56 protein-coding genes and 1 tRNA gene (1 of these 57 only partly in view) are annotated in these 55,129 nt (G+C 64.7%); 35 read left to right on the forward strand and 22 right to left on the reverse strand.

What is annotated here, in order from left to right; all coding sequences use genetic code 11:
• Positions 1-223, reverse strand: the start of a protein-coding gene (locus tag ACT6QU_RS07440; protein WP_444563545.1) for an undecaprenyl-diphosphate phosphatase. Its footprint begins 584 nt before the window's first position; the window shows 223 of its 807 coding nt (coding positions 1-223); its start codon is at positions 221-223; its stop codon lies off the left edge, out of view.
• Positions 224-400: 177 nt separating this feature from the next.
• On the opposite strand from ACT6QU_RS07440, the gene ACT6QU_RS07445 reads away from it, so the two are divergent.
• The 9 genes from ACT6QU_RS07445 (at position 401) to trxA (ending at position 8,821) form a co-directional block, all read left to right on the forward strand.
• Positions 401-1,093, forward strand: a complete 693-nt coding sequence (locus ACT6QU_RS07445; RefSeq protein WP_444563546.1) for a glutathione S-transferase family protein — start codon at positions 401-403, stop codon at positions 1,091-1,093.
• A 1-nt stretch (position 1,094) separates the two neighbouring features.
• On the forward strand, positions 1,095-2,240 hold the full coding sequence (queG, locus tag ACT6QU_RS07450; RefSeq protein WP_444563547.1) for a tRNA epoxyqueuosine(34) reductase QueG: 1,146 nt from the start codon (positions 1,095-1,097) through the stop codon (positions 2,238-2,240).
• Positions 2,237-3,127, forward strand: a complete 891-nt coding sequence (locus tag ACT6QU_RS07455) for an SDR family oxidoreductase (protein WP_444563548.1) — start codon at positions 2,237-2,239, stop codon at positions 3,125-3,127. Before queG ends, ACT6QU_RS07455 begins: the two co-directional genes overlap by 4 nt.
• Before the next feature lie 59 nt (positions 3,128-3,186).
• On the forward strand, positions 3,187-4,194 hold the full coding sequence (mepA, locus tag ACT6QU_RS07460; RefSeq protein WP_444563549.1) for a penicillin-insensitive murein endopeptidase: 1,008 nt from the start codon (positions 3,187-3,189) through the stop codon (positions 4,192-4,194).
• Positions 4,195-4,260: 66 nt separating this feature from the next.
• Positions 4,261-5,289 carry a glucokinase gene (locus ACT6QU_RS07465; RefSeq protein ID WP_444563550.1) on the forward strand — a complete coding sequence of 343 codons (1,029 nt, stop codon included), beginning with the start codon at positions 4,261-4,263 and terminating at the stop codon, positions 5,287-5,289.
• A 157-nt stretch (positions 5,290-5,446) separates the two neighbouring features.
• On the forward strand, positions 5,447-7,210 hold the full coding sequence (locus tag ACT6QU_RS07470; protein ID WP_444563568.1) for an ABC transporter ATP-binding protein: 1,764 nt from the start codon (positions 5,447-5,449) through the stop codon (positions 7,208-7,210).
• The gene (dapB, locus tag ACT6QU_RS07475) at positions 7,207-8,022 is read left to right on the forward strand and encodes a 4-hydroxy-tetrahydrodipicolinate reductase (protein ID WP_444563551.1); all 816 of its coding nucleotides are present in this window, start codon (positions 7,207-7,209) and stop codon (positions 8,020-8,022) included. The genes ACT6QU_RS07470 and dapB overlap by 4 nt, the downstream gene beginning before the upstream one ends.
• 95 nt (positions 8,023-8,117) lie before the next feature.
• Positions 8,118-8,202 (forward strand) — tRNA-Leu (locus ACT6QU_RS07480).
• 298 nt (positions 8,203-8,500) lie between these two features.
• Positions 8,501-8,821, forward strand: coding sequence for a thioredoxin (trxA, locus tag ACT6QU_RS07485; protein ID WP_024588147.1), 321 nt, complete (start codon positions 8,501-8,503; stop codon positions 8,819-8,821).
• 62 nt (positions 8,822-8,883) lie between these two features.
• Here the strand turns inward: trxA and ACT6QU_RS07490 are convergent, their stop codons facing one another.
• From ACT6QU_RS07490 to ACT6QU_RS07530, 9 genes are all read right to left on the reverse strand, one after another.
• A complete protein-coding gene (locus ACT6QU_RS07490) occupies positions 8,884-10,215 on the reverse strand; it encodes a bifunctional folylpolyglutamate synthase/dihydrofolate synthase (RefSeq protein ID WP_444563552.1) in 1,332 nt (443 codons plus the stop codon).
• A gap of 22 nt (positions 10,216-10,237) precedes the next feature.
• Positions 10,238-11,161, reverse strand: a complete 924-nt coding sequence (accD, locus tag ACT6QU_RS07495; protein ID WP_444563553.1) for an acetyl-CoA carboxylase, carboxyltransferase subunit beta — start codon at positions 11,159-11,161, stop codon at positions 10,238-10,240.
• Between the two features lie 35 nt (positions 11,162-11,196).
• On the reverse strand, positions 11,197-12,036 hold the full coding sequence (gene trpA / locus ACT6QU_RS07500) for a tryptophan synthase subunit alpha (RefSeq protein WP_444563554.1): 840 nt from the start codon (positions 12,034-12,036) through the stop codon (positions 11,197-11,199).
• Positions 12,037-12,040: 4 nt separating this feature from the next.
• Positions 12,041-13,261 (reverse strand): tryptophan synthase subunit beta, encoded by a 1,221-nt coding sequence (gene trpB / locus ACT6QU_RS07505; protein WP_444563555.1) that lies wholly within the window; start codon positions 13,259-13,261, stop codon positions 12,041-12,043.
• Positions 13,258-13,935, reverse strand: coding sequence for a phosphoribosylanthranilate isomerase (locus ACT6QU_RS07510; RefSeq protein ID WP_444563556.1), 678 nt, complete (start codon positions 13,933-13,935; stop codon positions 13,258-13,260). Before ACT6QU_RS07510 ends, trpB begins: the two co-directional genes overlap by 4 nt.
• A 46-nt stretch (positions 13,936-13,981) precedes the next feature.
• Positions 13,982-14,734 (reverse strand): M48 family metallopeptidase, encoded by a 753-nt coding sequence (locus tag ACT6QU_RS07515; protein ID WP_444563557.1) that lies wholly within the window; start codon positions 14,732-14,734, stop codon positions 13,982-13,984.
• Positions 14,735-14,832: 98 nt separating this feature from the next.
• Positions 14,833-15,261 (reverse strand): DUF2852 domain-containing protein, encoded by a 429-nt coding sequence (locus tag ACT6QU_RS07520; protein ID WP_024588140.1) that lies wholly within the window; start codon positions 15,259-15,261, stop codon positions 14,833-14,835.
• A 101-nt stretch (positions 15,262-15,362) separates the two neighbouring features.
• On the reverse strand, positions 15,363-16,517 hold the full coding sequence (locus ACT6QU_RS07525) for a benzoate/H(+) symporter BenE family transporter (RefSeq protein WP_444563558.1): 1,155 nt from the start codon (positions 16,515-16,517) through the stop codon (positions 15,363-15,365).
• A complete protein-coding gene (locus tag ACT6QU_RS07530) occupies positions 16,517-17,293 on the reverse strand; it encodes an alpha/beta hydrolase (RefSeq protein WP_444563559.1) in 777 nt (258 codons plus the stop codon). Before ACT6QU_RS07530 ends, ACT6QU_RS07525 begins: the two co-directional genes overlap by 1 nt.
• 199 nt (positions 17,294-17,492) lie before the next feature.
• Between ACT6QU_RS07530 and infC the strand changes: the two genes are divergently transcribed.
• From infC to pheT, 6 genes are all read left to right on the forward strand, one after another.
• On the forward strand, positions 17,493-18,029 hold the full coding sequence (gene infC / locus ACT6QU_RS07535; protein ID WP_024588137.1) for a translation initiation factor IF-3: 537 nt from the start codon (positions 17,493-17,495) through the stop codon (positions 18,027-18,029).
• Positions 18,030-18,272: 243 nt separating this feature from the next.
• Positions 18,273-18,482, forward strand: coding sequence for a 50S ribosomal protein L35 (rpmI, locus tag ACT6QU_RS07540; protein WP_024588136.1), 210 nt, complete (start codon positions 18,273-18,275; stop codon positions 18,480-18,482).
• Positions 18,483-18,517: 35 nt separating this feature from the next.
• On the forward strand, positions 18,518-18,919 hold the full coding sequence (gene rplT / locus ACT6QU_RS07545) for a 50S ribosomal protein L20 (protein WP_024588135.1): 402 nt from the start codon (positions 18,518-18,520) through the stop codon (positions 18,917-18,919).
• Between the two features lie 110 nt (positions 18,920-19,029).
• Positions 19,030-20,118, forward strand: a complete 1,089-nt coding sequence (gene pheS, locus ACT6QU_RS07550; RefSeq protein ID WP_444563560.1) for a phenylalanine--tRNA ligase subunit alpha — start codon at positions 19,030-19,032, stop codon at positions 20,116-20,118.
• Entirely contained in the window at positions 20,115-20,513 is a 399-nt protein-coding gene (locus ACT6QU_RS07555) for a GFA family protein (protein WP_444563561.1), read from the forward strand. Before pheS ends, ACT6QU_RS07555 begins: the two co-directional genes overlap by 4 nt.
• A 21-nt stretch (positions 20,514-20,534) precedes the next feature.
• The gene (pheT, locus tag ACT6QU_RS07560; RefSeq protein WP_444563562.1) at positions 20,535-22,940 is read left to right on the forward strand and encodes a phenylalanine--tRNA ligase subunit beta; all 2,406 of its coding nucleotides are present in this window, start codon (positions 20,535-20,537) and stop codon (positions 22,938-22,940) included.
• On the opposite strand, the gene ACT6QU_RS07565 is transcribed toward pheT, so the two are convergent.
• Positions 22,941-23,525 carry a cell wall hydrolase gene (locus tag ACT6QU_RS07565; RefSeq protein WP_444563563.1) on the reverse strand — a complete coding sequence of 195 codons (585 nt, stop codon included), beginning with the start codon at positions 23,523-23,525 and terminating at the stop codon, positions 22,941-22,943.
• 72 nt (positions 23,526-23,597) lie between these two features.
• Between ACT6QU_RS07565 and ACT6QU_RS07570 the strand changes: the two genes are divergently transcribed.
• The 7 genes from ACT6QU_RS07570 (at position 23,598) to ACT6QU_RS07600 (ending at position 30,388) form a co-directional block, all read left to right on the forward strand.
• Entirely contained in the window at positions 23,598-24,584 is a 987-nt protein-coding gene (locus ACT6QU_RS07570) for a Gfo/Idh/MocA family protein (protein ID WP_444563564.1), read from the forward strand.
• 195 nt (positions 24,585-24,779) lie between these two features.
• Positions 24,780-26,699, forward strand: a complete 1,920-nt coding sequence (dnaK, locus tag ACT6QU_RS07575; RefSeq protein WP_444836576.1) for a molecular chaperone DnaK — start codon at positions 24,780-24,782, stop codon at positions 26,697-26,699.
• 210 nt (positions 26,700-26,909) lie between these two features.
• Positions 26,910-28,037 (forward strand): molecular chaperone DnaJ, encoded by a 1,128-nt coding sequence (dnaJ, locus tag ACT6QU_RS07580; RefSeq protein WP_444564039.1) that lies wholly within the window; start codon positions 26,910-26,912, stop codon positions 28,035-28,037.
• Between the two features lie 110 nt (positions 28,038-28,147).
• The gene (gene pmtA, locus ACT6QU_RS07585) at positions 28,148-28,744 is read left to right on the forward strand and encodes a phospholipid N-methyltransferase PmtA (protein WP_444564034.1); all 597 of its coding nucleotides are present in this window, start codon (positions 28,148-28,150) and stop codon (positions 28,742-28,744) included.
• 56 nt (positions 28,745-28,800) lie between these two features.
• On the forward strand, positions 28,801-29,394 hold the full coding sequence (locus tag ACT6QU_RS07590) for an NADPH-dependent FMN reductase (protein ID WP_444564033.1): 594 nt from the start codon (positions 28,801-28,803) through the stop codon (positions 29,392-29,394).
• Positions 29,391-30,092, forward strand: a complete 702-nt coding sequence (gene pyrF, locus ACT6QU_RS07595) for an orotidine-5'-phosphate decarboxylase (RefSeq protein WP_444564032.1) — start codon at positions 29,391-29,393, stop codon at positions 30,090-30,092. The genes ACT6QU_RS07590 and pyrF overlap by 4 nt, the downstream gene beginning before the upstream one ends.
• A 2-nt stretch (positions 30,093-30,094) precedes the next feature.
• Complete coding sequence (locus ACT6QU_RS07600) at positions 30,095-30,388, forward strand: DUF1330 domain-containing protein (RefSeq protein ID WP_444564031.1); 294 nt, start codon at positions 30,095-30,097, stop codon at positions 30,386-30,388.
• Here the strand turns inward: ACT6QU_RS07600 and dgcN are convergent, their stop codons facing one another.
• Complete coding sequence (gene dgcN, locus ACT6QU_RS07605) at positions 30,389-31,387, reverse strand: N-acetyltransferase DgcN (protein ID WP_444564030.1); 999 nt, start codon at positions 31,385-31,387, stop codon at positions 30,389-30,391.
• Positions 31,388-31,577: 190 nt separating this feature from the next.
• Here dgcN and ACT6QU_RS07610 point away from each other — a divergent pair, with 190 nt between their 5' ends.
• Both ACT6QU_RS07610 and ACT6QU_RS07615 read left to right on the forward strand, forming a co-directional pair.
• The gene (locus ACT6QU_RS07610) at positions 31,578-32,309 is read left to right on the forward strand and encodes an SDR family oxidoreductase (protein WP_444564029.1); all 732 of its coding nucleotides are present in this window, start codon (positions 31,578-31,580) and stop codon (positions 32,307-32,309) included.
• Positions 32,310-32,331: 22 nt separating this feature from the next.
• A complete protein-coding gene (locus tag ACT6QU_RS07615) occupies positions 32,332-33,174 on the forward strand; it encodes an ureidoglycolate lyase (RefSeq protein ID WP_444564028.1) in 843 nt (280 codons plus the stop codon).
• Between the two features lie 79 nt (positions 33,175-33,253).
• Here the strand turns inward: ACT6QU_RS07615 and ACT6QU_RS07620 are convergent, their stop codons facing one another.
• From ACT6QU_RS07620 to ACT6QU_RS07640, 5 genes are all read right to left on the reverse strand, one after another.
• Positions 33,254-34,099 carry a carbohydrate ABC transporter permease gene (locus ACT6QU_RS07620; protein WP_444564038.1) on the reverse strand — a complete coding sequence of 282 codons (846 nt, stop codon included), beginning with the start codon at positions 34,097-34,099 and terminating at the stop codon, positions 33,254-33,256.
• Positions 34,100-34,160: 61 nt separating this feature from the next.
• On the reverse strand, positions 34,161-35,114 hold the full coding sequence (locus ACT6QU_RS07625) for a carbohydrate ABC transporter permease (protein ID WP_444564027.1): 954 nt from the start codon (positions 35,112-35,114) through the stop codon (positions 34,161-34,163).
• A gap of 79 nt (positions 35,115-35,193) precedes the next feature.
• A complete protein-coding gene (locus ACT6QU_RS07630) occupies positions 35,194-36,513 on the reverse strand; it encodes an ABC transporter substrate-binding protein (protein WP_444564026.1) in 1,320 nt (439 codons plus the stop codon).
• 64 nt (positions 36,514-36,577) lie between these two features.
• Positions 36,578-37,642 (reverse strand): ABC transporter ATP-binding protein, encoded by a 1,065-nt coding sequence (locus ACT6QU_RS07635; RefSeq protein WP_444564025.1) that lies wholly within the window; start codon positions 37,640-37,642, stop codon positions 36,578-36,580.
• 49 nt (positions 37,643-37,691) lie between these two features.
• Complete coding sequence (locus ACT6QU_RS07640) at positions 37,692-38,462, reverse strand: SDR family oxidoreductase (RefSeq protein ID WP_444564024.1); 771 nt, start codon at positions 38,460-38,462, stop codon at positions 37,692-37,694.
• A 186-nt stretch (positions 38,463-38,648) separates the two neighbouring features.
• On the opposite strand from ACT6QU_RS07640, the gene ACT6QU_RS07645 reads away from it, so the two are divergent.
• The 9 genes from ACT6QU_RS07645 to ACT6QU_RS07685 all read left to right on the forward strand — a co-directional run bounded on the left by ACT6QU_RS07645 (position 38,649) and on the right by ACT6QU_RS07685 (position 48,065).
• Complete coding sequence (locus ACT6QU_RS07645; RefSeq protein ID WP_444564023.1) at positions 38,649-39,659, forward strand: LacI family DNA-binding transcriptional regulator; 1,011 nt, start codon at positions 38,649-38,651, stop codon at positions 39,657-39,659.
• A gap of 58 nt (positions 39,660-39,717) precedes the next feature.
• Positions 39,718-40,692, forward strand: coding sequence for a tripartite tricarboxylate transporter substrate binding protein (locus ACT6QU_RS07650; RefSeq protein WP_444564022.1), 975 nt, complete (start codon positions 39,718-39,720; stop codon positions 40,690-40,692).
• Between the two features lie 76 nt (positions 40,693-40,768).
• Positions 40,769-41,239 carry a tripartite tricarboxylate transporter TctB family protein gene (locus ACT6QU_RS07655; RefSeq protein ID WP_444564021.1) on the forward strand — a complete coding sequence of 157 codons (471 nt, stop codon included), beginning with the start codon at positions 40,769-40,771 and terminating at the stop codon, positions 41,237-41,239.
• 12 nt (positions 41,240-41,251) lie between these two features.
• Positions 41,252-42,742 (forward strand): tripartite tricarboxylate transporter permease, encoded by a 1,491-nt coding sequence (locus ACT6QU_RS07660; RefSeq protein WP_444564020.1) that lies wholly within the window; start codon positions 41,252-41,254, stop codon positions 42,740-42,742.
• 105 nt (positions 42,743-42,847) lie between these two features.
• Positions 42,848-44,662, forward strand: a complete 1,815-nt coding sequence (locus tag ACT6QU_RS07665; RefSeq protein ID WP_444564019.1) for an IlvD/Edd family dehydratase — start codon at positions 42,848-42,850, stop codon at positions 44,660-44,662.
• A gap of 25 nt (positions 44,663-44,687) precedes the next feature.
• The gene (gene denD / locus ACT6QU_RS07670) at positions 44,688-45,677 is read left to right on the forward strand and encodes a D-erythronate dehydrogenase (protein WP_444564018.1); all 990 of its coding nucleotides are present in this window, start codon (positions 44,688-44,690) and stop codon (positions 45,675-45,677) included.
• Positions 45,674-46,585, forward strand: coding sequence for an NAD(P)-dependent oxidoreductase (locus tag ACT6QU_RS07675; RefSeq protein ID WP_444564017.1), 912 nt, complete (start codon positions 45,674-45,676; stop codon positions 46,583-46,585). Before denD ends, ACT6QU_RS07675 begins: the two co-directional genes overlap by 4 nt.
• Positions 46,582-47,325, forward strand: coding sequence for an SDR family oxidoreductase (locus ACT6QU_RS07680; RefSeq protein WP_444564016.1), 744 nt, complete (start codon positions 46,582-46,584; stop codon positions 47,323-47,325). Before ACT6QU_RS07675 ends, ACT6QU_RS07680 begins: the two co-directional genes overlap by 4 nt.
• Positions 47,326-47,423: 98 nt before the next feature.
• Positions 47,424-48,065 carry a hypothetical protein gene (locus ACT6QU_RS07685; protein ID WP_444564015.1) on the forward strand — a complete coding sequence of 214 codons (642 nt, stop codon included), beginning with the start codon at positions 47,424-47,426 and terminating at the stop codon, positions 48,063-48,065.
• Here the strand turns inward: ACT6QU_RS07685 and ACT6QU_RS07690 are convergent.
• From ACT6QU_RS07690 to ACT6QU_RS07700, 3 genes are read right to left on the reverse strand one after another with little or no spacing between them, the layout of a single operon-like run.
• Positions 48,062-49,318, reverse strand: a complete 1,257-nt coding sequence (locus ACT6QU_RS07690) for an O-antigen ligase family protein (protein WP_444564014.1) — start codon at positions 49,316-49,318, stop codon at positions 48,062-48,064. The genes ACT6QU_RS07685 and ACT6QU_RS07690 overlap by 4 nt on opposite strands.
• A gap of 5 nt (positions 49,319-49,323) precedes the next feature.
• Positions 49,324-50,580, reverse strand: a complete 1,257-nt coding sequence (locus ACT6QU_RS07695; protein ID WP_444564013.1) for a polysaccharide biosynthesis/export family protein — start codon at positions 50,578-50,580, stop codon at positions 49,324-49,326.
• 2 nt (positions 50,581-50,582) lie between these two features.
• Complete coding sequence (locus ACT6QU_RS07700; RefSeq protein ID WP_444564012.1) at positions 50,583-51,263, reverse strand: sugar transferase; 681 nt, start codon at positions 51,261-51,263, stop codon at positions 50,583-50,585.
• 512 nt (positions 51,264-51,775) lie between these two features.
• Between ACT6QU_RS07700 and ACT6QU_RS07705 the strand changes: the two genes are divergently transcribed.
• Positions 51,776-52,033 carry an exopolysaccharide production repressor protein gene (locus ACT6QU_RS07705; protein WP_444564011.1) on the forward strand — a complete coding sequence of 86 codons (258 nt, stop codon included), beginning with the start codon at positions 51,776-51,778 and terminating at the stop codon, positions 52,031-52,033.
• 90 nt (positions 52,034-52,123) lie between these two features.
• Positions 52,124-53,152 carry a glycosyltransferase family 2 protein gene (locus tag ACT6QU_RS07710; protein ID WP_444564010.1) on the forward strand — a complete coding sequence of 343 codons (1,029 nt, stop codon included), beginning with the start codon at positions 52,124-52,126 and terminating at the stop codon, positions 53,150-53,152.
• Here the strand turns inward: ACT6QU_RS07710 and ACT6QU_RS07715 are convergent.
• The gene (locus ACT6QU_RS07715) at positions 53,143-54,078 is read right to left on the reverse strand and encodes a polysaccharide pyruvyl transferase family protein (RefSeq protein ID WP_444564009.1); all 936 of its coding nucleotides are present in this window, start codon (positions 54,076-54,078) and stop codon (positions 53,143-53,145) included. The two genes, ACT6QU_RS07710 and ACT6QU_RS07715, sit on opposite strands and share 10 nt — an antisense overlap.
• On the reverse strand, positions 54,075-55,049 hold the full coding sequence (locus ACT6QU_RS07720; RefSeq protein ID WP_444564008.1) for a glycosyltransferase family 2 protein: 975 nt from the start codon (positions 55,047-55,049) through the stop codon (positions 54,075-54,077). The genes ACT6QU_RS07715 and ACT6QU_RS07720 overlap by 4 nt, the downstream gene beginning before the upstream one ends.
• Positions 55,050-55,129: the final 80 nt, after the last annotated feature.

The raw sequence follows: 55,129 nt of genomic DNA on the forward strand, positions 1-55,129 counted from the left end.
TCGGCAAGGTGACGGCCAGATGCCACAGCCGCGCGGAATAGACGGTCAGGATGGCCATGATCGCGCCGAGCTGGATCAGCACCTCGAAGCTGCGGCCCGTCGACTCGAAGCCGAGGAAGTGCCCCGCGAGCAGCAGGTGACCGGTGGAAGAGACCGGGATGAATTCCGTCAGCCCTTCGAGAATGCCGAGAAGGGCCGCGACGAGAAGGGATTGCTCTTCCATGAAAACTCCGGGGCAGGCCTGTCTCAAAGGTTCGCTTGTCAGGCGGGCCACGCTTGCCTATAGCTGCCCGCGCATCGCCGCTTTCGAACCCGAATCTGCGCCGAGGATTAGCCACCGGGCCATCAAAAGGCCAGACTTTTCGGGCCAGTCCCCCTGCGACATACCCACCGAGTGCCCATGCTGACCCTGTTCCACCATCCGCTTTTCGCGTCCTGCCGTTTTATTCGCCTGGCCTTCGGCGAATATGGCGAGGACCTTTCGCTGATCGAGGAAAAGCCATGGGCGCGGCGCAGGGAATTCCTGCACCTGAACCCGGCCGCGACGCTGCCCGTGCTGCTCGCCGAGGCCGACGAGCCGATCGTCGGTGCATCGGTGATCGCCGAATATGTCGACGAGACGCGCGGCGCGCTGAAGCGCGACAAGCGGCTGATGGCCGAAAACCCGATCACGCGCGCCGAAATCCGCCGCCTGGTCGATTGGTATCTGGTAAAGGCCGATGGAGAGGTGACGCGGCATCTGGTGCGCGAGCGCGCACTGAAACCGCATATGCCGCCCGAGCATGGCGGCGGCTCGCCCAATTCGACGGCGATCCGCGCCGCGCGCGCCAATATCCGCCAGCACATGAAATACACCAACTGGCTCGCCGGCACCCGCAACTGGCTCGCCGGCCCGCGCCTGACCTATGCCGACCTTGCCGCCGCGGCCTCGATCTCGGTGCTCGACTATATGGGCGAGATCGACTGGAGCGAGCACGGCGCGGCCAAGGAGTGGTATACGCGCATGAAGTCGCGCCCCTCCTTCCGGCCGCTTCTGGCCGACCGGTTCCGCGGCCTCACCCCGGCCTCGCACTATGCGGACCTCGATTTCTGACATGACAGCCCCCCGAAACCCCGTTCCGGCGGCGCGTCTTCGGGAGTTCATCGAGGCCGAGGCAAAGGCGCTCGGCTTCGACGCTGTCGCGGTGACGCGGCCCGATGCGATCGTCGAAGCGGGGCCACGGCTCGGCGATTTCGTCGAGGCCGGCCGGCACGGTACGATGGAATGGATGGCCGACACGCTTCAGCGCCGCGCCCATCCCAATGCGCTGTGGCCCGAGGCGCGTTCCGTCATCATGCTCGCCATGAACTACGGCCCGGACGAAAACCCGCTGGCGCTCCTCGACCGACGCGACCGGGCGGCGATCTCGGTCTATGCGCGCAACCGCGACTATCACGACGTCATCAAGGGCAAGCTGAAGACGCTCGCGCAGAAATTTGCCGCGCGCACAGAAGCGGACGTCAAGGTGTTCGTCGACACCGCGCCGGTGATGGAAAAGCCGCTCGCGGCTGCCGCCGGTCTCGGCTGGCAGGGCAAGCACACCAATCTCGTCAGCCGCGAATTCGGCTCCTGGCTCTTCCTCGGCTCGATCTTCACGACAGCGGAACTTGGCGCCGATGCGGCGGAGATCGATCACTGCGGCTCGTGCCGCGCTTGTCTCGACATCTGCCCGACCAACGCGTTTCCCGCGCCCTATCAGATCGACGCGCGGCGCTGCATTTCGTACCTCACCATCGAGCACAAGGGCCCGATCCCGCACGAGTTTCGCGCCGCGATGGGCAACCGCATCTATGGCTGCGACGACTGCCTGGCCGTGTGTCCCTGGAACAAGTTCGCGCAGGCGACGCGCGAGGCGAAGCTCGCGGCCCGCGACGACCTCGTCGCGCCCGCGCTGGCTGATTTGCTCCGGCTCGACGATACCGCCTTTCGCGAAAAGTTCGCCGGATCGCCGATCAAGCGGATCGGTCGCGACCGCTTCGTCCGGAACGCGTTGATCGCGGCTGGAAATTCGAACGAGTCGGATCTTTTGCCGCTGGTCGAAAACCTTCTTGCCGATCCGTCGCCCCTGGTCCGCGGCGCGGCGGTTTGGGCCTTGTCGCGGCTGGCCGGGCGGGAGAGGTTCGATCGGCTGCGTCTGGCTGCGATGGAACAGGATGATAACGTGAAGGCGGAATGGGTGCACGCGATGGAGCCGGCATGACGAAGACCTTCCTCATCTTCGGCGCCGGCTATTCGGCGCGCGCCTTCGCGCGACAGGCGGTCGAAGATGGACACCGGGTGATCGGAACGACGCGCAGCGCCGAAAAGTTCACTGATCTTTCCGCGATCGGCATCGAGTCGCTGATCTTCGACGGCACGACGCTGAGCAACGATCTCGCACAGGCGCTGGGCAAGGCGACGCATCTCGTCGTCTCCGTCGCGCCGGACGAGACGGGCGATCCGGTGCTTCGTGCCGCGAGCGAAGCGATCCGCGGGCAGATGCCGCGACTGCGCTGGATCGGTTATTTGTCGACCGTCGGCGTCTATGGCGATCATGACGGCGGCTGGGTCGACGAGGATGCGGACTGCCGGCCGGTGTCGAAACGCTCGATCTCGCGGCTTGCATCCGAGAACGCCTGGCGCGCATTGGCGCTCGACACGGGCAGGCCGCTCGCGATCCTGCGCCTGTCCGGTATTTACGGCCCCGGTCGCAACGCCTTCGTCAATCTGGCGGAAGGCAAGGCGAAGCGCATCGTCAAGCCGGGCCAGGTCTTCAACCGCATCCATGTCGACGACATCGCCGGCGCGCTTGCCTTTCTGGCCGAGAGGGAGGCGGACGGCATCTTCAACGTCACAGACAACGAACCCGCTCCCCCGCAGGACGTCGTCGCCTATGCGTCCAATCTGATGGGCGTCGATGCGCCGCAGGAAGTGCCGTTCGACGCCGCGACCATGACGCCGATGGCGCGTTCCTTCTATGGCGAGAACAAGCGGGTCTCGAACGCGAAGCTGAAATCGGCGGGATATTCGTTTCGATTCCAGACCTATCGCCATGCTCTGGACGCCATGTGGCGCGATCACACTTGGCGACAGAGGCCGCCGCGTTAGGGTTTCGCTAACCTTGCCGGACGCAGGCTCGGCTGGAAGCCAAGCGGGGAGAATCACCGATGCGCGCGAGGAACTGGATCAAGGCCGCCTGTGTCGCCCTTTCGATGACGGCCGCGACGAGCGCCGACGCGCAACTGGCGAAGGATCTGTTCGGCAACCAGCCGCTACCCGCCGCCGCCGAGGCGCGCGTCTATGGCTCCTACTCCAAAGGCTGTTTTGCCGGCGGCATGGCGATCGCGAACGATGGTCCCAATTGGCAGACGATGCGTCCGTCGCGTAACCGCCGCTGGGGTCACCCCGACATGGTGCGGCTCGTCGAACGCCTGTCGCGCGACGCGACCGCTGACGGTTGGCCGGGCCTGCTTGTAGGCGACATCTCGCAGCCGCGCGGCGGTCCGATGCTGTCGGGCCATGCCTCGCACCAGCTCGGCCTCGATGCCGACATCTGGTTCCAGCCGATGCCCCAGCGCCGCCTGTCGACATCGGAGCGCGAGAATCTCGAATTCGTCTCCATGCTGCGCGACGGCGAACTGACCGTCGACGACCGCAAATGGTCCCCTGCCCATGCCGGTATCCTGCGCCGTGCGGCGAGCTATCGCGAGGTCGAGCGCATCCTCGTCCATCCGGGCATCAAGAAGAAGCTCTGCGAGACGGTGACGGGCGATCGCTCCTGGCTTGGCAAGGTGCGCCCGTTCTGGGGTCACGATTCGCACTTCCACATCCGCATCGGCTGCCCTGCCGGTTCGCCCGGCTGTCGCCCGCAGGAAGGGATCGGCCGCGGCGACGGCTGCGATTCCTCGCTCGCCTGGTGGTTCACGGACGAGCCGTGGCGCCCGGCCACCGGCCCGCAGCAGCCACGCGCGCGCGACGTGATGCGCATGGCCGACCTGCCGCGCGAATGCTCGGCCGTCCTGCAGGCGCCCGCCCCGCAATCCGAAGCCATGGTGACCATCGGCGGGCCGGGCAGTACGATTGGCCAGACCGTTGCGCCGCCGATCGCCGCGAACGCCTACGCCCCGACGCCGGAGAGCGCCATTCCGGTGCCTTTCCCGCGCCCTCAGCCTTGACTTGGCCGGCCGCGTGTGACCTTCAAATAGCCTTGATTTGAACAGCGATACGCGACAGCCGCCCTGATGATTTCTGAAATCGACGCCGCCGGCGTTTTGCAGTTCCCCGTTCTCGTCGGAGATATCGGCGGCACCAATGCCCGCTTCGCCATCCTGCCGTCGCGCGAGGCGGCCGCGATCGAATTTCCGACCGTCGCGACGGCCGACTATCCCGACATCGACGTTGCGCTCGAACGCGCCATCCTGACGCGGACCGACATCAAGCCGCGCTCTGCGGTGCTCGCCATCGCAGCGCCAGTCACCGGCGACGAGATCCGGCTGACCAATTGCCCCTGGACGGTGCGCCCCAAGATCATGATCGACCGGCTCGGTTTCCGGGAAGTCGTGATCCTCAACGATTTCGAGGCCCAGGCGCTGGCCGTCGTTGCGATCGGACCTGAGCATCTGGAAAAGATCGGCGGCGGCGACGCCGATCCGGAGGCAAGTCGCGTCGTGCTGGGTCCCGGCACCGGTCTGGGTGTTGCCGGCCTCGTACGCGCCGGCAATGTCTGGGTGCCGGTTCCGGGCGAAGGCGGCCATGTCGACATGGGCCCGCGCACCGCACGAGATTTCGCGGTGTTCCCGCATATCGAGCGCATCGAGGGCCGTATTTCCGGCGAGCAGATGCTGTGCGGGCGCGGCCTCGTCAACCTTTACCGTGCCGTCGCCGCCGCCGACGGTAGGCCGGCCGAGTTTACCTCCCCGGCGGGGATCACCGCTGCAGCCCTGGCGAAGTCCGACCCCGTCGCCGGAGAGGCGCTCGACATCTTCGTCACCTGCCTTGGCCGGCTTGCCGGCGACCTCGCGCTGATTTTCATGAGCCGCGGCGGCGTCTACCTGACGGGCGGCATCGCCCAGAAGATCGTGCCGGCCCTGAAACATGCCCGCTTCCGTGCGGCCTTCGAGGACAAGGCGCCGCATTCGGCCCTGATGCGCGATCTGCCGGTGTTCGTCATGACCCACCCGCTCGCCGCCCTTGCCGGCCTCGGCGCATTCGCACGCACGCCGAAGGCGTTTCATATCCGCACCACCGGGCGTCATTGGCGCGCGTCGTGAACCGCGTGCGGCGGATTGGCGATTGCATCGCGGGTTCCAAGGGGGCATAGGCAGGCGGCCTGCGCGCAAGCGGCAGGCGACTAGACGGGATTTCGACCACTTGGCAGAGGCCCAGACCACGCAGCGCAAGGCGGAGCCCGGCGAAATCGTCGCGGTGATGCGCCGGATTCTGGCCGAGAACGGCCGCGAATACCTGCCGCAGTACGCCCTCGCCACCCTATGCCTCGTGGCCGTGGCAGCGACCACCGCGTTCAGCGCATGGATCATGCGCGACATCATCGACGAGATCTTCTATCGCGAGAACTACTCGCTCGTTCCCTATATCTGCGGCGCGATCATCGCCGCCTTCGCGATCCGCGGCATCGCCAGCTATGGCCAGGCGGTGATCCTCGCCCGGATCGGCAACAATCTGGTCGCGCGCTATCAGCGCCGCCTGTTCGACCACCTAATGCGGCTCGGCCTCGACTTCTACTCGAGTGCCCGCTCCGGCCAGCTCGCCGCCCAGATCAGCCAGAACGTCACCGGCATCCGCGACATGCTGTCGATCACGCTGACATCGATCGCGCGCGATCTCGTCTCGCTGATCGGGCTCGTCGCGGTCATGGTCATGCAGGACCCGCTCCTGTCGGTGATCGGCCTTCTGATCGGTCCGCCTCTGGTCTACGCGGTCAACTACCTCATGCGCCGGCTGCGCCGCGTCACACGTGAATCCGTCGAGGTCAATTCGCATCTTTTCGGCGCGATGCAGGAGACCGTGCAGGGCATAGCCATCGTCAAGGCATTCACGATGGAAGAGCAGCTTTCGCGCAAGCTGGCCGAACTGGTGGCCTCGGCCGAGAACCGCGCCAACAAGATCGCGCGCGTCTCCGAGCGGCTGACCCCGATCACCGAAATGCTCGCCGGTTTCGCCATTGCCGGCGTCATCGGCTACGCCGCCTATCGTGCCTCGTCGGCCGGCCAGTCGCCCGGTTCGGTCTTCGCCTTCATCACTGCGCTTCTCCTCGCCTACGATCCCGCGCGCCGGCTTGCCCGCGTGCAGGTCAATCTGGAGCGCTCGCTGGTCAATGCGCGGATGATCTACGAACTGCTCGACCAGGAGCCGCCGCAGCGCGATGGGCCCGGAGCGAGCGAACTGGTCGTCGGCGCCGGCGGCATCGCCTTCCGGAACGTGTGCTTTTCGTACGGCGCCGACAAGCGCGTGCTGGACGACGTGTCCTTCGAGGCGGAGCCCGGCAGGGTCACCGCCATCGTCGGCTCGTCGGGCGCCGGCAAGTCGACCATCGTCGCACTCGTCCAGCGCTTCTACGACGTCGATTCCGGCCGGATCGAGATCGACGGGCAGAACATTGCCGGCGTCACCAAATCCTCCCTGCGCGCGCGCATCGCCTATGTCTCGCAGCACCCCTATCTTTTCGAGGGCACGATCCGTGACAACATCCGCTACGGCCGTCCCGAGGCGAGCGACGAGGAGATCGAGACCGCCGCGCGGCTCGCCAACGCCGACGATTTCATCCGCGAAAGCGCCTCCGGCTACGACACGCTGGTCGGCGAGAACGGCGTCACGCTTTCGGGCGGCCAGCGACAGCGCCTGTCGATCGCGCGCGCGATCGTGCGCAATGCGCCGATCCTGCTGCTCGACGAGGCGACCTCCGCGCTCGACAACGAGTCCGAGGCGCGCGTGCAGGACGCGCTCGACACGGTGATGAAGGGGCGCACGACGATCGTCATCGCGCATCGGCTGTCGACGGTCGTCAACGCCGACAAGATCGTCGTGATGGAAGAAGGGCGCGTGGTCGAACAGGGCACGCATCGCGCTCTCATTGCCGACCCGGCCGGACTTTATGCACGCTTCCATCGCCTTCAGGGCGAGCGCAGCCCCGACCTCGTCGCCGATCGGGAACTGGAGGAGAAAAGCGCATGAGCGATATGGGTCTCGTCGTCGTCGGCGCCGCCGGCCGCATGGGCCAGGCGATCATCCGCTCCATAGCCGCCATCGACGGCGTCAAGGTGGTCGGCGCGCTCGACCGCAAGGGTGCGCCCGCCATTGGTCGGGACGCCGGCGAACTGGCAGGGGTTGGACAGATCGGCGTTGCCATTACCGACGACCCGCTGCCGCTCTTCGCCAGCGCCGACGGCGTGATCGATTTCTCCGCGCCTGCCGCAAGCGTCGAATATGCCGGCTATGCCGCGCAGGCACGCATCGTCCATGTCATCGGCACGACGGGATGCTCGGCGCAGGACGACGCCGCGATCGAAGCGGCCGCGCGCCACGCCACGATCGTGAAGTCCGGCAATATGAGCCTGGGCGTCAATCTTCTGGCAGCATTGGTCGAACAGGCCGCCCGCGCATTGCCCGCGGCAGACTTCGACATCGAAATCCTGGAAATGCACCACCGCCACAAGGTCGATGCACCCTCGGGCACGGCGCTTCTGCTCGGCGAGGCGGCCGCGAAAGGCCGGGCGATCGCATTGGCGGAGAACTCCGTGCGCACGCGTGACGGCCATACCGGCGCGCGTGAGGCGGGCACCATCGGCTTTGCGACGCTGCGCGGCGGATCGGTGGTCGGCGACCATTCGGTTCTGCTTGCGGGGACGGGCGAGCGCATCACGCTCTCCCACCACGCCGAGGACCGCTCCATCTTCGCGCGCGGAGCCGTGCAGGCGGCGCTCTGGGCGAAGGACCGGAAGCCCGGCCTCTACGCGATGCGCGACGTCCTCGGCCTCGCCGACTGACCAAGGGTCAACGGCCCGGCGGGCGATTATTGCAACGCCCGGCGGTTTATCCGTTGACACCATCTTCCCGCCCGCTTACATCGGCGGCGCACCTAGCCCAGGTGGCGGAATTGGTAGACGCGCACGGTTCAGGTCCGTGTGCCGCGAGGCGTGGAGGTTCGAGTCCTCTCCTGGGCACCACCTTTCTTGAAAGGTGGTCGAAGCGGCGGAAATCCTGCGATCAAACCATTCGGAATTCCGGCCCGACGGGCCGCTTCAGGCGATGGCGCTGCTTCCTTTCCTCTCATTTCGAAATCGTCGAAGTCAGCCCGCGAACGCGGCACTCGTTGCGCTCCCGACCAGGACTGCCGCTCGGGTTTGTATGGCGGACGGAATTGTGCTGTGACTTTTGGCAGGCGATTCCCCGCACGCTTGTGGCTTGAAGCAGGCTACGCGGCGCACCACATCTGGTTCAACGACGGTTCCAAGGAGACCCTAAATGGCCACGGTCAAGATCGACAAGAACAACTTCCAGGCAGACGTCCTGCAGGCCGCTGAGCCCGTGGTGGTGGATTTCTGGGCGGAATGGTGCGGCCCGTGCAAGATGATCGCGCCGGCGCTCGACGAGATTGCCAGCGAGATGGGCGGGAAGGTCAAGATCGCCAAGGTCAATATCGACGAGAACCCGGAACTCGCCGCCCAGTTCGGCGTGCGTTCGATTCCGACGCTGATGATCTTCAAGGGCGGCGAAGTGGCCGACATGAAGGTCGGTGCAGCGCCGAAGACGGCACTGTCGTCCTGGATCAGCGGCAACGTCTGATCGATCGGCAAGAGTTTTCGAAAGCCCGGCCAAGCGCCGGGCTTATTCGTTGCGGACGCGGTTCAGTGCGGAGGCGTGCCGTTTTTGTCGAGCACTTCGCCGGCCAGATAGAGCGAGCCGCAGATCAGGATGCGCGGTGGGATCTCGAGCCCGTTCCAGGTTTCGGCGAGAAGCCTGAGTGCGCTTTCGACTGACGACACCGGCTCGGCCGACAAGCCCGCCTCCATGGCGCGTGCGGCGAGTTCGTCATTCGGCACGCCGGCGTCCGAATGCGCCACCGGAACGGTGAAGACGTGCCGCGCCATGCCGTGAAAGGCGCTGAAATAGCCGGATTGGTCCTTGGTGTTGATCATGCCCGCGATCAGGAAGAGCGGACGCGGGCGCTTTTCCTCCTGCTCGGCCATGGCCTCGGCGATGACCGTACCGGCACCCGGATTGTGGCCGCCATCGAGCCAGATCTCGGAGCCGGCAGGGGCAAGATCGACGAGATGACCGTCGGTCAGCTTCTGCATCCGTCCCGACCATTCGACCTTCTTCATGGCGCGATCGGCGACGCGCAGCGACCCGTCGAAGCCGGCAGCCTTGATGGCGGCGATCGCAGTGGCGGCATTGGCGAACTGGTGACGTCCGACGAGGCGTGGTGGCGTCAGGTCGAGGAGGCCGCCTTCGTCCTGATAGATCATCCGCCCGTTCTCCTCATAGGCGATGAAATCCTGGCCGTAGACGAGGAGCGGGCAGCCGAGTCGCTCGGCGGTGTCGACCAGCACGTCTCGCGCTGCGTCATGCTCCTGCGCCCCGATGACGACGGGCGCGCCGCGTTTGATGATCCCGGCCTTTTCCACCGCGATGAGCTCGACCCGGTCGCCCAGATAGGCCTCGTGGTCGAGCGAGATCGGCATGATGACGGAGACGGCCGGCCGCGCGATGACGTTGGTCGCGTCGAAGCGGCCGCCGAGGCCGACTTCGAGGATCGCCGCGTCGGCCGGATGCTCGGAAAAAAGCACGAAGCCGACCGCCGTCAGGATCTCGAACACGGTGATCGTCTGGCCCTGATTGGCCTCGGCCACGCGGGCGATGGCGTCGGCGAAGATCGCGTCGTCGACGAACTGGCCGCCGCCCGCCTCGCCCAGCCGGTATCGTTCGTGCCAGCGCACCAGATGCGGCGAGGTATGGACGTGGACGAGCCGTCCGGCGGCTTCCAGAAGCGCGCGGGAGAATGCCGCGGCGGAGCCCTTCCCGTTCGTGCCGGCGATGTGGATGACCGGCGGCAGCCGATCCTGCGGATTGTCCAGTTTTTCGAGCAGCCGCCGGATGCGCTCCAGCGACAGGTCGAAGCCCTTCGGATGCAGCGACATCAGCCGCTCGATCTGCTGCCCGGCGGTCAGGAGGGTCATGGCAGGTATCCGGACCGGAGGATCAGGCGGGGGCGCGGCTGTCGGCGAGTTCTGCCGCCGGAGGCGTCATGTCGGCCAGTGCCGGCATGTCTGCGGCGGGCCCATGCGTCAGGATTTTCAGGAGACCGGCGATGGTTGCCTTCAGTTCCAGCCGCGAGACCACCATGTCGACCATGCCGTGATCCATCAGATACTCGGCGCGCTGGAAGCCTTCGGGCAGCTTCTCGCGGATGGTCTGCTCGATGACGCGCGGGCCAGCGAAGCCGATCAGCGCGCCCGGCTCGGCAATGTGGACGTCGCCCAGCATCGCATAGGAGGCAGTCACGCCGCCGGTCGTCGGATTGGTCAGGACGACGATATAGGGCAGGCCGGCTTCCTTGAGCCGGTCGACCGCAACGGTCGTGCGGGCAAGTTGCATCAGGGACAGGATGCCTTCCTGCATCCGCGCACCGCCGGAAGCGGCGAAGAGCACCAACGGGCGCTGCTGTTCGACCGCCGTCTCGAAGCCGCGAATGATCGCGTCGCCTGCGGCCATGCCCAGCGAGCCGCCCATGAAGGCGAAATCCTGCACGGTCGCGACGATCGGCAGGCCGTCGATCGTGCCGGTGGCGTTGACGATCGCATCGTCCATGCCGGTCTTGGTCTTGGCGTCGCGCAGGCGGTCCGTATAGCGCTTCTCGTCGCGGAACTTCAGCGGATCGACGACGGCCTTGGGGTTTTCGATCGTCTCGTAATGACCGTAATCGAAGAAATAGCGCAGGCGCTCCTTGGCGGAGATCTTCATGTGATGTCCGCTCGACGGGATCACATACTGGTTGCTCTCCAGATCCTTGTGAAACACCATCTCGCCGCTCTCCGGGTCCTTGATCCAGAGATTTTCGGGCATGTCGCGCCGGCCGAGCATCGAATTGATCTTCGGGCGGACGTAATTGTTGATCCAGTTCATCGCGGAGCCTTCCGTTCTATCTGGAAAATGGGGTGTCAGACGGCCTGTGCAAGGCGCGCGGAGCGAACGCCCTGCGCGAGGCCGGACACGAGGGTCGCGACGGCTTCGGCCGGATCGGCGGTCTTCTCGCCTTTCGGGCCGAGCACGTTGGCGACCGCGTTGACGATCGCCGTGCCGACCACGACGCCATCCGCCGACGCACCGATCGCGCGCGCCTGCTCGGCCGTCTTGACGCCGAAGCCAACGCAGATCGGCAGGTCGGTGTGGCCCTTGATGCGTGCCACCGCGCCCGCGACCTTCGATGTATCCGGCAGAGCCGAACCCGTGATGCCAAGCATGGAGACGTAGTAGACGAAGCCCGACGTATTCTCGAGCACCTTGGGCAGGCGTTTGTCGTCGGTGGTGGGCGTCGCGAGGCGAATGAAGTTGATACCGACCTTCAGCGCCGGAAGGCACAATTCGCCGTCCATTTCCGGCGGCAGGTCGACGACGATCAGCCCGTCGATGCCGGACGCCTTAGCATCGGCGAGGAATTTCTCGACGCCATAGATGTAGATGGGGTTGTAGTAGCCCATCAGGACGATCGGGGTGGCGTCGTCGTCCTTGCGGAAATCCGACGCCATCTGCAGCGTCTTCTTCAGAGTCTGTCCGGCCTTGAGCGCTCGTAGGCCCGCCGCCTGGATCGCGGGACCATCGGCCATCGGATCGGAAAACGGCATGCCGAGTTCGATGATGTCGGAACCGGCCTTCGGCAGTGCCTTCATGATCGAGAGCGAGGTGTCGTAATCCGGATCGCCGCCCATGAAATAGGTCACGAGGGCGGGTCGGCCTTCGGCCTTCAGGTCGGCCATGCGGCGGTCGATGCGAGTGGTCATATGATTAGAGCCCCATGCCCAGGATCTTGCCGACGGTGAAGATGTCCTTGTCGCCGCGGCCGCAGAGATTCATGACGATGATCTGATCCTTGCCCATCTTCGGCGCGCGCTTGACGACTTCGGCCAGCGCGTGGGCGGGTTCGAGGGCGGGGATGATGCCTTCGAGCCGCGTCAGAAGCTGGAAGGCCTCCAGCGCCTCGTCATCCATGATCGGCACGTATTCGACGCGGTTGGTCTCTTTCAGCCAGGAATGCTCGGGGCCGATGCCGGGATAGTCGAGGCCGGCCGAGATCGAGTGGCCGTCCTTGATCTGGCCGTCCTCGTTTTGCAAGAGATAGGTGCGGTTGCCGTGCAGGACGCCGGGCGCGCCGGCGGTCAGAGAGGCGCAATGTTCTTCGCCGTCGAGGCCCTTGCCGCCGGCTTCGACGCCGACGATCTTCACCGATGCGTCGTCGAGGAACGGGTGGAACAGGCCGATGGCGTTGGAGCCGCCGCCGACGGCTGCAATCAGCAGGTCCGGCAGGCGGCCTTCGGCGGCCATCATCTGCTCGCGCAGTTCTTTTCCGATGACGGCCTGGAATTCACGCACGAGTTCTGGATAGGGATGCGGGCCGGCGGCCGTTCCGATCAGGTAATAGGTGTCCTCGACATTGGTGACCCAGTCGCGCAACGCCTCGTTCATCGCGTCCTTGAGCGTGCCGTGGCCGGACGAGACGGGGATGACTTCGGCACCGAGAAGCTTCATGCGGAACACGTTGGGTGCCTGACGCTCGACATCGGTCGCGCCCATATAGACGACGCAGGGCAGGCCGAAGCGGGCACAGACGGTGGCCGTCGCGACGCCGTGCTGGCCGGCGCCCGTTTCGGCGATGATGCGCGTCTTGCCCATGCGTCGCGCCAAAAGGATCTGGCCGAGGCAATTGTTGATTTTGTGCGAGCCGGTATGGTTCAGCTCGTCGCGCTTGAAGTAGATCTTGGCGCCGCCGAGATGCTCCGTCAGTCGCTCTGCGAGATAAAGCGGCGAGGGCCGGCCGGTATAGTGCGTGTTGAGATGATCGAGTTCGGCCTTGAAGGCCGGATCGGTGCGCGCGACCTTCCAGTGCTCTTCCAGGTCGAGGATCAGCGGCATCAGCGTCTCGGCGACGAAGCGGCCGCCGAAAATGCCGAACATGCCTTCCGGGTCGGGGCCTGCGCGGAAGGAATTGGGCGCAACCGGACTGTTCATGACGTCAACTCCCTGGATGCCGGCAGACCGGCGCGGGCGGCCTCGACCGCCTCGAAGAATTTCGCGATCAGCGCCGGGTCCTTGAGGCCCGGAGCGCTTTCGACGCCTGACGATATGTCGATGCCGGGCGGGTTCGCCTGCCGCAGCGCATCGGCGATGTTGCCGGCGTTGAGGCCCCCGGAAAGCATGTAATCGAGGCCGGGGTCAAGGGCGGCGAGAAGCTGCCAGTCGAACGAGACGCCATTGCCGCCGGGAAGGTCGGAGCCCTTGGGCGGCTTGGCGTCGAAGAGGAAGCGGTCGGCGGTGCCACGATAGGGTGCGACCGCGTCGAGATCTGTGGCATCTCTGACCGAAAAGGCCTTCATGACCGGCAGGCCGTAGCGCGCTTTGACCTCGGCAACGCGCGCCGGCGTCTCACGTCCGTGAAGCTGAAGCATGTCGGGCGACATGGCAGAAACGATCGTGTCGAGCGTAGCATCGTCGGCATCGACGGTGACGGCGACTGACTTCGCCTTGCCCCTGACGCGGGCAGCCAGACGCCCCGCCTCGGCAGGGCTCAAGTGGCGCGGGCTCTTTTCGAAGAAGATGAAGCCGACATGCGAAGCGCCGCCGGACAGCGCCGCATCGACGGCTTCATCCGTCTTCAAGCCGCAAATCTTGATGTCGAGGGTCATGGCCGGGCAAGTGCCATGGAATCGCGGCGAAGTCGAGGAGCGGCCGCTATTCGAAGCGGATCGCCTGTAGCGCGCCGCCATTCTTCTTCAGCCAGGCGCGGGCCTCGTCGGTGCGGGGGCAGAGTTCGCGGCAGAGCGCCCAGAATTTCGGGCCGTGGTTCATCTCCTTCAGATGCGCCACTTCATGCGCGACGAGGTAGTCGATCACCGTCTTCGGCGCCATCATGATGCGCCAGGAAAAGGACAGGGTGCCGTCCGAGGTGCAGGAACCCCAGCGGCTCGTCGTGTCGCGATAGCGCACGGTTTTCGCGCGGCGACCGACAGAGGCCGTGTGCTTGGCGACGAGGATCTCGATGTCGCGTTTCGCCTCGCGCTTCAAGAAGTCCCCGAGGCGCCGTTGCAGGTGGGCGCCATCGCCATGGACGACGAGGGCCGGTTCGCCCTCGACTGCGCCGACCGTCACCGTGCCGCGTCCCGGCTGGTGGACGATCAGATGCGGGACGCCGCGAACGGGCAGCTTGACGCCGGGACGCAAGGCCGCGTCGTCCGGCAGTTTCGCCAGTCGCGTTTCGAGCCAGCCTCGATGCCGATCGAGGAACCGGTCGACCTCGCGCGGATCGATGCCAGGCGGCACGGTGACCCGCAGCCCCTTGCCGCCCGTCTCGATCCTGAGCGTCAGCCGTTTGGCGCGCGCATTCTCGACGATGCGCAACGGCAGCGAGCGCGCGCCGATCGCGTGCATGCCCTCGATCGGAGCGACGGGAAGGCGTGGGCGGGATTTGAACAGGCCGAGAACCATGGTGCGAGCCTAGATGATTCGATGCGGGTTGAACCACCAAATGCGAAAGCGGCGCCGCTTGCGCGACGCCGCTTCGATGTCATCCCAATCGCGGCCAATCAGGCCGGGTTGAGGATCTCGCCGTCCTGCGGCTTGTCCGGCGTGTTGCGCGAGCGCTTGGCCATGAAGCGGTCGAACTCTTCCTGGTCCTTTGCGCGGCGCAGTTCGCGGGCGTACTCGTCGAATTCGTCGCGCATCTCGTCGAGCTTGCGGCGTTCTTCATTGAGGCGGTCGAGTTCCTTGGTGCGCCAGTCGTCGAAGGCGACATTGCCGGTGCGCGGCGCGCCCGTGCGGTACGAAGCCTTGCGACAGGAGGAGAAGAAACCGTCCGTCGCGCGATTGACGTCGCCCTTGAAGGCGTCGAGGCGGTCGCCCCAGATGATGTAGGCGAGCATGGCGAGGCCGAGCGGCCAGAACACCATGAAGCCGATGACCATCAAGGCGATGGTGGCAGGCGTCCATGCAGGACGGATCAGTGCTTTCGTCATCGTCACCCGTTCCTTTTCGGTGGCTCGCAGCCCATGCGGCTGCTTCATTTCGAGATGGGAACGGGTCAAACCGACTTCAAGAAAAATCGGACATGGCGCGATCAACTCCGCTTGGCGCGCGCGGCGATCCGGTCGAGGACGAGCACGAACAGCCCGGCGAGGAGGCCCCAGAACGCGGCTCCGATCCCGCCGATGGTGAGCCCCGAGGCGGTGACCGTGAAGGCAACGATGGCCGGGATGCGCTCGGCCGGGTCTGCCATCGCAAGGCCGAGCGCGTTGGTCAGCGGAGCCAGCAGCCCGATGCCGGCGACGAGCAGGATGAGGCTTTGCGGCAGCACGTCGAACAGCGCGACGAGCGAGGCGCCGAAGATCGCGAAGACGACGTACCACAGCGCGTAGAACGGCCCGGTGAGCCAGCGCTTGGCCGGATCGGGATGGGCATCGGGATCGGTGCAGATCGCTGCCGAGATGGCAGCGAGGTTGGTCGTTAGAGCGTTGAAGGGTGCGGAGAGGAGCGAGACGAAGCCGGTCGTTCCGATCAAAAGCCCGGTGGGCGGGTTGTAGCCGGCGGCGCGCAGGACAGCGATGCCGGCAAGGTTCTGCGAGGCCATCGTGACGAGGTAGAGCGGCACGGCGAGGCCGACGAAAGCCGTCAGCGAGAAGTCGGGCGAGGTCCAGATGAGCGTGGAAATCTCGAACGGCGGCAGGCTGCCGACACGGCCGAGCGCAACGGCCAGTGCGCCGCCGCCGACGAGCACCGCCAGTACCGAGAGTGCCGGATTGAAAAGGCGCAGGACGAAGAAGGCGAGCAGGAGCGGCAGGACGAGGACGGCATCCATGCCGACGGCACGCGCGGCGCCCATGACGAAGGCGACGACGATGCCGGCCAGCATGCCCGACGCGACCGAGGACGGGATCATCGAGACGAGACGCGTCAGCGGGCGCACGAGGCCCGTCAGCGTCAGCAGCAGCGCCGCGCCGATGAACGCGCCGACCGCCTCGGCCATGGTGAAGCCGGCGCTGGCGCCCAGAAGCGCGGCGCCCGGCGTCGTCCATGCCGTGATGACCGGCATGCGCGTCCACCAGGAGAGAAACGCCGCCTCGGCAGCCTTGGCGAGGCAGACGGCGGTGACCATGCTGGCGGTCTGCTCAGTCGTCGCACCGACCGCAGCAGCGGCGGCGATGACGAGCGCCAGCGTCGAACCGAAGCCGACGATCGCCGCGACGAAGGAGGAGACGACCACCGAAAGCCGCATCAGGCGGAAATCCGCTCGCAGAGGCCTTCGGCAGCTTTCAGGATCAGCGCAATGTCTTGCGGGCGCGACAGGCGGTGGTCGCCATCCCTGACGAGCGAGAGCGTGACGTCGTCGGCCGGCAGGTGCTCGACCAGCTTCAGCGCATGGGTGTGCGGCACGTCGGGATCGGCGAGGCCCTGGATGATCGTGACCGGGCAGTGCGTGTCGATCATGCCAGTCATCACCCGGTTCGCTCGGCCGTCCTCGAACAGCGCACGGGTGTAGATGTTGGGCTCGGGCGAGTATTCGGAATGCTCTTCCATATAGCCCTTCGTCTCGAGGTCGCGCCGATGCGCCTTCGACAGTTGGGGCTCCATCAACTCGACCGTGAAATCGGGCGCGGGTGCCAGCAGGAGAAGCGCGCCGACGCGGCTGCCTTCACCCGTCTTCTGCAACTCCTGCACCATGCGCAGTGCGACCCAGGCGCCCATCGACGAGCCGACGAGAACCTGCGGACCCTCGGTCCGGTCGCGGAAGACTGCAAGGCTCTCTGCCAGCCATTTCGAGATCGTCCCGTCGATGAATTCGCCGCCGGATTCGCCATGGCCGGAATAGTCGTGGCGCAGGCTTGCGCGGCCCTCCTGGTCAGCCCACGCGTCGAGGGCTTCGGCCTTGGTGCCGAGCATGTCGGAGCGGTATCCACCCAGCCAGACGAGGCCCGGCGCGCGGCCGCGACGGCGACGATAGGCGATGTCGATTCCGTCGACTTGCAGCGTGGCGGGCGCGGGGCGCTCCATGGTCGTCTCCTTGATATGCGGCCGTTTCGCGCCATCTGATAGCATGGGAAGACGACGCCGCCACTTTTTCGCGACCCCCGTGATTTTTCGCGTCATCTGTGCTATTGACACGCCCCGTGGCGCGGCGACAGAAGCGCAAGCTTGTCCGCGACAGATGATTTCAGACCCCGAACGTCAATGATTTGAGGAGACTACGACCATTCGCAGACCGTTCAAAGCCGCGGCGCCGACCAAGGAAGGCCCGCGCTCCAACCGTGACATCCGTGTACCGCAGGTGCAGCTCATCGATGCCGAAGGCCAGAATCGTGGCGTCGTGTCGATCAATGAAGCCTTGATCCTCGCCGAGGAAGCGGGCATGGATCTCGTGGAAATCTCGCCGAACCAGACGCCGCCCGTCTGCAAGATCACCGATCTCGGCAAGATGAAGTACGCCAACCAGAAAAAGGCGGCCGAAGCCCGCAAGAAGCAGAAGACCATCGAGATCAAGGAGATCAAGATGCGTCCGAACATCGACACCCACGACTATGAGGTGAAGATGAGAGCCGTGCGCCGCTTCTTCGAGGAGGGCGACAAGGTCAAGCTCACGCTGCGCTTCCGTGGCCGCGAAATGGCGCATATGGAACTCGGCATGAAGCTTTTGAACCGCGTTCGCGAGGAAGTCACCGAGATCGCCAAGGTCGAGGCCGAGCCCAAGCTCGAAGGCCGCCAGATGATGATGGTGCTGGCGCCGCGCTGATCGATTTCAACGCGCGGCGGAGAGTCTGACGAATCTCCGTTGCGCTTTTTTCGCCGCGCGTTTATAGACCGCGCGTTCGTGAGCCGTCCGGCAGGGCATGCCGTGTCGGCTCGAAATGCTTGAAGCTCACCCATATCGAGCGAAGCGAGAAGCAGCCGACCGGCTGCCGTCGACCATTCGACGCCCTCGCGGAGCTGCCGACGCAAGTCGGCGGGCGTGAGCGCACAATGATGGAGAAGCAAAATGCCCAAGATGAAGACGAAGTCTTCGGCCAAGAAGCGGTTCAAGATAACCGGGACTGGCAAGGTCAAGGCGGCTGCCGCAGGCAAGCGCCATGGCATGATCAAGCGTTCCAACAAGTTCATCCGCGACGCACGCGGCATGATGGTTCTCGCGGAACCCGACGCCAAGAAGGTGACCCGCAACTATCTGCCCAATGGCGGCGGCCTCTAAGGCCCTCGGACCGTAGAATTTAAGGAGATCATGACATGGCACGCGTCAAGAGGGGCGTTACGTCCCACGCCAAGCACAAGAAGGTTCTGAAGGCCGCCAAGGGTTTCTACGGCCGCCGCAAGAACACCATCCGCATCGCCAAGCAGGCAGTCGAGAAGTCGCTGCAGTATGCCTATCGCGATCGCAAGAACCGCAAGCGCAATTTCCGCGCGCTCTGGATTCAGCGCATCAACGCTGCCGTCCGCGAGCACGGCCTGACCTATGGCCGCTTCATCGACGGCCTGAACAAGGCTGGCATCGAGATCGACCGCAAGGTGCTGTCCGACATGGCGATCCACGAGCCTCAGGCGTTCGCCGCGCTCGTCGGCAAGTCGAAGGCATCGCTCGACTATCTCAAGGACACGACCCCGAACCAGTTTGAAAGCGTGGTTGCCTAACCAGCGCTTCCCGATTGTTCACGACTTGATTTGGGAAACCCGCGCTGGCATGGCTGGCGCGGGTTTTTCTTTGTGCGACGAACGGCCGGAATGTCCGGCAGGATAAATTGATGAGCGATCTGCAATCCCTTGAAACGAGCCTGATGAGCGACATCGCGTCGGCATCCGACGAGCAGTCGATCGAAGCCGTGCGCGTCGCGGCACTCGGCAAGAAGGGCTCGATCTCGGAAAAGCTGAAGACGCTGGGCGCGATGAGCGCGGACGAGCGCCAGACGATGGGCCCCGCGATCAATGGGCTGAAGCTTCGCGTCACCGACGCCATCACCGCACGCAAGAGCGAGTTGCGCGACGCCGCGATCGACGCCCGTCTGGCCGCCGAAAAGCTGGACGTCACGCTGCCGATCCGTCAGGCGCCGGCCGAGCGCGGCCGCATCCATCCGATCAGCCAAGTGATCGACGAGATCACGGCGATCTTCGGCGACATGGGATTTGCGATCGCCGAAGGTCCGGACATCGAGACGGATTACTACAACTTCACCGCGTTGAACTTCCCCGACGGCCACCCGGCGCGCGAGATGCACGACACGTTCTTCTTCCAGCCCGACGAGGCCGGGGAGCGCAAGCTGCTGCGCACGCACACCTCGCCGGTGCAGATCCGCACGATGGAGACGCAGAAGCCGCCGATCCGCATCGTCATCCCCGGCAAGACCTACCGGCAGGATTCCGACGCCACGCACTCGCCGATGTTTCATCAGGTTGAAGGGCTGGTCGTCGACAAGACCGCCAATGTCGCCAACATGAAGTGGGTGCTGGAGGAGTTCTGCAAGGCGTTCTTCGAGGTTCCGAGCGTCAAGATGCGCTTCCGCCCGTCCTTCTTCCCGTTCACCGAACCGTCGATGGAAGTCGACATCCAGTGTGACCGCTCGCGTCCGGGCGAAGTGCGTTTCGGCGAGGGCAATGACTGGATGGAAATCCTCGGCTGCGGCATGGTTCACCCGAACGTGCTGCGCGCCGGCGGGCTCGATCCGGACGAGTATCAGGGCTTCGCCTGGGGCATGGGCATCGACCGCATCGCCATGCTGAAATACGGCATGCCCGACCTGCGCGCCTTCTTCGATGCGGACGTTCGCTGGTTGTCGCATTACGGATTCAGGCCGCTTGACATGCCGACCTTGTTTGGGGGGCTGAGCAACGGATGACCCTCCACTCCGGCTCCTGCCGTTGCGGGCTGATCTCCGCTGAGGCGAGCGCAGACCCCTTCTGGCGTTCCTATTGCCACTGCCGCGATTGCCGAAAGCAGACCGGCGCGCCGGTGATGGCCTTTATCGGCTTTCACGACGAGCAGCTGACTTGGCACGGCGAACCGAAGACATGGCGTGCCGGGGGCGTGGAACGGCGCTTTTGCGAGCATTGCGGCAGCCAGATCGGCTATCGCGACGACAAGCTGCCGGGCGAGATCTACCTTTCGCTCGGCTTCATGGACGAGCCCGAGCGTTATGCGCCGACCATGCATGCATTCGAAAAGCGGCGCCTGCCGTTTCTCCACATCGCCGACGACCTTCCGCGCTTCGAAGGTTTTTCGATCGAGCGCTGACGATCCAACTGGACGAGACCTATGAAATTCACGCTTTCCTGGCTCAAGGACCATCTCGACACGAACGCCTCGCTGGCCGAGATCTGTGAGCGGCTGACCATGATCGGCCTCGAGGTCGAGGCCGTCGACGATAAGGCGGCGCTGAAGCCGTTCGTGATCGCGAAGGTGGTGAGCGCGGTCCAGCACCCTGATGCCGACAAATTGCGTGTGCTGATGGTCGACACCGGTGACGGGAAGCCGATCCAGGTCGTCTGCGGCGCGCCCAATGCGCGCGAGGGCCTCGTCGGAGCGTTCGCCGCACCCGGCTCCTACGTGCCTGGCATCGACGTGACCCTTTCGGTCGGAAAGATCCGCGGCGTCGAGAGCCACGGCATGATGTGCTCGGAGCGCGAATTGCAGCTTTCCGACGAGCATGACGGCATCATCGACCTGCCGGCCGATGCGCCGGTCGGCACGCCGTTCGCGACCTATGCAAAGCTCGACGATCCGGTGATCGAGATCAATTTGACGCCGAACCGGCCCGACGCGACCAGCGTCTACGGCATCGCGCGCGACCTGGCCGCCTCCGGCCTCGGCACGCTGAAGACGCAGCCTGTCGCTCCAGTTGCCGGCCAGGGCGAGATGCCGGTCAAGGTGTCGATCGCCGATCCCGACCTTTGCCCCGGCTTCGCGCTGCGCCTCGTCAAGGGCGTGACGAACGGCGCGTCACCGAAATGGATGCAGCAGCGTCTGATCGCGATCGGTCTGCGCCCGATCAACGCGCTGGTCGACATCACCAACTACATGACTTTCGATCGCGGCCGCCCGCTGCACGTCTTCGACGCCGCCAAGGTCGCCGGAAACCTCACGGTGCGTGCAGCGAAAGACGGCGAGAAAGTGCTCGCGCTCGACGGTCGTGAATATGAGCTCAACGCCTCGATGTGCGTCATCGCGGACGACAATGGCGTCGAATCCATCGCCGGCGTCATGGGCGGAGAGCATTCGGGTTGCGACGAGGCGACGACCGACGTCCTGATCGAATCCGCGCTCTGGTCGCCGCTCAACATCGCGCGCACGGGCCGCGAACTCGGCATCATCACCGACGCCCGCTATCGCTTCGAACGCGGCGTCGATCCCGAATTCATGGTGCCGGGGATCGAGCTTGCGACCCAGCTCGTCCTCGACATCTGCGGCGGAACGCCCTGCGAGACCGAAGTCGTCGGCTATGCGGGATATGACGCCAAGCGCATCTCGATGCCGGTTGCCGAGGTCAAGCGCCTGACCGGGCTCGACGTGGCGAAGACCGAATCGATCTCGATCCTCGACCGGCTCGGCTTCGCGCCGCAGGACGAGGGCGATGCGATCCAGGTTGCGGTGCCGTCCTGGCGGCCGGATGTCGACGGCAAGGCCGACATCGTCGAGGAAGTGATGCGTATTCACGGTGTCGACCGGATCGCACCCGCGCCGCTGCCGACCTTCGGCGCGGTCAACGGCAAGATGCTGACGCCGATCCAGATCCGCACCCGCTCGGCCAAGCGCGCGCTCGCCGTGCGCGGCATGATGGAGGCGGTCACCTGGTCGTTCATCCCTGAGGCGCACGCGAAACTGTTCGGCGGCGGCCAGCCGGCGCTCAAGCTCGCCAATCCGATCGCAGCCGACATGTCGGACATGCGGCCCTCGCTCCTGCCGGGGCTGATCGCCGCCGCGCAGCGCAATGCCGATCGCGGCATGGGCGACGTCGCACTGTTCGAGGTCTCCGGCATCTATGACGGCGATGGCGCCGACCAGCAGCGCCGCGTCGCCGCCGGCATCCGGCGCGGCACGGCGAAGCTCGACGGACAGGGCCGTCACTGGGCCGGCAGCGCCGGAGCCGTCGGCGTTTTCGACGCCAAGGCCGACGCCTTCGCGGCGCTGGAAGCTGCCGGCGCGCCGGTGGACAAGCTGCAGGTCGAGGCCGGCGCGCCGGACTGGTATCATCCCGGACGTTCCGGCACGATCAAGCTCGGGCCCAAGATCGTGCTCGGCACGTTCGGCGAGTTCCACCCGCGTACACTGGAAGCGCTCGACGCGAGCGGGCCGCTGGCCGGTTTCGAGATCTATCTCGACGCGATCCCAGAGCCGAAGGCGAAGCCGACGCGGACCAAGCCGCGCCTCGATCTCTCGCCCTTCCAGGGCGTGAAGCGCGATTTCGCCTTCGTCGTCGACCTGGGCGTCGAGGCGGCTTCCATCGTCAAGGCGGCAGCCGGCGCCGACAAGAAACTCGTGACGGACGTGCGTGTCTTCGACATTTTCGAGGGAGCATCCGTGGGCTCGGGCAAGAAGTCGATCGCCATCGAAGTCGCGATCCAGCCGACCGATCGCACGCTCACCGACGAGGATTTCGAAGCGCTCGCCGCGAAAATCGTCGCCAATGTCGAGAAGACCACGGGCGGTGTCTTGAGGACGTGATCACATCGTCCTGGTGACGCGTCGGCTGGTGTAGAAGATGTGGCGGCCGATCCTGGTCAGACGTGTCTTGCGGGCGCCCCAGGAGGGCATCACGCTGGTCGCGTGATAATGGGTGGCACGCGCGACGGCACCCGTCAGTGTGGCCATGCGGACCAGTTTGCGCGTCGCGGTGCAATCCGAGCCGCAAAGGATCTCGCCGGCGAGTTGTTTCGACTGCGCATAGGTCGCGCTCTCGCGCGGACGATCCGAGATGCCGTCGCACGCAAACGAGAACTGACAGGCGTTGCGCCGGTGCCTGTTCTGGTAGACGACGCCGCAGACCGTATCGGGATAGGCGCGGCTCTTCACGCGGTTGATGATGACCTGGGCGACCGCGATCTGGCCGGTGACGCTTTCGCCGCGTGCCTCGTGATAGATGGCCTGGGCGAGACAGGTCCTGTCAGCCGTTGGCCGACGCTTGGCAATCGGAATATCGAGCGCCGAGACGGCGGCACGGGCATGATAGGCAGGGTTCGCCGCTGCGGGATTGAACGGGAAAAGCATTGCGGTCAGCGCGGCAAGCGCGAGCGTTTTTCGGTTTCGCATGAGGACCCACTCCGTTAACGGAAGGGTAACGAAAGGCGCTCGCGTCTATTCCCGACTGCAAAGGAGAATGCGATGTTTCGCTGGGGCGTCCTGTCGACGGCAAAGATCGCGCGCGATCACGTGATCCCGGCCATCCTCGAATCCGAAAACGGCGTTCTGGCTGCCATCGCCAGCCGCGACGAGGCGCGCGCACGCGCCCTCGCGCAAAGGTTTGGCGCCCCGCACGCCTTCGGTTCATACGAAGCGCTGCTCGCCTCCGACACGGTGGATGGCGTCTATATCCCGCTCCCGACGTCCGATCACGTGGAATGGGCGATCAAGGCGGCCGATGCCGGCAAGCATGTGCTGGTGGAAAAGCCGCTGGCGCTGCGGGCGAGCGATATCCAGCAAGTGATCGACGCGCGGGACCGCAACGACGTCGTCATCTCCGAAGCCTTCATGGTGTTCTACCACCCGCAATGGATGAAGGTCCGCGAGCTGATTGCGACGGGCGCCATCGGACGGCTGCGGCATGTCCAGGGCGCGTTCTCCTATTTCAACCGCGACCCCGGCAACATGCGCAACAAGCCCGAACTTGGCGGTGGCGCACTGCTGGACATCGGCGTCTATCCCGTCGTCACGACGCGGATCGCGACCGTCACCGAGCCGCTTCGCGTGCGCGCGACGGTCGAGCGCGACGGCGATTTCGGCACCGACATCTATGCGAACGTCACTGCCGATTTCGGCACGTTCGACCTGTCCTTCTACTGTTCGACGCAGATGGCATTGCGCCAGGAGATGGTGTTCCACGGCGAGGACGGCTTCATCCAGGTCCAGGCGCCGTTCAATGCCGGCGATTTCGATCATCACCGGATCGAACTGCACGACCAGCGGCGGGTGGAGGCGCGCGTCTTCCGCTTTCCCGGCACCCGCCAATACCGGCTCGAGGTCGAGGAGTTCGCGCGGGTCGCATCCGGCGGCGACGGCCGGGTGTTCACGCTGGAGGAGTCGGTCTGCAATCAAAAGGTGATCGACGCCGTATTCGAGGCCGGCAAAGCGGATGGCTGGTCGAAAATCTGAGGATCACCTCGCTGTATCGAAAATCGCCGGTCGGCGTCACTTGCGCCAAAAATGACCCCTTCTTATATACGCCGCACGGTCGCACCGGGCCTTCGCAAAGGTTCGGGCGCGGCATTTTCCAACGAACAGGGGCCGTCGTCCGGAACGCCTCGCATTGGGTCCAGACGGCCTGCTTAAGCGGAGAGAAGAAAGAAAATGGCTAAAGTAATCGGTATCGACCTTGGAACGACCAATTCCTGCGTCGCCGTCATGGACGGCAAGGACGCGAAGGTGATCGAGAACGCAGAAGGCGCGCGCACGACGCCCTCCATCGTCGCCTTTACCGGTGACGGCGAGCGCCTCGTCGGCCAGCCGGCCAAGCGCCAGGCGGTCACGAACCCCGAGAACACCCTTTTTGCGATCAAGCGCCTCATCGGCCGCACCTTCGACGACCCGACGACGCAGAAGGACAAGGGCATGGTGCCCTACAAGATCGTCAAGGCCGCCAATGGCGACGCCTGGGTCAAGGCGGGCGACACCGATTACTCTCCCTCGCAGATTTCCGCGATGATCCTTCAGAAGATGAAGGAAACCGCCGAATCCTATCTCGGCGAGAAGGTCGAGAAGGCCGTCATCACCGTTCCGGCCTATTTCAACGACGCCCAGCGCCAGGCGACCAAGGACGCCGGCAAGATCGCCGGACTTGAAGTCCTGCGCATCATCAACGAGCCGACCGCGGCCGCGCTCGCCTACGGCCTCGACAAGAAGGACGGCAAGACCATCGCCGTCTACGATCTCGGCGGCGGCACGTTCGACATCTCGATCCTCGAGATCGGCGACGGCGTCTTCGAGGTGAAGTCGACCAATGGCGACACCTTCCTCGGCGGCGAGGATTTCGACATGCGCCTCGTCGAATACCTGGCGGCGGAGTTCAAGAAGGAACAGGGCATCGACCTGAAGGGCGACAAGCTGGCCCTGCAGCGCCTGAAGGAAGCGGCCGAAAAGGCCAAGATCGAGCTGTCTTCGTCCGCGCAGACCGAGATCAATTTGCCCTTCATCACCGCTGACCAGACCGGTCCGAAGCACCTGACGATGAAGCTCACGCGCGCCAAGTTCGAGAGCCTCGTCGACGATCTGGTGCAGCGCACCGTCGGCCCCTGCAAGGCGGCGCTCAAGGATGCCGGGCTCAATGCGGGCGAGATCGACGAGGTCGTCCTCGTCGGCGGCATGACGCGCATGCCCAAGGTGCATGAGGTCGTGAAGCAGTTCTTCGGCAAGGAGCCGCACAAGGGCGTCAACCCGGACGAAGTCGTTGCCATGGGCGCGGCGATCCAGGCCGGCGTTCTGCAGGGCGACGTCAAGGACGTGCTGCTGCTCGACGTGACCCCGCTGTCGCTCGGCATCGAGACGCTGGGCGGCGTGTTCACGCGCCTGATCGAACGCAATACGACGATCCCGACCAAGAAGGCGCAGACCTTCTCGACGGCCGAGGACAACCAGTCGGCCGTGACGATCCGCGTCTTCCAGGGCGAGCGCGAGATGGCCGCCGACAACAAGGCGCTCGGCCAGTTCGATCTCGTCGGCATTCCGCCCGCACCGCGCGGCGTGCCGCAGATCGAGGTCGCGTTCGACATCGACGCCAACGGCATCGTCAACGTCTCGGCCAAGGACAAGGGCACCGGCAAGGAGCACCAGATCCGCATTCAGGCGTCGGGCGGTCTGTCCGACGCCGACATCGAGAAGATGGTCAAGGACGCCGAGGCCAATGCCGACACGGACAAGAAGCGCCGTGCCGCGGTCGAGGCGAAGAACCAGGCCGAAAGCCTGCTGCACTCGTCCGAGAAGTCGCTGAAGGATTATGGCGACAAGGTCTCGGCCGAAGACCGCAAGGCGATCGAGGACGCGATTGCGGACCTGCGCAGCGCGACCGAAGGCGACGATGCCGAGGCGATCACCGCCAAGACTAATCATCTGGCGGAAGTCTCGATGAAGCTCGGACAGGCCATGTACGAGGCCAGCCAGGCGGAAGCCGCTGAAGCCGACGCCAAGGCCGATGCCCAGAAGAGCGGCGAGGACGTGGTCGACGCCGACTTCGAGGAAATCGACGAGAACGACGACAAGAAGAAGTCGGCCTGACCTGATCGGCCGACGAAGCGGAAACCCGGCCGTGCGCCGGGTTTCTTCGTTTTTAGCTGCGCGCTGTTGCCGAAATGCGCATGGAGAACGGCGCCGCCTATGGCATACCGGCTGCAGGCTTCCTAAATCGGGCAACTAGGCGCCGCGCTTCGGCTTCGAAGCGGTCGCGCCATTCCTTCGCCCAATCGTGAGACTGAACCAGGGATGACCATGAAGGCCGACTATTACGAGACCCTCGGAGTGCAGAAGGGCGCTGACGAGAAGGAATTGAAGGTCGCCTTTCGCAAGCTGGCCATGCAGTATCATCCCGACCGCAATCCTGACGATCACGAGGCGGAGAAGAAGTTCAAGGACATCAACGAAGCCTATGAAGCGCTGAAGGACCCGCAGAAACGCGCGGCCTATGATCGCTTCGGCCATGCCGCGTTCGAACAGGGCGGGTTCGGCGGTGGTGGAGCGGGCTTCGGCCAGGCCGGCGGTTTCGCCGACATCTTCGAGGACATCTTCGGAGAGATGATGGGCGGCCGCCGACGCGGCGGCGCCAACAATCGCGGCGCCGATCTGCGCTACAATATGGAAGTCACGCTCGAGGAAGCCTTCGCCGGGAAGACCGCCCAGATCAGGGTGCCGTCCTCCATGGCCTGCGACGAATGCGCGGGCTCCGGCGCACGGCCGGGCACGCAGCCCGTCACCTGCTCGATGTGCGGCGGCGCGGGCCGGGTTCGGGCGCAGACGGGCGGTTTCTTCTCTGTCGAACGGACCTGCCCGCAATGCCAGGGGCGCGGCCAGACGATCCAGGACCCGTGCCGCAAATGCGCCGGCCAGGGCCGCGTCACCGAGGAGCGCGCACTCTCCGTCAACATCCCTTCGGGCATCGAGGATGGCACCCGCATTCGCCTTGCCGGCGAGGGCGAGGCCGGTTTGCGGGGTGGGCCGTCCGGCGACCTCTACATCTTCCTGTCGCTGAAGCCGCATGAATTCTTCCAGCGCGACGGCGCGGATCTTTACTGCAAGGTGCCGATCTCGATGACGACGGCTGCGCTCGGCGGCGCATTCGAGGTCGCGACGCTCGATGGCACGCAGACGCGCGTCAAGGTGCCCGAGGGCACCCAGCATGGCCGCCAGTTCCGCATGAAGGGCAAGGGAATGCCCATCCTGCGCCAGAACCAGGTCGGCGATCTCTACATTCAGGTCGCGGTCGAGACGCCGCAGAGCCTTTCCAAGCGCCAGCGCGAATTGCTGGAGGAGTTCGAGGAGCTGTCCTCGACCGAAAACAGCCCGCAATCCTCCGGTTTCTTCAGCCGCATGAAGGATTTCTTCGAATCGTTCGGCAACTAGGCTGAGTGCAATTGCGACACACGATCCCGTGTGAGCGACATGATTGTCCTTGTTCGGTCACGCTTAGCCTGTAGTCTCCCGCCACTGCCAAATGGAGGGACGACGCCGCGATGAAGACCGGGCTGCAGAAGCTGACGCGCCATTTCGACGAAGAACTGAAGTTCCTCAAGGGCTGGATCGACCAGCCGCGCGCCGTCGGCGCCATGCTGCCGACCAGTTCTGTCACCGCAAGGCGCATGGCCTCGGTCATAAATCCCGAATCAGGCCTGCCCGTTCTCGAACTCGGACCCGGCACCGGCGTCATCACCAAGGCGATCCTGGAGAGGGGCGTTTCGCCGCAAGACCTCTATTCGATCGAGTATTCGGCCGATTTCGTCGAACATCTCGAAGCCGAGTTTCCCGAGGTCAACATCATCGAGGGCGACGCCTTCGACCTCGATGCCACGCTCGGCGACAAGCGCGATCTGGTCTTCGATTCGATCGTCTCGGCCGTGCCGCTTCTCAATTTCCCGGTGCCGAACCGCGTCGCCTATGTGGAAGACCTGCTGAGGCGCATTCCATACGGCCGCCCGATCGTTCAGATCAGCTACGGGCCAAAGTCGCCGGTTCCACCCGGCCGCGGCAACTATACGGTCGAACACCACGATTTCGTGTTCCGCAACTTCCCGCCCAGCCAGCTCTGGCTCTATCGACGTCCTCTCGCCTGACACTTTGACAAGCACCGACGGGCGCTTTAATCGCCTTGTCAGCGATGAGAGGCGGCATGCAGGCAGCACCCAGAATCCTGGTCTTCGCCGGTTCGATCCGAACCGGCGCCTATAGCGGCCAGACGGCCGACGTGGCGCAATCCGAACTCGGCGCACAAGGCGCCGACGTCACCCGCCTCTCGCTCGCCGACTACCCGATGCCGATCGTCGACCAGGATCTCGAGCGGGAGCACGGCGTTCCTGAAAACGCGCTTCGGCTCGCGCGCCAGATCGCGGCTCATGACGGGCTGCTGATCGCGAGCCCCGAATACAATTCCTCGATCCCGCCTCTGCTGAAGAATGCCATCGACTGGGTCAGCCGCGTCCATTCCGACAGTGGCAAGCCGTTTCGGCCCTATGCGGGCAAGGTCGCGGGGCTTTGCTCGTCGTCGGACGGCAATTTCGCCGGCATTCGCGGGCTCTACCATTTGCGCGCCGTCCTGATGAATTGCGGTGTCGAGATCGTCACGCCGCAATGCTCCGTCGCGCGGGCGGGCGAGGCGTTCGACGAACATGGCCGCTTCAAGGACGAGCGCACGCGCAAGGCCATGGAAAATGTCTGCCGCACCTTGATCGACCGCGCGCGCCTGCTCTCGCCGAGGATGAGATGACGACAATCGACACCCGCCTCATCGTCGGTCTCGACATGCCGACGATCGCTGACGCCGAGCGGATTGTGCGCGATCTCGATGGGATCGTGGGTTTCTACAAGATCGGTTACCAGCTTGTCTTCGCCGGGGGGCTGGAATTTGCCCGCGACCTCGCCGCTGAAGGGAAACAGGTTTTCCTCGACATGAAGCTGCTCGACATCGACCACACGGTCGAGAAAGGTGTCGAGAACATCGTCAGGATGGGCGTGACCATGCTGACGTTGCATGCCTACCCAAAGGCGATGCGTGCAGCGGCGGCAGCGGCGCGCGGCAGCGAACTCACCCTTCTCGGTGTGACGGTCCTGACCTCGATGGACGCAGCCGACCTCGCGGAGGCCGGCTATCGCGAAGACCCCGAGACTTTGGTCGCCCGACGCGCCGAACAGGCGCGTGACGCCGGCATGGGCGGCATCGTCTGCTCGGCTGCGGAGGCGGCTCGGGTACGCAGTATCGTCGGCCCTTCGATGGCAGTGGTCACGCCCGGCATCCGCCCGGCCGGCGCCGACCATGGCGACCAGAAGCGTGTCGTGACGCCTGCCGACGCCTTGCGCGCGGGTGCGAGCCATCTGGTCGTCGCGCGTCCCATCATCGCCGCATCCGACCGCCGCGCCGCGGCGAGCGTCATTCTCGATGAAATGAAGACCATCCAAGGGAGATGAACATGGCCAAGGGTTACTGGATCGCACATGTCGATGTCCGCGATCCCGAGCGCTACAAGGATTACGTGTCGACCGCCAAGCCGGCCTTCGAGCGCTACGGCGCGAAGTTCCTGGCGCGCGGCGGCACCTACCACGCCATGGAGGGCAAGGGTCGCGGCCGCAACGTCGTCATCGAGTTCGCCTCGATCAAGGACGCGCTCGACTGCTACAATTCGGCCGAGTACCAGGCGGCGAAGGCGATCCGCCAGAAAGTGGCGGATGCCGAGATGACCATCATGGAAGGTTACGAGGGCTAATCAGCCCTCCAGCGCCTCGACAAGCCGTTCCGCGCCGTCGCGGAATGGATCGACCGCCGGGAGGCCCAGTCGTGCCTCGATCTCAGTGAGATAGGCGCGGGCGTCGGCCTCCGACATCGCCGCGGTGTTGATCGAGATGCCGACCACCTTGCAGTCGGGATTGACCATCTTCGCCATGGTCAGCGCGAGATCGCGCAGCGCTTCCAGCGACGGCAGCTTGTAGCCGGGAAGGCCGCGCATGTGATCGCGCGTCGGTTCGTGGCAGAGCACCAGCGCATCGGGCTGGCCGCCATGGATCAGCGCCAGCGTCACGCCCGAATAGGAAGCGTGAAACAGGCTGCCCTGTCCCTCGATCAGGTCCCAGTGGTCGGCATCGTTGTCCGGCGTCAGCCACTCGATCGACCCGGCCATGAAATCGGCGATCACCGCGTCGAGCGGCACGCCCTCGCCGGTGATCAGGATGCCGGTCTGGCCTGTGGCGCGGAAGGTCGCCTTGAGGCCGCGCTCGCGCATGACCTTTTCCATCGCGAGCGCCGTGTACATCTTGCCGACGGAGCAATCCGTGCCGACGGCGAGACACCGCTTGCCGGTGCGCTTGACGCCGTTTGCGATCGGATAGTCGACTGTCGGAATGCGCACGTCGATCAGCTTCGTGCCGTGGCGCTCGGCGGCTGCGACGAGTTCGAGCACTTCGGCAAGAAGATCGTGCAGGCCGGACGCAACGTCCATGCCGGCCTCGATCGCTTCCTTCATCACCGCGATCCAGCTTTTGGAGATGACACCGCCGCGATTGGCCGCGCCGATGACGAGTGTCTTCGCGCCGGCGGCCTTCGCTTCGGCAATCGTCATGTCCGTCAGTCCGAGATCGGCCTTGCAGCCGTCCATGCGGAACTGGCCGACCGAGAGGTCGGGACGCCAGTCCTTGATGCCATTGGCGACCTTGGCTGCCAGTGGATCGGGCGCTTCGCCCAGGAAAAGGAGATAGGGGGTCTTGAGCATTGCAGGCCTCGGGGTTCGCGACAGGCTCGTTGTCGCATCTCACCGGGCAGGCCTCAAGGGCGAGACCGGATCGGCTTTAGGGCCAGACATGCCATGGCCGGCGTTGCGCACCTTGGCAGCGCTGCCAATTATCAGTTTCCATCGCCTCCTTGCGATGTTACGAGGGTGGAAAGCAGGAGGGGAGGTCACGATGATCGATCTGACGGGTCGAACGGCGCTGGTGACGGCCGCTGGGCAGGGCATCGGCCATGCAAGCGCGCTCGCCCTGGCGCGGGCCGGCGCGACTGTCGTCGCCACCGACATCAATCTCGAGGGGCTCGCATCGTTCGACGGCGTGCCGCGGATTACCGCGCGTCGGCTGGACGTGCTCGACCCGGATGCCATCACGGCGCTGGCCGGTGAGATCGGCCAAGTCGACATCCTGTTCAACTGCGCCGGCGTGGTCCATGCCGGCACGGTTCTCGATTGCACGGAAGACGAGTTCGACTTCGCCTTCGCGCTCAACGTCAAGGCGCAGATCCGCATGATCAAGGCGGTGCTGCCGGGCATGCTGGAGCGTCGCGACGGCTGCATCATCAACATGGCGTCGGTCGCTTCGAGCGTGAAGGGCGTGCCCAACCGGTGCCTCTACAGCGCTTCCAAGGCGGCGGTGATCGGCCTGACGAAATCGGTCGCGGCCGACTATGTGGCGCAAGGCATCCGCTGCAACGCGATCTGTCCGGGAACGGTGGACAGCCCCTCGCTGCACGAAAGGCTGAGGGCGCAGGGCGACTACGAGGCGGCGCGCACAGCCTTCATCGCGCGCCAGCCGATCGGACGTATCGGAACGGCCGAGGAGATCGCCGATCTCGTCGTCTATCTGTCGGGGGCAAGCTATACGACCGGCGCGATCCACCTGATCGATGGCGGCTGGGCGATTTGAACAACAGGGAAGGGAACGACGCATGAAATTGCTGCGCTATGGCGAGCCGGGGAAGGAGAAGCCGGGGCTTTTGGATGCGGATGGACGCATCCGCGACCTGTCGGGCAAGATCGCCGACATCTCGGGCGACGCGCTGACGCCGTCGGGGCTTGAAAGCCTTGCCAAGATCGATCCGGCAAGCCTGCCGCAGGTCGATGGCAATCCGCGAATCGGCCCCTGCGTCGGTGATGTCGGCAAGTTCATCTGCATCGGCCTCAACTATGCCGACCACGCCGCCGAAAGCGGTGCCAAGGTTCCGCCGGAGCCGATCATGTTTATGAAGCCGCGCTCGGCGATCGTCGGGCCGAACGACGAGGTTCGCATCCCGCGCGGGTCCGTGAAGACGGATTGGGAGGTCGAACTCGGCATCGTCATCGGCAAGACGGCGAAATACGTGTCGGAAGCTGACGCACTCTCGCATGTTGCCGGCTACTGCGTCGTCAATGACGTGTCGGAACGCGAATACCAGCTCGAACGCCACGGCACCTGGGACAAGGGCAAGTGCTGCGACACGTTCGGGCCGATCGGTCCGTGGATGGTGACGGCCGATGAGATTGCCGATCCGCAGAACCTTGGCATGTGGCTGGAGGTCGACGGGCACCGCTACCAGGACGGCTCGACGAAGACGATGGTCTACGGCGTCGCCCACCTCGTCTCCTACCTTTCGCAGTTCATGACGCTTCACCCGGGCGACATCATCGCCACCGGCACGCCGCCCGGCGTCGGCATGGGCCAGAAGCCGCCGGTTTATCTGAAGGCCGGCCAGACGATGCGCCTCGGCATCGAGGGGCTGGGCGAGCAGCGTCAGGTGACGGCGGCCGACTGACCGGGACGAGACCCCGCATGAATGAAAAGGCCGGCGCATGGATGCACCGGCCTTTTCGCCGCTTCTCCTGGGAGGAAATCTATTCCTTCACGGCGCCCGTCATCGACGACACGTAGTAGTCGACGAAGAACGAATAGAGGATGACGACCGGCAGCGAGCCGATCAGCGCGCCGGACATCAGCGCCCCCCATTCATAGACGTCGCCGCGCACGAGCTCCGTCAGCACGCCGACCGGAACGGTTTTGTTTTCCGAGGAAGAGATGAAGGTCAGCGCGTAGATGAACTCATTCCACGACAGGGTGAAGGCGAAGATGCCGGCCGAGATCAGGCCGGGAATGGCCAGCGGCAGGACGATCTTGGTCAGGATCTGCCAGCGGCTCGCGCCGTCGACGAGCGCGCTTTCCTCCAGCTCGAACGGGATCGAGCGGAAATACCCCATCAGGAGCCAGGTGCAGAACGGGATCAGGAAGGTCGGGTAGGTGAGGATCAGTGCCAATCGCGTGTCGTAGATGCCGAACTGGAACACCATGAAGGCGAGCGGGATGAACAGGATCGACGGCGGCACGAGATAGGCGAGAAAGATCATCAGCCCGGTCACCCGCGCGCCGGTGAACCGCACCCTCTCGATCGCATAGGCGGCGAAGACGGACGCCGCCAGCGAAAGGATCGTCGAGAAGACCGATACGATCATCGTGTTCCACAGCCAGCCCGGATAGGACGTCTGGAACAGGAGATACTTGATGTGATCGAGCGTTGGTCCGACGACCCAGAACGGGCTGTAGTCGCGATAGTTCGTGAGCTGGTGGTTGGGCTTCACCGCCGTCACCGCCATCCAGTAGAACGGAAACAGCAGGACGAAGACGAAGACGAGGAGCGGCAGGTAGACGACGACGATGCGGCGCAGCAGCGTGTCGTACTGGTTCATGCCGACGATATCGTCTTCGGTGGCTTTGGCCTCGATTGCCTTGTCGGTCATGGTCATGTCCTCAATCGGCTCCGCCCTGCTGCCATTTGCGGCGTTGCAGGCCGAAGAAACTGAACAGGATCGCGCCGAGCAGGAACGGGATCATGGCGACGGCGATTGCCGCACCTTCGCCGAGCTGGCCGCCGGGTATGGCGCGCTGGAAGGAGAGCGTCGCCATCAGATGTGTCGCATTGACGGGCCCGCCGCGCGTCAAAACGTAGATCAACTGGAAGTCGGTGAAGGTGAACAGCACGGAGAAGGTCATCACGACCGCGATGATCGGCGTCAGAAGCGGCAGCGTCACATAGCGGAAGCGCTGCCAGGACTTGGCGCCGTCGAGCGCGGCCGCCTCGTGCAGCGATTGCGGGATCGTCTGCAGACCGGCCAGGAGACAGATCGCGACGAAGGGAATGCCGCGCCAGACATTGGCGGCGATGACGGACGCGCGCGCCAGGTTGGGGTCGCCGAGGAAGTTGATCGGGCGCTCGATCAGGCCCCAGTCCATCAGGACGAAGGAGATGATCGAGAATTGCGAATCGAAGATCCACCAGAAGGCGAGCGCCGACAGCACGGTCGGCACGACCCACGGCAGCAAAATGATGGCGCGAAAGAAGTTCTTGAACCGCAGATGCTGGTTCAGGACGAGCGCGAGCCATAGGCCCAGTACGAATTTCAGAACCGTCGCGACGAAGGTGTAGAGTAGCGTGTTGAAGACCGAGAGCCAGAAGACGTTGTCGTTCCACAGCCACACATAGTTCTCGAGGCCGATGAAGACGCCCGGTCGACCGATCGAGGTATCGGTGAAGCCGAGCCAGACACCGAGGCCGAGCGGATAGGTCAGGAAGCACAGGAGAAAGGCCGCCGCTGGCAGCATGAACAGGAGGCCGAGCCCGTTGCGGCTTTCGCTGAGCCGCGTCAGCATCGATGTTCTGGGTCGCGATACGGCGATTTTTCCGCCTTCCGGGGTCGTGGACATTGGCCGTTGATCTCCGTCACAGGGTCGACTTGGCCCGAATGGGAAGCACCGGGCTCACGCGAGCCCGGTGCCGACCGCGTCAGACGCGGTAGTAGCGGTTGATGCGCCGTTCGGCGTTTGCGATCGCGTCTTCGGGCGTGCGCTGGCCGGTCACGGCTTCGGCGAACATGTCGACGAGGACATAGTCGGCCATCACCGCCGCGGACGCATAGCCGAGTGGGCCGGGCCAGCCATTCGGGCGCAGGCTCGCCGACGCCTTCGAGTAGGGCTCGTGGATCGGCGAGGATGTCCAGACCGGGTTCGACTCATATGCCCGCAATGGCTGGCAGCAATAGGCGCTGGCGCCCTCGATCCACGCATTCATGTTGTCGGCTTCGTACATGAAGGCGAGATAGGCTTTGGCCGCTTCCGGATAGGGCGTGTGGTTGAAGATCGCCAGCGTCGACGTCTGGTGCAACTCGACCGATTCGCCGACCGGTCCGACCGGCAGCGTCGTGGTGCGGATGTCGTCGGCAATCTCCTGCATGGCCGGGTCGTTGCGGGCCGCGTAGTAGAGCGACACGCCATTGGCGACGAGCGAGCACTGTCCGGCCAGGAACGCGCGGTTGTTGTTGATGTCGAGCCAGCTTTCGGTGCCGGGAATGAAGGTCGCGTAGAGCGCACGCGCATATTCGATGGCAGCCAGCGTCTCCGGGCTGTTGATGGCCACGGCTCCGCTTTCGTCGACCATGCGTCCGCCATGGCTCCACAGCAGCCAGTGCGCATAGTTGTTGCCGTCGCCGACGGCTTTGCCGTGCGGGAAGCCTGCCGGTGTGCCATTGGCCTGCAGCGCCGTGCAGAGTTCCAGGAAACCGGCCGTGTCGTTCGGGAATTCCGAGAACCCAGCCGCCTCGACCTGGCTTGCGCGATAGCAGATCGCGTTGCCGATGGCGCACAGCGGCAGGGCGATGAAGCTGTCGTCGCGCCGGGCATATCCTTCGAGACCGGGATACCAGCCGCCATGCGCTTCGCCGAGCGCGGTGCCGAGTTCGGTCACGTCGACCAGCTTGTCGGGATATTGGTGCACGTCGTCGAACCAGCCCATGACGAGATCGGGGCCGGAGCCGATATTGGCGGCGACTGCCGCCTTCGGCCGCACGTCCTCCCAGCTTTCCTGGTCGATCCGGACCTCGACGCCTGTCGCCTCGGTGAAGGCGCGGGTGTTGGCGTTCCACGCCTCTTCCTCGGCCTTGACGAAAGGAACCCAGCGTAGAAGCCGCAGCGTCGCGCCGGATTCGGGCGTGTAGGTGGGAATGGCGTTTTGGGCGAAAGCGCGCCGCGGCATGGTTATGCCGCCGAGCGCGGCCGTTCCGATAAGTCCGGCGGCACCTGTCATGATCTGTCTGCGATTGAACGTCATGTCATCTCCTCCTTCTTGTTTCGGACGCATCGGGACCTCCGCCCTCCTCGCCCGCTCCTCTGCCTCAGTCCCTAAGTCGTATCCCGCTGCCCGCGTCGAAGAGGTGCACCGTGCGCGGATCGATCGACACGTTCAGCGTTTCGCCCGGCGCAAGCATCACCCGCTCGCGAAAGACGCAGGTCACCTGCGTTTGCCCGATGAGCCCGACGATCTGGCTTTCCGAGCCGGTCGGCTCGATGACCTGAACCTTGAGTTCGACCGGACCGCCCAACGAAAAAGATTCCGGTCGGATGCCGTAGACCAGCGCCTTTCCGCGTGCGGAAGCGAGATCTGTGGGCGCAGGAAGTGCCACGCCGTCATCGGTGACGAAGCGGGCCACGTCTGCCTCGTCGAGACGACCGTTGAGAAAATTCATCGCCGGCGATCCGATGAAGCCGGCGACGAAGAGGTTGGCCGGATTATCGTAGAGGTCGAGCGGCGCGCCGACCTGCTCGACGATGCCGTCATGCATGACGACGATCTTGTCGGCCATCGTCATCGCCTCGATCTGGTCGTGCGTGACGTAGACCGTCGTCGTGGTCAGCCTCTGATGCAGGTTCTTGATCTCGGTGCGCATCGACACGCGCAGCTTGGCGTCGAGATTGGAAAGCGGTTCGTCGAAAAGAAAGACCTGCGGATCGCGCACGATCGCCCGGCCCATCGCGACGCGCTGGCGCTGCCCGCCGGAAAGCTGGCGCGGGTAGCGGTGGAGCAGGTTCGACAGGCCGAGGATTTCGGCTGCGGGCTTCACCCGTTCCTCGATTTCGCTTTTCGAGGCTCCTGCGAGCATGAGCGAGAACGACATGTTGTCGGCGACGGTCATGTGCGGATAGAGCGCGTAGTTCTGGAAGACCATGGCGATGTCGCGCTCTTTGGGCGGCAGGTCGTTGACGATCCTGTTGCCGATGCGGATCTCGCCGGACGTGATGTGCTCGAGGCCGGCCAGCATGCGCAGAAGCGTGGACTTGCCGCAGCCCGACGGGCCGACGAGAATGACGAATTCGCCGTCCTCGATATCGATGCTGACGCCCTTGATGACGGGGTGATTTCCGAAAGACTTGCGTACGTCGTCGATTTCGACTGACGCCATTGGAGATCCTCCCTGATGTCCCGTTGCGCCTGCCTGTTCCGCGGGCGCGCTATCCGCGTCCGACGAACGGCATCGCGTTCGCCATGACGGTTAAGGTCAGTACGTTCGTGCCGAGCGGCAAACCCGCCATGTAGACGACCGCATCGGCGACATTGCGCGGGTCGATCGTCGCCTCGGCCTTGATGCTGCCGTCCGCCTGCAGGACGCCTTTCGAGATCGTGTCAGTCATCTCGCTCGCCGCATTGCCGATATCGATCTGGCCGCAGGCGATGTCGTGCGCGCGCCCCTCCAGTGACGTCGCCTTGGTCAACCCGGTGATCGCGTGCTTTGTCGCCGCATAGGGCGCCGAGTTCGGGCGTGGCGTCGTGGCGGAAACCGATCCGTTGTTGATGATGCGCCCGCCCTTTGGCGATTGCGTCTTGAAGAGGCGCACCGCGTGCTGGGTGCACAGGAATGTCGATGTGAGATTGGAGGCGACGACCGCGTTCCAGTCGGAAAAGTCGACCTCTTCCAAGGGCAAAGGCGGAGCATTTATACCGGCATTGTTGACCAGGAGATCGAGCCTGCCGTGAACTGAGACGATGTCCGCAAAGAGATTCTTGACCGCGGTCGGATCGGCGAGGTCCGCCACGATGCCGGTAACCGCCAGCCCTTTGCTGGCCAGCCGCGCGGCAGCGTCGTCCAGGATCTGGCCGCGCCGGCCGGTGATGACCACTTGCCATCCGGCTTCCGCCAGGGCCGTCGCGATCGCAAGGCCGACGCCAGTTCCGCCGCCCGTCACCAGCGCGACAGAAGAGGAATTCCGGTCATGGCTAACCATGCGGCAAAACCCGCACTGTCGGTGTCATAGCACTCCTCCCGGTACAACCTGACCGTTCACGAATGTGCGGGCGGGCAACCTGGAGCAAACGGGTAACGCATCGTCAAATTGCTGGCAAGTAATTTTTGGCAGCGCTGCCAAATAGTGGTAGCCGTGCCTGGACGTTGCGGTTAGGGTGTCGCCACCATGGACCAGGACGACGATCACAAGCACCGGAACGAGGTCACGCTGCGCGAAGTCAGCGCGGCCGTTGGTCTGGGAATGAGCACGATCTCGCGGGTCCTGCGCAATCACGGCTCCTTCTCGCAGGCGACCCGGGACCGCGTGATGAAGGCGGTCGAGGAACTGGGCTATGTGCCGAACCGGATCGCCGGAACGCTTGCCTCCTCGGGCTCCAACCTCGTCGGCATCGTCATCCCGTCCCTGCACAACATCGTCTTCCCGGACCTGCTGAGCGGAGCTGCGGTGACTCTCGATCCGATCGGCTTCCAGACGGTCATCGCGGTCACCGACTACGATCTCGACCAGGAGCAGAAGGTCATCCAGTCGATGCTGGCCTGGCGCCCCGGCGCCTTTCTGGTGGCTGGCCTCGAGCATACGCCGCGCACGCGCGCCATGCTGAAAAACAGCGGCGTGCGCATCGCCGAATTGCTGGATACCGATGGCGAAGGCATCGACATCGTCGTCGGCTTTTCGCAGCGCGAGGCGGGCGCTGTGAGCGCACGCCATCTCGTCGAACGCGGTTACCGGCGGATTGGATATGTCGGCCCGCAATTCGCGTGCGACCCGCGGGCGCGAAAACGCTTTGCCGGCTTCAGCGAGGTCCTCGCCGAGGCGGGCGCCAGCGTCGTGGAAACGGAACTCATCGGCCGGACGTCCTCGACGGAAGCCGGCCGTGCCGCGCTCGAGCGTATGCTGGCGCGCACTCCCGATCTCGACGCGGTCTATTTTTCGAATGACGACTTCGCGGTGGGCGGCCTGTTCCACTGTTTCGCCAACGGCATCTCCGTGCCCTCGCAACTGGCCATCATGGGCTTCAATGGCCTCGACATCGGCCGCTTCGCACCGCAGCCGCTGACGACCCTGCGCACGCCGCGCACCGAGATCGGCGAGATCGGCGCCCGCATGGTGATGGAGCCGGGAGGCGCGAAAGTCGTCGACGTTCCGTTCGAACTTGTCAGGGGAGCCACGACCTGAGCGCTCGATGCGGGGAGGCATCGGGCGCATCCGAATCATCACAAGGGAGGAAACCAAGATGATCGCAAGAACCGTTCTGGCACTGGGCGTCGCGCTTGCCGCGGCGGCGGGGACCATTCCCCATGCAGCCGCGCAATATCCGGACAGGCCATTGACCCTGATCGTGCCGTGGGGCGCGGGCGGCGGCACCGACGCCACAGCGCGCATCATCGGCGCGGGCCTCGAACGCGAGCTCGGCCAGCCGGTCAGCGTCGTCAACCGCACGGGCGGCTCCGGCGTCGTCGGGCACTCGGCCATCGCCGAAGCCGAGCCGGACGGCTACACGATCGGCATCGCCACGGTCGAGATCGGCATGATGCACTGGCAGGGCCTGACGGAACTGACCTACGCGAACTATACGCCCCTCGCACTGATGAACGAGGATGCGGCCGGGGTGCAGGTGCTGGCCGATTCCGAATACGACACGCTCGAAAGCCTCCTGGAGGCGATCGCCGGATCACCCGCCGGCACCTTCCGTGCCTCGGGAACCGGCCAGGGCGGCATCTGGCATCTCGCCATCGCGGGGCTTCTCAATGATCGCGGCATCGATCCGGCGAACGTGCCATGGGTACCGAGCGACGGCGCCGCGTCCGGCCTTCAGGATTTGATGGCCGGCGGCGTCAATCTCGTCCCCGTCTCGCTCGTCGAGGCGCGCGGCCTGATCGAGGCGGGCCGCGTCAAGTCGCTCGGCCTGATGGGGCCCGAACGCGCCGACCTGTTCCCCGACGTGCCGACCTTGTCCGAAGCCATCGGCTCGGACTGGCAGATCGGCGCATGGCGCGGGATCGTCGGCCCGCAAGACCTGCCGGAGGACGTCGCCACCCGCCTCATGGATGCGCTCGAGGCGGTCTACAACAGCGAGGACTACCAGAACTTCATGGCCGCCCAGGGTTACGGCGTGCGTTGGGCACGTGGTGATGAGTTCGGCACCTTCATGGAACAGGCCGACGCCTCACTCGGCGAGACGATGGAGGCCGTCGGTCTCGCCCAGTAATCCGATCGACGAAAGCCTGCCGGCCATCGGTCGGCAGGCGATCGCCACGCTTCCCATCGATCCGGCGGAGACCTTCATGCGGTTCAGCGACACGATGCTCGGCACCGTGCTCCTCTTTCTCGGAGCCGCGATAGCGGTTTACGCGCGCACTTTGCCCGCCGTGCCGGGACAGCAATATGGCGCCGCGGCCTTCCCGACGCTCATCGGGCTCGCGATGGTCGCATGCGCACTCGTCCTGTTCGCCAAGGGCTGGCAGCAGGGTCGCGTGGCGCTCGTCACACGTACCGAATGGACCCGTCAGCCGGGTGCGTTGCTCGCCGTTTTCGTTACGGTCGTTTGCGTCATCGCCTATATCTTTCTCGCCCGCCCTGTCGGTTTCGTGCCGGTTTCCTTTGCGATCCTGCTCGTCCTTTTTCGATTGCTGTCGGTCTCGTGGGGCAAGGCGATCTTCTTCGCCGTCGCGGCGACGCTCGTCACCGACTATGTCTTCCGCAGCCTGCTGCTGGTCCCATTGCCGTTCGGCGTCATGCCGCGGCTGCCCTGGTAGGAGGAGGTCGACATGGACGCGATACTCCAGGCATTCGGGCTCGTCTTCACCTGGCAGGTTCTGACGACGGTCACCGCCGCAGCCCTGTTCGGCCTCCTCGTCGGCGCGGTGCCGGGCCTGACCGCCACGATGGCGACGGCGCTTCTGGTGCCGCTGACCTTCTTCATGGACCCAATCCCCGCGGTCGGTGCGATGGTGACCTGCGCGGCGATGGCGATCTTCGCCGGCGACATTCCCGGCGCGCTGTTGCGCATGCCCGGAACCCCCGCTTCCGCCGCCTATACCAACGAAGCCTATGCGATGACGCGCAAGGGCGAGGCCGAAACCGCTCTCGGCGCCTGCGTCCTCTTCTCGGCGATCGGCGGCCTGTTCGGCACGATCGTGCTCATATTCGCGGCGCCGGCACTGGCCGAGTTCGCGCTGAACTTCTCGTCCCAGGAGTATTTCTGGATGGCGATGCTCGGCCTGACCTGCGCGACCTTCATCGGCGCCGCATCGCCGGTCAAGGGAATGGTCAGCCTGCTGATCGGCCTGCTCGTCGCGACGGTGGGGCTCAAGAACGCATCGGGCGTGCCGCGCTTCACCTTCGGCTCGACCGACCTGATGGCCGGCATCGACTTCATACCGGCCATGATCGGCCTTTTCGCCGTTTCCGAGGTCATGCGGACCATGGCGGCCGGCGCGCCATCCTGGGACAACGTTCAGGTCAGGGTCGGCAACATCTTTCGCGATTGGGGCGGCATGCTGACCCGCTACTGGCGCCAGCAGATACGCGGCAATGTCACGGGCACGGCCATCGGAATCCTGCCGGGCGCCGGGGCGGATGTGGCGGCCTATGTGAGCTATGCCGTCAGCAGGCGCTTTTCGCGTACGCCGGAAAAATACGGCACGGGTCATGTCGAGGGCATCGTCGAGGCGACATCCTCCAACAACGCCTCGCTGTCGAGCGCCTGGGTGCCCGCGCTCGTTTTCGGCATTCCCGGCGACACGATCACCGCGATCGTGATCGGGGTCCTCTACGTGAAAGGCCTCAATCCGGGGCCGACACTTTTTCTTTTCAACCCGCAGACGATCTACGCGGTCTTCCTGATCTTCATTCTCGCCAACCTCTTGATGATCCCGCTCGGCTGGATGGTGATCAAGCTGGCGCGAGGTCTCTTGCGCACGCCGCGTTCCATCCTGATGCCGATCATCCTCGTCTTCTGCATCGTCGGCGCTTTCGCCTCCAACAACGCGGCCTACGGCATCGTCATCATGATCGTTTTCGGATTGCTCGGCTTCTTCATGGAGGAAAACGACATCCCGATCGCGCCCTGCATCCTCGGCATCGTGATCGGTCCCATTCTCGAGCACAATTTCATCACGACGATGATCAAGTCGGACGGCTCGCTATTGACCTTCGTCAACCGTCCGATCGCCGCGGTTCTGGCAGTCGCACTGGCTCTGATCTGGGTTTCCGTAATCTACACGACGTTCCGCGGCAGGCGGGCAGAGGCGACTTGAGGACGCAAGGGTGTTGTGTCGACGTCTTGCGCATTGTACGAATGGCAGCGCTGCCAAAACTGCTCCGGCAGTTGTTGTCTGCGACCGTGAAGGGGAGGTTCAATCATGACGACGGGTGAAGGTGCAAAGCTGAGGTCGCGCGCTTGGTTCGACAATCCGCTGAACCCGGACATGACGGCGCTCTATCTCGAACGCTATCTGAACTACGGCCTCTCGCAGGAGGAACTGCAGTCCGGAAAGCCGATCATCGGCATCGCGCAGACCGGGTCCGACCTGTCGCCCTGCAACCGACATCACCTCGAACTCACCAAGCGCGTGCGCGAGGGCATTCGCGAGGCGGGCGGGATCGCGATCGAATTTCCCGTCCATCCGATCCAGGAAACCGGCAAGCGGCCGACCGCATCGCTCGACCGCAACCTCGCCTATCTCGGTCTGGTCGAGGTGCTCTACGGCTATCCGCTCGACGGTGTCGTCCTCAATATCGGCTGCGACAAGACGACCCCGGCCATGCTCATGGGCGCGGCGACCGTCAACATCCCGGCCGTCGCGTTGTCGGTCGGCCCGATGCTCAATGGCTGGTTCCGCGGCGAGCGCACCGGATCGGGCACCATCGTGTGGAAGGCGCGCGAGATGATGGCGGCCGGCGAGATCGACTATGCGGGCTTCATCAAGCTGGTGGCCAGCTCGGCGCCATCCACCGGCTATTGCAATACGATGGGCACGGCGACCACGATGAACAGCCTTGCCGAGGCGCTCGGCATGCAGCTTCCCGGTTCTGCCGCGATCCCGGCACCCTATCGGGATCGCCAGGAAATGGCCTATCTGACCGGCAAGCGCATCGTGGCGATGGTCGCGGAGGATCTGAAACCGTCCGACATCCTGACGCGCGACGCGTTCATCAACGCCATCCGCGTGAATTCCGCCATTGGCGGCTCGACCAACGCGCCGATCCATCTCAACGCTCTCGCGCGCCATGTCGGCGTCGAGCTGACGATCGACGACTGGCAGACCTATGGCGAGGAAGTGCCGCTTCTGGTCAACCTCCAGCCCGCCGGCGAGTATCTGGGCGAGGATTACTACCACGCCGGCGGCGTGCCGGCCGTCGTCGCGCAACTGATGGCCAACGACCTGATCGCCGCGGACGCGATGACCGTCAACGGACGGACGATCGGCGAGAACTGTCGCGAGGCCGCGATCGAGGACGACCGCGTCATCCGGCCGTTCGACAAGCCGCTCAAGACCAATGCCGGCTTTCGCGTCCTTCGCGGCAATCTGTTCGACAGCGCCATCATGAAGATGTCGGTGATCTCGCAGGAGTTCCGCGAACGCTATCTGTCCGATCCCGCGCAACCGATGGCGTTCGAGGGACGGGCGATCGTTTTCGACGGACCGGAGGACTACCACCACCGCATCGACGATCCGGCGCTCGGCATCGACGAAAACTGCATCCTGTTCATGCGTGGCGCGGGCCCGATCGGTTACCCGGGCGCCGCCGAGGTGGTGAACATGCGCGCGCCCGACTACCTCATCAAGCGCGGCATCCACGCCCTGCCCTGCATCGGCGACGGACGGCAGTCGGGAACGTCCGGCTCACCCTCCATCCTCAACGCCTCGCCGGAAGCGGCGCTCAATGGCGGGCTGGCGCTGCTCAGAACTGGCGACCGTGTCCGGATCGACCTGAAGAACGGCAAGGCCGACATGCTGGTGGACGACGCCGAACTGCAGGATCGCCGCACCGAACTCGCCCGCCGTGGCGGATATGAAATACCCGCCCACCAGACGCCGTGGCAGGAAATCCAGCGCGGCCTCGTCTCACAGCTCGAGACGGGCATGGTCCTTGAGCCGGCCGTCGCCTATCGCCGGCTCGCCCAGGGCGGCGTCGACGGCAAGCAGCCGCTGGTCCCGCGCGACAATCACTGATCGGTCGAAACGAAGGAGAGCGCCGATGCGCATACTGGTTCTTGGCGGCGCGGGCATGATCGGGCGGCGGCTGGTCGAATCGCTCGTGGCGGGCGGCGAACTCGGCGGAAGCCGGATCGAGGCGATCCACTCCTTCGACGTCGTCGAAGGCGGGGTGCCGTCGCCGCTGGTCTCGACCAGTGCCGGCGACATCGCCGATCCCGCGGCGATCTCGAGCCTCGTCGAGGCCCGGCCGGACGTCATCTTCCATCTGGCGTCGATCGTCTCCGGCGAGGCGGAGGTCGAGTTCGAGAAGGGCTACCGGATCAATCTCGTCGGCATGCAGAATGTGCTCGAGGCGATCCGCCTTGCGGGTGACGACTATCGGCCGCGCCTCGTCTTCACCTCGTCGATCGCCGTCTTCGGTGCGCCTTTCGAAGAGCCGATCCGCGACACGTTTCTTCATGCGCCGCTGACGAGTTACGGAACGCAAAAGGCGATCTGCGAACTGCTGTTGGCGGACTATAGCCGCAAGGGGTTTGTCGATGGCGTGGGCATCCGCCTGCCCACCATCGTCGTTCGTCCCGGCAAACCCAACAAGGCGGCGTCCGGCTTCTTCTCCGGCATCATCCGCGAGCCTCTGGCCGGCATCGAGGCGGTGCTCCCGGTCGGAGACGACGTGCGGCATTGGGTGGCAAGCCCGGCCGCTGCGGTCGGGTTCCTGCTGCATGCCGCGACGCTCGATACCGCAATTCTGGGCGACCGACGCTCGCTGACCATGCCGGGCCTGTCGATCACGGTGGGCGAGATGGTCGAGACGCTGCGCAAGATCGCCGGCAACGACACCGCGGCGCTGATCAAGCGCAGGCCGGACGCGGCGATCGTCAAGATCGTCTCCGGCTGGCCGCGCGACTTTTCGGCCGAACGTGCGACATCAGTGGGCTTCGTGGCCGATACCGATTTCGCGGCAATCGTGAAGGCGCACATCGCCGACGAGCACGCCCGAAAACAGGCGACCGAAGGAGATGCCGCATGACCAGCACAGGTGAACGGATCGGCATCGTCGGCGTCGGACTGATGGGGCACGGCATCGCCAAGAACATCATCGAGGCCGGCTATCCGATGACCGTCATGGGGCATCGCAACCGCGCCCCGATCGAGGATATGCGCCAGCGCGGAGCAGGCGAGACGGACACGGTCACCCAACTTGCGGCCGTCAGCGACATCGTCTTCCTGTGTCTTCCGGGCAGCCCGCAGGTCGAGACCGTCGTCACGCAGATATTGAAAGACAAGGGCGCCGTTCACACGATCGTCGACTGCTCGACCTGCGACCCCGTATCGACGCGCAGCCTTGCCAAGGCCTGCAATGAAGTCGGCATCGCCTTCGTCGATGCGCCGCTGGCACGCACGCCCAAGGAGGCATGGGAGGGCCAGCTCGACACGATGGTGGGGGCAGGCGAGGCGGACTTCGCTCGCGTCGAGCCGATCCTGAAATGCTGGGCGGGGCGCATCATGCGCGTCGGAGATGTGGGGGCCGGGCACACTGTCAAGCTCCTCAACAATTTCGTCGCGCTCGGCTACGCCGCGCTCTACGCGGAAGTGCTGGCGATCGGGGCCAGGAACGGCGTCGAGGCCGCGACCTTCCGCGGCATCATCGATGGCGGCCGCATGGATTGCGGCTTCTTCCAGACCTTCATGCAATACGCGGTCGACCGAAACCGCGACGCGCACAAATTCACCTTGCGCAACGCGCACAAGGACATGCGCTATCTGACCGGCCTTGCCAGCGAAAGCGGCATTGCCTCGCATATGGCGTCGAGCGTGAAGAACAGCTTCGCCACCGCCGAAGGGATCGGACGGGGCGACGACTACGTGCCGATGCTTGCCGACATCGTCGCCGAATTGAACGGCATCACTCGCAAGGAAGGAAGCGACCGCGCATGAACCGCATCGATCTTGAGGGACGCAAGGCCATCGTCACGGGCGGAGCGCGCGGTATAGGCTTTGCCACTGCCGAGCGGATGATCGCCAGCGGGGCGGCCGTCGAATTGTGGGACATCGATGCGGCAGCCATAGACGAGGCCATTCGTTCGCTTGGCGGAGAGGCCAGCGGCGCGGTGGTCGAACTGACCGATGAGAGCGCAGTCGCTGCTGCCGCGCGCAGGAGCTTCGAGGCGAGGCCCGTCGATATTCTGGTCAACAATGCGGGCATCACCGGCGGCAATGCGAAGACCTGGGACCTTGCGCCGGATGTCTGGCGGCGGACGGTCGAGGTCAATCTTGTCGCTCCCTATCTGACCTGCCATGCACTCGTGCCGCTGATGTTGAGCTTGGGCTATGGCCGGATCATCAACGTCGCATCGATCGCCGGCAAGGAAGGCAATCCCAATGCGTCGCACTATTCGGCTTCGAAGGCGGGCCTCATCGCCTTGACCAAGTCGCTCGGCAAGGAACTGGCGGGATCGGGCATATTGGTGAATTGCGTGACGCCTGCCGCCGCCCGCACCGCCATCTTCGACCAGATGACGCAGGAACACATCGACTACATGCTCGCCAAGATTCCGCTCAACCGTTTCGTCGAGCCTGCCGAGGTGGCGGCGATGATCGCCTGGCTCGCCTCGGAGGACTGCTCGTTCACGACCGGTGCGGTATTTGATATCTCGGGCGGACGGGCCGTCTACTGACAGCGCGCCCGCAACGCCGCGTCGTCATAGAAGTGTCATAAAACCCGGCAAGATCGCGATCGCTGGGGCGCTTCGAATTTAAGAGAAGATCGCGGCCCATGACGTTTTCCACATCCTCCGGCGCGTCCGCGCGCCTGCTATTGCCGACCCGCGAGTTGAAGGTTGCATCGATCATCCTGGCGGTGGGGGCAATGGCCAGTCTTGCGGTGCTGGCCGCAGACCAGTGGTGGGGGATCGACCATTACGATCTCGTCCGCGACCCCAACGCCATCGCCAACAACCCCAACTATTTCGGCCTCGTCTCAAATCTCGGCATCGTCCTGTGGATGGTCGGCGCTGTCGGCGCGCTGCAGGCCCACGTGGCGTTGAAGCGTCGACCCGGCCATAGTTTCGGCAGCCTCCTGCTTTTCGGGGGCGCCTTCTCCGCCCTGATGGGGCTCGACGATCTTTTCATGCTGCACGAATCGATCGCGACGTTCGGCATCCCCGAAATCGTCGTCCTCGTGCCGCACGCGCTGCTGCTGGCGATGCTGTGCCATCAGGCCTGGCTGCTCCGATCGGCCACGCCCTGGCTGCTGCTTGCGGCCTGCGTCTGCGCCTTCGGTTTTTCGATGGCGGTCGACGTCTACCCGGTTGATTTCGGCGGGCAGGTCTTCATCGAGGAAAGCTTCAAGCTTCTCGGCATCATGTTTCTTACAGCCTATCTCGTGATGACGAGCCAGAAGGCGCTGCGCGCTTAACGGGCCGCCACGAGTAATTCCGTATCCGTCCTGCCGTGCACGTTCGCATGGCGGACGGTCAGTTGGCCTGCCGCGTAGTAGATCAGGAACGAGCCGATCGTATAGGGATAGAGAATGTCGACCTCGACGAACGAGCGGATGAGAAGCAGTAACGCAAGCCCGAACAGGACGTAGGCTGCCTGATCGCTGGCGCGTGACAGAAGGCGCCCCAGATGGGCGAAGAGCACGCCGCCTATGAGGACGCAGATCAGTGCGAAGCCGACCGCGCCGAGTTCCACCAGGGCCTCGATATAGGTGTTGTGGAAGTGGAAGCCGGTCCGGGTTGCGATGTAGAATTCGGCCCATAGCCGTTCGGCCTCGGCAAAGCCCTGTACCCAGTAGCCCTGGTAGCCGACCCCCAAAACCGGCGCCTGCGCGATGGAGGCGAGACCTTCCGACCACAGATAGGTACGTCCCGTCAGCGTCGCATCCTTGCCGAAGATTGCCAGCACCGCATCGAGCGCGCCGGCATTGAGGGCGACGACGATACCCCCGGTGGCGACAATCGCCAGGGCGATGAAGAGCACCTTGCGTGCTGCAGGCGAGAACAGAAGCACCGCGCGCATGCCCGCCATCGCGGCGAGGGTCAGCACGATGCCGATGAGCGATGTCGCCGATTGCGAGGCGACGAGCGCATAGGCCGAGACGCCGCCAATTGCCGTCGCGACGAGCCGGGTGACGACGGCCGCGTCGAGCAGGAACACCGCCACGAAGGCGAAATAGACGCCGAGCGATGCGTAGAAACCGAGCTGGTTCTTCGAGGAGAAGGCGCCGACGAAACTGTAGGTGCCGTCGAGCGGATCGAAATGATAGCCGCCGAAGGCAAAGGAATAGGCAAGCACCAGCGCCGCACCGGCAAGGATGCCGAAGCTCAGCGTCCGCGCCCCGATGACACGCGCCGCGATCAGCGCGCAGACGATGTGCGTGGCGTATTGCACGCTCGCCCGCGCGCTCGTGCCGGGTGCCAGCGACCAGAAGGTGGACAGGCAGGCGAGCACGCCGAACGCCAGTATCCAGTGATAGCGCGCATAGTTGCCGAGCACCCGGCGATAGTCGATGAGGACGAGCGGCAGCCACAATGCGTAATAGGCTAGGACGGCAGCCGGGCCGAAGCGCGTCGAGTAGGCGAAGACGAACACCGACAGCGAAACTGCCACGACGCCATAGGCGAAATTGCGCTCCGGCGAGACGAAGGATGCCTTGGCGACCCGCATCCGCCCTAGCTTGGCTGCTCGACTGCGGCAGCCGCGACCGGCTCGATCTTCACCTTGACCACGTCGCCCGGCAGGACCGGCGTGTGCTCCTGCGCGGGCATTTCCTCCGGCTCGCCGTCGATCTCGCGCACGATGACGTAGCTGATCTCGGGCTCGGCGGCGCCGACCGCACCGGCGGCCTCGGGCGCGATCGACAGGGCTTCCTGCATCAGGCTGTTGCTGGTCAGGATTTTCAGATTGGCCGCCTCCAGATTGGCTTCGGCCTGCTGGAGTTCCTGCGCGACTTCCGCGTCGCGGTCATTGCGCAGCGCGTTGGCGTCCTGCGTCGCCTGCGCGATGTCCTGCTTGGCGCGCAGGGCGGCGGTTTCCATGTCGAGTACCCGGCCCTCGAGGTCGGCGACCGAACGGCCGATGGACAGCACGCGCTCGTTGACGACGAGACCGCGGTCGGCCAGGTCGCCGATGCCCGCAAGCTGCTCGCGCGACAGTTCGATCTGCTCGTTCTGGCTGGTGATCTTCCGTTCGAGTGCGACGATCTCGTTTTCGAGCAGTTCCTTGAGGTCGTCGATCGCGGCGAGCTGCCGCTCAAGCCGCTCGGCGCGGGCATCGCGGAAGGCGGTTTCGTCCTCGATCAGCTTCTGGCCCTGCTCGGTGCCGCTCAGTTCCTCGGGGAATTGAATCTCTGCGCTTCCTGTCGTCTCGGCTTCGAGACGTGCCTTTCGCGCGATAAGCCGCATCCGGTCGGCGCTGAGCACGTCGACGTCGCCGCTGGCATTGATGAAATCGCGCTCGATCCGCTGTCCGGTCTCGGCCGAACGGCGCATGCCGCCCGCGATGCTGACGGCTTTCAGCACGGTGAGGTTGGGATCGAACGGATAGCGGCCCGGCGTCGCCACGTCTCCCGCCAGGAAGAACGGCCGGTACTCGGCAAGCTCGACGGAAGCTTCCGGGCGATCCATGAGGCCGAGCTTCTGCTGCAGCGCGTCGCCGATCTCGGTCGCGACGTCCGCGGTCGTGCGCCCGTTCGCCTCGACTTCGCCGACGATCGGCACGGAAATGACGCCGGCGGGGCCGACGACATATTCCCCGCTGATCGACGACCAGTCGCGCACGGCACCTTCGGCCGTCTGCCATTCGACGATGCGGATGTTGAGCTTGTCCATCGTGCCGAGCGTGTAGCCTTCGGCGGTCGCGAACGTGACCGAACCGGAAAGGACGCAAAGCGCGCCGGCAAGGCCGCGGAATATCGAGGGGCGCATCATGATCAATAGCTTCCGCGCGCTGCCACCACGACGGGCACGGTCCTGAGGATGATCTTCATGTCGAAGACGATCGACCAGTTTTCGACATAGTGCATGTCGTAGGCGACGCGCTGCGCATAGGACACGTCGTTGCGGCCGCTGATCTGCCACAGGCCGGTGAGACCGGGACGCGACTTGAGATAGTAGCTCGCCGCCTTGCCGTAGAGCTCCAGCTCTTTCTTCACGACGGGGCGCGGGCCGACGATGCTCATGTCGCCGATGAGGATGTTGTAGATTTGTGGCAGCTCGTCGAGGCTGAGCTTTCGCAGGACGGTTCCGACGCGCGTGACCCGCGGATCGTCCTTCAGCTTGCGGGTCGCCAGCCATTCGTCCCGCGCCTCGGGACAGCGAACGAAATGCGCTGCGAGGACTTCCTCGCCATTGGGGACCATCGTGCGAAATTTCAGGCAGTCGAAGACCCGTCCGTTTCGGCCGATTCGCCCATGGCGGTAGAACACGCTGCCGCCATCCGACAGTTTGACCAGCATGCCGAGCATGAGGAAGAGCGGACTGAACACGACAAGCGCGGCGAGCGCGCCGAAGACGTCGAAGACCCGCTTCCACGCGCCGCCGATGGCAGGCGGCTCGTCACTGCCAAGCCGCCGCTTGTCTTCCCTGTTGGCCGTGGATGAAGCGAGTTTCATAAGGATCTCCAAATGCACGAACATGCGAAAGCCTGTTTCGCATTGCACCATAAACATGGGAGTGGAGATAAGCGCGTTGTGTGCCCACAATCGGACGGCAGGCAAATATTGAATCATAATTTGTGACGTGAGGATATTGTAAGGCATTCAGGAAATAGAAATTCGCAACCGAAAATTGAAACCATCCGACTGATATAAATCAGGCGCCTTACATCATAATCTATATATAGACTTGTACTTCTGGTTTTGCGGTCACCCGGCGAAAGCCGCAAATCAATACCGATATTGCGTTTGATGTCAGTGAGAAAATATCTATCGCAATGCAGCATAGGTCGGGCGCATCCGGCGCTTTTCATTGCATGGCCTCGACGAAGTGACTATAGACGATCAAGGCATGCGGGGGCGCGCAAGAGGCTTGGTGCCAAATCAGGCTAGGGGCCCTGCGCCGCGTTGCATGTCGGCTTGGCTTCTTGGGGTCGTCGATGTCGTTCTCGTTGTTCCTGCGTGGATTCTTGGTAGCGATCGCAATTTTTGCGGTCGTTACGTATTTCCTGACGCAGTCCGTCTGGACGACGGTCATCAACACGATCATCTGCGCGGCCTTGATCCAGATCGGCTATGTGATCGGCGTCCTTTGGATGGTCGGGCGCACGAAAGGCGCACCGGCCAATGACGCCCAGGATGAGCGGGCCGATTCGCCCGGCCTCGATCCCGCATCCTCCAAGAAGCCGGGGCGCATCGGCAGTGTCCCGGGCTCGCGGCACCCCTAACGTTCGTCCTAGACGCCCGCGGACAGCACCGTCTCGCCACAGTTCTGATCGATGTCTCGCCCTCGAATGAAACGAGAGGTGAGCCACTCGATGCCATCGCGCCCCAACGAGCCGATCGCTGCCGATGTCTGCGTCGTCATCGCTGCCATGAATGCGGCGGCCACGATCGGCCGCGCGGTTTCCTCCGCACTGAACGAGCCGCGGGTGAAGGAGATCGTGATCGTCGATGACGGATCGCGTGATGACGCGACCGTTCGGGCGGCGCAGGCGGCCGATGATGGCACCGGTCGGGTCAGTGTCATTCGACTGGACGAAAATCGCGGGCCCGCTCACGCGCGCAACGTCGCGATCGCCCGTTCGAAGGCGCCTTTCCTTGCGATCCTCGATGCCGACGATTTTTTCATCGCGGGCCGCTTCGACGACATGCTCGACGGAGAGGATTGGGATTTCGTCGCCGACAACATCGTTTTCGTCGATGAGCGCCAGGCGGGAAGCCTGCCCGAAATTCCCGCCTTCCAGGCCGAGCCGAGCTTCATCGGGCTCAAGGCGTTCGTCGACGGAAACATCTCCCGCAAGGGTGCCGAGCGGGGCGAGATCGGGTTTTTGAAACCGGTCATGCGTCGGTCCTTTCTCGACCGGCATGGCCTGCGCTACGATGAAAACCTGCGGCTGGGCGAGGATTTCGACCTCTATGCGCGCGCATTGGCGCTCGGCGCGCGTTACAAGGTGGTACGCCATTGCGGGTATGGTGCCGTCGTGCGCGCCGGGTCGCTCAGCGGTCGCCACCGGACACTGGATCTGAAGCATCTCTATGAGGCCGATCGCGGCATCCTGGCCTCGATCCGCCTCGGCGCGGCCGACAAGCAGGCGTTGCGCCATCATGAGCGCCATATCCGCGGCCGCTATGAATTGCGCAACTTTTTGGATCGGAAGGGAGAGGCTGGTCCCTTGCGCGCCGGGCTGGAACTGCTCGCACGACCATCGGCCATTCCGGCGGTCGTCGGCGGCATCGCATCGGACAAATGGCAGGCCGCGCGGAGCGGCGGAGCGATGCGGGCGCCGGCGCAGGTCGAGCAACCGCGTTTCCTGCTGCCGGCCCGCAAGGTCTCTCAGAAGTAGTCGCGACGGACCTCGTCGAGAACGGAACGGAGCCGGTCCTTGCGGGCCCGAAGGATAGCGCCGTCGCTCAGTTGCGGTTTGGCGCGGGCGGCGCGCCACAGCCCGAGCGCGGCCGGGCTCCCGAGCAGGTTTTTCGCTAGAGACCGCAGGCCCGCTGCCTGCGTTGTCTGCCGTTCTGCGAGCAGGAGATCGCCGCCGCCAACTGGTGCGTCGTGCGCCAAGCTCGAATAGTCGACACCCCAGAAGCGCGCGCCCTTGGTTATCGCCTCTGCGCGGGAGGAGAGCGCGATCCGGCGCGGCGCATAGGTCAACTCGAGCGAGCGCGCCCAGTCGTTCCACTTGAAGCTGTTGATGCTTGCCGATGTCGACACGGCAACCCACGGCACCCGGAATGCGTCGGCGAGGATTGCTGCATGCATGGATTCGGCGATCACCAGATCGGCGCCGGCGATCTGTTTGATCACACGCTTCGCTTCTCCGCACGGGTCGACATAGCCAATTCCGGCAAGGTCGCAAAGTTGCGGCCACAGTCCGCCAATGGTCGATTCCCAATGCGGCACGAACACCGTGCCGCCACTCTTCTCGATCGACCGGAACTCCGGCATTTCGGTCACCATCACTGCCGGGTCGATGATCCCGAGCGACGGATCGTGGCCGAGCTTTTGCGCAGTCAGCGGCCCGCGTAGCGCGCGTATGTCCCAATCGGGACCGGACATGTCCGGCATTTCGCCATAGCCGAAACCGCTGCCGATCACGAGCTTTCCTCCGGAGGGCGGCAGCAGCTTTGCGTTGAGCACCGTGCCGACTCCGACGAGGAGGACGTCGTCGGCGACGTCGCGAAAGCCCGGCAGCAGAAAATCCCAAAGCCACAGGTTCAAATCGTCGCCGAAATTGCCGTGCGCGGATTCCCAGTAGAAGGGGGTCATCGCTGACCGGCCTTCGGCAGAAACTTGCCGGCGGCAAGTCGCATCGCGCTGGTCAGGATGCGCGGGTCGCGCCAGGCCCAGCCGGCGAGCTGGCGAAATTGCGGCGTCTTGCGCTCGCGAAGCAACCGCGCCTGTCCCCACAACGCCTGCTGCCGAGCGGTCTGCTTGTAGGACGCGATCGACGCGCGATCCTGCGCATCGTGCGAAAACCGCGTCTCGAGCCTATCGAGCGCGACCCAGGTGTTGAACTGCTGTCTGAGGAACAGTGGCGACGCGCTGTCGACGCCGTGAAAGATGTTGACGCCTTCGCCGCGCGTCGCACCGATGGCGTCGGACAGGATAGTGCGTCGGGCGGTGCGCACGCATTCGTAGAAGAAGAGCACGTCCTCGGCTGCCAGCCGCAGGGCGGCCTCGAAGCGCGTGGAACGGAAAAGCGGCGCGCCGATCACCATCGCAGACAGGTGCATGAAGCTCCAGTTGCGCAGCATCACGCTGGCGATGTCGGGAATTTCCACGACAGGCGGGTCGTCGCTGAGGCGGGTGATTTCCGTCACGTCCGCAAGCGCGGAGACGCCGAAATGGTAGTGAAAGGCCTCGCCGCCGCAGATCGACGCGAAGTAACAGTCCGCCTCAAAACGTGACAGGTTTTCGACGGCGATCTTGAGATGATCGGGGGTCCACGCGTCGTCGGAATCGAGAAACGCGACATAATCGCTGTCGGCCGGAACGGCGTCGAGGCCCGCATTTCGTGCCGCGCCCGGGCCGGCATTCTTCTGGGTCACGACGCGGATGCGCCGGCGTTCCTCGGCACTTAGTCCGGCGAGTTCGGGCTCGAGCGGAGAAGGCGATTCGTCATCGACGATGATGATGTCGAAACATGTATGCGACTGCGCGAAAACCGTGGCCAGCGCCCGGCGCAGTATGCCCGCTTCGCGCTGGTAATAGGGAATGACCACGCTGCACTTCGTCATCTTTTCGTGCCTTTTCTGACGATGGAAGGTTCGCACGACGCGCGAATTTAGCCGCGTCTGGATGCCGATTTCACCGGACC

It is taken from the genome of Aliihoeflea sp., from assembly GCF_052435475.1.
Classification (GTDB): Bacteria; Pseudomonadota; Alphaproteobacteria; order Rhizobiales; family Rhizobiaceae; genus Aliihoeflea.

What these genes read in the sequence shown, in the direction of transcription:
- rpmI (WP_024588136.1), top strand. Translation starts at nt 18,273, where the DNA reads ATGCCCAAGATGAAGACGAAGTCTTCGGCCAAGAAGCGGTTCAAGATA.
- dnaJ (WP_444564039.1), top strand. Translation starts at nt 26,910, where the DNA reads ATGAAGGCCGACTATTACGAGACCCTCGGAGTGCAGAAGGGCGCTGAC.
- ACT6QU_RS07590 (WP_444564033.1), top strand. Translation starts at nt 28,801, where the DNA reads ATGCAGGCAGCACCCAGAATCCTGGTCTTCGCCGGTTCGATCCGAACC.
- ACT6QU_RS07510 (WP_444563556.1), bottom strand. Translation starts at nt 13,935, where the DNA reads ATGACCCTCGACATCAAGATTTGCGGCTTGAAGACGGATGAAGCCGTC.
- ACT6QU_RS07565 (WP_444563563.1), bottom strand. Translation starts at nt 23,525, where the DNA reads ATGCGAAACCGAAAAACGCTCGCGCTTGCCGCGCTGACCGCAATGCTT.
- ACT6QU_RS07675 (WP_444564017.1), top strand. Translation starts at nt 45,674, where the DNA reads ATGACCAGCACAGGTGAACGGATCGGCATCGTCGGCGTCGGACTGATG.
- pheT (WP_444563562.1), top strand. Translation starts at nt 20,535, where the DNA reads ATGAAATTCACGCTTTCCTGGCTCAAGGACCATCTCGACACGAACGCC.
- ACT6QU_RS07690 (WP_444564014.1), bottom strand. Translation starts at nt 49,318, where the DNA reads ATGCGGGTCGCCAAGGCATCCTTCGTCTCGCCGGAGCGCAATTTCGCC.
- ACT6QU_RS07645 (WP_444564023.1), top strand. Translation starts at nt 38,649, where the DNA reads ATGGACCAGGACGACGATCACAAGCACCGGAACGAGGTCACGCTGCGC.
- ACT6QU_RS07625 (WP_444564027.1), bottom strand. Translation starts at nt 35,114, where the DNA reads ATGTCCACGACCCCGGAAGGCGGAAAAATCGCCGTATCGCGACCCAGA.
- ACT6QU_RS07470 (WP_444563568.1), top strand. Translation starts at nt 5,447, where the DNA reads ATGCGCCGGATTCTGGCCGAGAACGGCCGCGAATACCTGCCGCAGTAC.
- ACT6QU_RS07680 (WP_444564016.1), top strand. Translation starts at nt 46,582, where the DNA reads ATGAACCGCATCGATCTTGAGGGACGCAAGGCCATCGTCACGGGCGGA.
- ACT6QU_RS07445 (WP_444563546.1), top strand. Translation starts at nt 401, where the DNA reads ATGCTGACCCTGTTCCACCATCCGCTTTTCGCGTCCTGCCGTTTTATT.
- ACT6QU_RS07555 (WP_444563561.1), top strand. Translation starts at nt 20,115, where the DNA reads ATGACCCTCCACTCCGGCTCCTGCCGTTGCGGGCTGATCTCCGCTGAG.
- ACT6QU_RS07655 (WP_444564021.1), top strand. Translation starts at nt 40,769, where the DNA reads ATGCGGTTCAGCGACACGATGCTCGGCACCGTGCTCCTCTTTCTCGGA.
- dapB (WP_444563551.1), top strand. Translation starts at nt 7,207, where the DNA reads ATGAGCGATATGGGTCTCGTCGTCGTCGGCGCCGCCGGCCGCATGGGC.
- accD (WP_444563553.1), bottom strand. Translation starts at nt 11,161, where the DNA reads ATGAACTGGATCAACAATTACGTCCGCCCGAAGATCAATTCGATGCTC.
- ACT6QU_RS07465 (WP_444563550.1), top strand. Translation starts at nt 4,261, where the DNA reads ATGATTTCTGAAATCGACGCCGCCGGCGTTTTGCAGTTCCCCGTTCTC.
- ACT6QU_RS07615 (WP_444564028.1), top strand. Translation starts at nt 32,332, where the DNA reads ATGAAATTGCTGCGCTATGGCGAGCCGGGGAAGGAGAAGCCGGGGCTT.
- ACT6QU_RS07635 (WP_444564025.1), bottom strand. Translation starts at nt 37,642, where the DNA reads ATGGCGTCAGTCGAAATCGACGACGTACGCAAGTCTTTCGGAAATCAC.
- trpB (WP_444563555.1), bottom strand. Translation starts at nt 13,261, where the DNA reads ATGAACAGTCCGGTTGCGCCCAATTCCTTCCGCGCAGGCCCCGACCCG.
- ACT6QU_RS07600 (WP_444564031.1), top strand. Translation starts at nt 30,095, where the DNA reads ATGGCCAAGGGTTACTGGATCGCACATGTCGATGTCCGCGATCCCGAG.
- rplT (WP_024588135.1), top strand. Translation starts at nt 18,518, where the DNA reads ATGGCACGCGTCAAGAGGGGCGTTACGTCCCACGCCAAGCACAAGAAG.
- ACT6QU_RS07710 (WP_444564010.1), top strand. Translation starts at nt 52,124, where the DNA reads ATGCCATCGCGCCCCAACGAGCCGATCGCTGCCGATGTCTGCGTCGTC.
- dgcN (WP_444564030.1), bottom strand. Translation starts at nt 31,387, where the DNA reads ATGCTCAAGACCCCCTATCTCCTTTTCCTGGGCGAAGCGCCCGATCCA.
- ACT6QU_RS07525 (WP_444563558.1), bottom strand. Translation starts at nt 16,517, where the DNA reads ATGCGGCTTTCGGTGGTCGTCTCCTCCTTCGTCGCGGCGATCGTCGGC.
- ACT6QU_RS07520 (WP_024588140.1), bottom strand. Translation starts at nt 15,261, where the DNA reads ATGACGAAAGCACTGATCCGTCCTGCATGGACGCCTGCCACCATCGCC.
- trxA (WP_024588147.1), top strand. Translation starts at nt 8,501, where the DNA reads ATGGCCACGGTCAAGATCGACAAGAACAACTTCCAGGCAGACGTCCTG.
- ACT6QU_RS07640 (WP_444564024.1), bottom strand. Translation starts at nt 38,462, where the DNA reads ATGGTTAGCCATGACCGGAATTCCTCTTCTGTCGCGCTGGTGACGGGC.
- ACT6QU_RS07530 (WP_444563559.1), bottom strand. Translation starts at nt 17,293, where the DNA reads ATGGAGCGCCCCGCGCCCGCCACGCTGCAAGTCGACGGAATCGACATC.
- ACT6QU_RS07455 (WP_444563548.1), top strand. Translation starts at nt 2,237, where the DNA reads ATGACGAAGACCTTCCTCATCTTCGGCGCCGGCTATTCGGCGCGCGCC.
- ACT6QU_RS07630 (WP_444564026.1), bottom strand. Translation starts at nt 36,513, where the DNA reads ATGACGTTCAATCGCAGACAGATCATGACAGGTGCCGCCGGACTTATC.
- ACT6QU_RS07715 (WP_444564009.1), bottom strand. Translation starts at nt 54,078, where the DNA reads ATGACCCCCTTCTACTGGGAATCCGCGCACGGCAATTTCGGCGACGAT.
- pmtA (WP_444564034.1), top strand. Translation starts at nt 28,148, where the DNA reads ATGAAGACCGGGCTGCAGAAGCTGACGCGCCATTTCGACGAAGAACTG.
- ACT6QU_RS07685 (WP_444564015.1), top strand. Translation starts at nt 47,424, where the DNA reads ATGACGTTTTCCACATCCTCCGGCGCGTCCGCGCGCCTGCTATTGCCG.
- denD (WP_444564018.1), top strand. Translation starts at nt 44,688, where the DNA reads ATGCGCATACTGGTTCTTGGCGGCGCGGGCATGATCGGGCGGCGGCTG.
- ACT6QU_RS07665 (WP_444564019.1), top strand. Translation starts at nt 42,848, where the DNA reads ATGACGACGGGTGAAGGTGCAAAGCTGAGGTCGCGCGCTTGGTTCGAC.
- ACT6QU_RS07570 (WP_444563564.1), top strand. Translation starts at nt 23,598, where the DNA reads ATGTTTCGCTGGGGCGTCCTGTCGACGGCAAAGATCGCGCGCGATCAC.
- pheS (WP_444563560.1), top strand. Translation starts at nt 19,030, where the DNA reads ATGAGCGATCTGCAATCCCTTGAAACGAGCCTGATGAGCGACATCGCG.
- mepA (WP_444563549.1), top strand. Translation starts at nt 3,187, where the DNA reads ATGCGCGCGAGGAACTGGATCAAGGCCGCCTGTGTCGCCCTTTCGATG.
- ACT6QU_RS07695 (WP_444564013.1), bottom strand. Translation starts at nt 50,580, where the DNA reads ATGATGCGCCCCTCGATATTCCGCGGCCTTGCCGGCGCGCTTTGCGTC.
- pyrF (WP_444564032.1), top strand. Translation starts at nt 29,391, where the DNA reads ATGACGACAATCGACACCCGCCTCATCGTCGGTCTCGACATGCCGACG.
- ACT6QU_RS07515 (WP_444563557.1), bottom strand. Translation starts at nt 14,734, where the DNA reads ATGGTTCTCGGCCTGTTCAAATCCCGCCCACGCCTTCCCGTCGCTCCG.
- ACT6QU_RS07650 (WP_444564022.1), top strand. Translation starts at nt 39,718, where the DNA reads ATGATCGCAAGAACCGTTCTGGCACTGGGCGTCGCGCTTGCCGCGGCG.
- ACT6QU_RS07660 (WP_444564020.1), top strand. Translation starts at nt 41,252, where the DNA reads ATGGACGCGATACTCCAGGCATTCGGGCTCGTCTTCACCTGGCAGGTT.
- queG (WP_444563547.1), top strand. Translation starts at nt 1,095, where the DNA reads ATGACAGCCCCCCGAAACCCCGTTCCGGCGGCGCGTCTTCGGGAGTTC.
- ACT6QU_RS07720 (WP_444564008.1), bottom strand. Translation starts at nt 55,049, where the DNA reads ATGACGAAGTGCAGCGTGGTCATTCCCTATTACCAGCGCGAAGCGGGC.
- ACT6QU_RS07620 (WP_444564038.1), bottom strand. Translation starts at nt 34,099, where the DNA reads ATGAACCAGTACGACACGCTGCTGCGCCGCATCGTCGTCGTCTACCTG.
- ACT6QU_RS07700 (WP_444564012.1), bottom strand. Translation starts at nt 51,263, where the DNA reads ATGAAACTCGCTTCATCCACGGCCAACAGGGAAGACAAGCGGCGGCTT.
- ACT6QU_RS07490 (WP_444563552.1), bottom strand. Translation starts at nt 10,215, where the DNA reads ATGACCCTCCTGACCGCCGGGCAGCAGATCGAGCGGCTGATGTCGCTG.
- ACT6QU_RS07610 (WP_444564029.1), top strand. Translation starts at nt 31,578, where the DNA reads ATGATCGATCTGACGGGTCGAACGGCGCTGGTGACGGCCGCTGGGCAG.
- dnaK (WP_444836576.1), top strand. Translation starts at nt 24,780, where the DNA reads ATGGCTAAAGTAATCGGTATCGACCTTGGAACGACCAATTCCTGCGTC.
- trpA (WP_444563554.1), bottom strand. Translation starts at nt 12,036, where the DNA reads ATGACCACTCGCATCGACCGCCGCATGGCCGACCTGAAGGCCGAAGGC.